This is a genomic window from Paenibacillus sp. JT22N12 (assembly GCF_056269365.1).
Genome location: NZ_JBWDNU010000001.1, coordinates 288358 through 346028 on the forward strand (window position 1 = coordinate 288358; position 57671 = coordinate 346028).

Genomic DNA, 57671 nt, shown 5'->3' on the forward strand with positions numbered 1-57671 from the left:
TGCGCAGCCTGCATCAGCAGCCGGCACAGCGCCTTGAAGAAGCCCGCGCCCGATAACGGCAAATAATGCATCGGTACGGCCGATGGCAGTCTCTCCTTCACAAGCCTGAAAGTATCCGGGTCGGTCATGAAAAGCACCTCCACTTCGCCAAGCAGCCCGGCTGCGCTGCGGATCATATCCTCGACATGCTCCGTCTGACGAATAATGGGCCGGAACGATGGAAAAGACCGCAGAACGCGGAGAATGGGTTCCATCAGCTCGGGAGCGCCTATGAGGCCGATTGGAATATCTTTGTTAGTATGAAGCTCCAGCATGAAGAGGGCTCCTCCAGTCGAAAGCGGTAATGCGCTTTTTTCTATATCATAAGTGGCACAGCCGCTCCAGTGCAACTGCTCGCCGCATAATATTTCCTGAATTGGATAATGATAAACAAAACCGCAAGCTGGCTGGTTAGGAGGGCATCATCCTGATTCTCAAAGACACGGGCAGACAGGTCGTCGATCAAATTAAGGAACGGCTCGGACAATCGCCGGATTTTGTCAGCCATGAATTCGAGCTGATTTCCGGTTTGAGCTTATCCTGCCTCTATATCTCAACAATCGTATCCTCGGAACAGATTGACGAATTCATTTTAAAGCCTGTAATGGTACGAAGTCAGGGGGCGGAACCGCCGCATGACCCTATCGAGTGGTTGAAATCTTTCATACCCAGGGTGCAATCGAGAGAATGCTCGGGGGCCTCTGAAGGCATTCGCAATCTTCTTGAAGGACACTGCCTGCTTATTCCTGCCTTCAGCGATTACTATCTTAGCTACGATGTAGCCCAGTCACAGGCGCGAAGCGTATCCGAACCTGCAACAGAGGCCTCCATCCGCGGTCCGCGGGAAGGCTTCGTCGAAGATATCGAGCGGAATGTCGCATTAATCCGTAAAAGATTGAAATCCGAGCATCTGGTGTTTGAGCAATTGGTGATCGGAACTGAAACCCAGACCCAGGTCTATCTGACCTACATCGATAACATAGCGTCGGTGCAAACCGTGGATGAATTCCGCAGACGGCTCAAGTCCATTCATACGGACAGTATTCTGGAGAGTTCTTATATCGAAGAGTGGATTCAAGACACTTCGTTGTCGCCGTTTCCTCAGCTCATCAGCACGGAGCGTCCGGATTCGGTCACAGCCAAGCTGCTGGAAGGCCAGATCGGAGTCATTACGGATGGCACGCCGATTGTGCTTATCGGACCGATTACCTTTTTTCAGCTCTTCACTTCGCCGGAAGATTATTACCAACGGGCGGATATCGCTACGCTGTCGCGCTGGTTGCGGATGCTTTCTTTCCTGCTCTCCATATTCGTGCCTGCTCTCTACATCGCGGTGGTAAGCTATCATCAGGAGCTCCTTCCTACTTCACTGCTAATCAGCTTGGCCGCGCAGCGCGAGGAAGTGCCCTTCCCAGCTTTTGTCGAAGCTGCGATCATGATCATTACCTTCGAGATTTTACGCGAAGCGGGACTGCGCATGCCGCGGATTGCCGGACAATCCATATCGATCGTGGGAGCGCTTGTGCTGGGCCAGGCTGCAGTGGAAGCGGGACTTGTCTCGGCTGCTATGGTCATTGTCGTTTCACTGACGGCCATCTCCAATTTCGTCTCACCCAACTACAGCTTCGGGATTTCCCAGAGACTCGTACAGTTCGCATTTATGATTCTGGCCGGATTAATGGGTTTATTCGGTTTAATGTGCGGCGTCTTTTTTCTCCTGGTGCATCTTGCTTCATTGCGATCGTTTGGCGTGAAATATCTCACCCCGCTGGCCCCCGTCGTCTTCTCTGACTGGAAAGATACGCTGGTTCGGGTTCCACGGTTTATGATGAAGCGATTTCCCAAAAAACGGATGGTCGATAAATAAGAAGGTGCCTTGATATGAGAGTTGTATTCATCGCTGTGCTCATGCTGGTGTTGTGTACCGGCTGCTGGGATTTGAAAGAAATCAATTCACTTGCGATTGTAAGCCTGGCTGGAGTCGATAAAGATCCGGAGTCTGGTGACCTTCTCGCCTATTACCAGGTCATTAATCCGACCGGTCTGTCAACCAGACAAAGCGCTGCGACGAAAGCTGCTGTGTATACCTTTCACTTTAGGGATTTTAGCCACGGAAGATTCACGGAGCAGACAGGCACCTCTATGCCAAGGCGGTTTTTTACGGCCCATCTGCAGAGCTACTTGATATCCGAACGCTATGCCCGGGAAGGGATATTGGATCTGATCAATTTTATCGAGCTTAACCCCGAACGCCGGTCAAGTCTGATTGTTTTTATTACGGATAGTCCAATGCACACGGTCATGAACAGCTTCACGCCTTTGGACAGAGTACCGGGCCGGTTTATCCGCTCCTTGTCGAATCAATACAAACCCAACTTTAGTATGAGTGTTTATCCTATCCGGTTCAAAGACTTGGCCAAGGATATTAATCTTCATACGCCAACCGTCCTGCCCATCATTCATTATCATGGAGAGAAGCCATCTTCCAATAGCGACAGAGTGGAAGAAATCGATGCAAGCGAAGACGGAATCAGCTTCAAAATAGGAGCCGTGCTCATCCATTCCCGTATGGTTGGCAAAATCGACGAGCAAACGAAGATCCTGTTCTTCATCATGAATAAAAAGTACAGAGAACTGACAGAAACTGTGGAAATCAAGGGCAAGCACGTAGATGTCACTGCGAAGAATTTAAATGTTAAACGCAAATGGATCAAGCCTGCATCGGAGCTTTCTTTCCAAATTACTGGCGACCTGAAAATATTGAACAACCAGCAAACGAGCAAGATGACGGTACAGAATCTGCATTTAATCGAGGAGGCATTTAACCGGAAGCTGGAAGAAAAGGTGCTCGCATTGGATCGGATGGGCAAAACAAAAGGCTGGGATATGCTCGGCATCCAGGATAATGGCGGTAACGAAAAAACATGGCGTCAGACCAAGGTCACGATTAAGGTCAACTCCAGGATGACAACGACCGGGAACACCAGTACACCATACATTGAAGAATAGAGGGAGCCAATAGATGGAGAACGCTCAATTGAGTGGGTGGCAGTTATTTAATCTGACCTTTGTATACATCATCGGCACCTCGTTTATCCTGCTGCCGGGGAGCCTCATTGCGAGTGGCAAACAGTACGGCTGGCTTATAATTGTCTGGGCTGCTCTATATGGCCTGATATTGTCCTGCTTCTGGTTGTATTTGTCCAGCCGGTTTCCCGGGATGAGCATTGTTCAAATCGCAGTGCAGGTGCTTGGCAAATGGGCCGGGGGATTGATTTCCCTCCTGTACATCCTTTTCTTCATCCAAGTCGCATCCTGGGTAACGCGCAACCTCAGTGATTTCATGCATATCAATCTGATGCCCCGGACACCGCTGTCGATCTTCAATATCATGATCCTGCTCGTATGTGCGTATGCGGTTGTGAAAGGAATCGAAACCATCGCTATGGTGAGCGAGTTTTTGGCTCCAATTGTTAATCTGGCATTCTGGATTCCCTTCTCGGTGATGATCAGAGAATGGGATTGGCAGAATTTCAACGTTCCTGGCGTCTTTCATCCTTGGGACACGCTCATCCATACCCGCTATGCGCTTGCTTTTCCCTTTATGGAGACTGTCATTTTTATGATGATATTTCCATTTGCCCAGCGCCGGTTAAAAGTTATATTCCTGTCGGGAATCGGGGGTGCGGGACTCCTTCTCAGCATGTGTGTGTTTTTTACGATTGGCATTCTGGGAGTAGAGCGCAGTTCTCACCTTATCTATCCCGTATTTATCATCTTTCGCGAAATGCAGTTTACGAATTTCGTCGAGCATTTGGAATCGATTATTTCCGTGAACATCCTTCTTATCGTCTGCCTTAAATTAAGCCTGCTGTTTTACTGCGCGGTACTTGCCTTATGCCAGCTGTTCCAGATTAAAGAGCGAGCCGTTGTAGCCTATCCGCTGGTATGGATCATTTCCGCCTATTCCCTGTTGTTCAAAAACATTGTCGAGAACGTCGATTGGATCCAGAAGTACTTATTCAATTACTACACGCTATATGCGATCGCGTTCCCCGCCATTCTCATTGTATGCTCATGGCTGAGGAAGACAAATCATTCGCAGGGAAGTGAAACGGCGACATGAGCCTGATGATTTTTTTATTCATCTTGTTTCTGGCAGCCGGTATATGGATGATGCGGTCCAATCAATCAGGCAAGAAGGATAAAGCGCTTTTTGTCAGCATTACGACGCTTGGCGCCGCTCTCTGGGGAAGCATCATCGTCCGTCATCCGTTCGATTTGAATAAGTTGATCGCCTGGATGTTTTATTGGCAGTGAAACAAGAAAAAGAACATCCTCACGTTATGCTGCAGAGGATGTTCTTTTTCTTGCCATACATCTGATTATTAATTCAAGTGCTGCATAACGCCTTGAGGATAAGTTTCTTCATTTACCGTCTTCTGTTCATAGAGATTGTACCAGGCTTCTGCAACGTAATCAGGGTCAAAATTAGTTCCTCGTCTTATTAACGGGCTGATGGAGAGATGGCCTACATAAATCCCCTTCGGCGACAGCTTGTCGTGAAGATTCAAAACATAATTCCGCAGGCCCGCCATCGCGATCCCCACGTTGCCGAAGATAGGACTGGGATTCATCGCCGACAGATCGGTTGTGAACAATAAAGCCCCGCTTCCTCTCTCAACCATTCCGGGTATGACTTGTCTTGCACTGTTGACAGCCCCGAGAACCAGATTATTGTAAGCTTGAATAACAGACTCATCAGTCGTGTCCAGTATCGAGGTGACCGGCATATTACCGCTGTGAGGGCTGTACTCAAGGACATCAATGGAACCATATGTATGATGAATACGCTGAAGAGCTTGAAGGAGCTGATTCTTATTGGTTATATCGGCTGCGAATCCTGCTGCCTCAATTCCCATTTCCTTTAACTGCTCACAGTATTGATCCAGCTTCTCCTGTGTTCGCGACACCAGCGCAACTTGAAAACCATGATTGCCGAATTTCTTGGCTAATGAAAGTCCAAGACCTGGACCTGCTCCGATGATTGCCATAGTTTGCAAAATGAATCACTCCTCCCGATGACTTTTATCTGGGTTAATTTACCATTATTCAGACCTATTATATCATTTATGTACCTTAAGATAAATAATTATTTTTTATCTTAGTAATCCAGAAGGCGTCCGTTATCATGCCATTGACCGTACATTTTGTTTTCTTTAGTATTTGTTATGAATTTATCTAATCTGCTCTCAAATAATACCGGCTGATTTATATTGCTTTGTATCGTGTCGATCCGAACTCTTTTATAAAGATCTGAGAATGCCATAAAATTCTCATATACTTGCTTATCCTCTTTTAGCCTTTGCTCTATAACCCTGTCTATTTTAAAAGAATCGCTGCCCATGTCAGGAAGCACCTTTCTTCCTTCGTCTTGCATTAATCCCAGCTTTTCGAGGCGGCGGACACGTTCTTTATTCAATTCGGTCCATGAACTCTTTTTACTTCTGGGAGACAGTCTCTGCGCCAGCCCCGTTTCAGATAATTTCTTTTTGACTCCATCGATCCATCCAAAGCACAAAGATTCTTCGACCGCGTCCAGATATAACAGAGTATCGGGGTGAGGCGTCATACTGACGACTACCCAACAAAATTTTTCTGTCTTACAATTCTCCTGTAACCAATTCCTCAAATCTTCTCTCGATTTTACTGTAATCAGCTTTTCAATTTCCATCGATAACATAACATGCTCCTTTCCAGGTCGCCCTCCTATTGACAAGGCAATGTATGTGAATCATTTCTGAGAACATGATATAAGAAGAAGTATGACAACAGACTGTCATACTTCCTCACAAAACTGGAATGCGCGCCACCCGAAAACCATATTACCTGATATGATTTAACGAATCCTGCAGGTATTGCGTCCAAGCAGTTGATTGATGGCGCATCTTTGCGCGAGTCCCGTGAACAGGAACGGCAGCGAAACCAACCCGGTCAGCTTCCAGTAACCGGGCATAAAATAAAACAGCGACAATAATGCGATACCCAGCACGATACGAATAAAACGATCTGCTCCTCCAACATTTTTCATGACCAGCGGCTCCTCTCATTTCGATTTGTTTATCTCGCTTCCACAAGACGATAATAACAAATTGAACAAGAGCCATCCGTAACAATGTCACATAACGAGCCAATTACTCTACATACACTTTGAGCCCTTCCCGTCTGATATCGGAAATTCTTCCCCGGGACACGTTAAGGAGACCTTCCTTCTGCAAGGATTTCAAGGTCCGGCTGATCACTTCCCTGGCCGTTCCCAGCTCTACGGACAAGGTATCATGGGTTATGGCAAGACTGTCGCTCCCATCCTCTGTCATCAGGACAAGGTATTCGGCAACCCGTCCGCGGATGGATTTGAAATTGATGCTGTCCAGAAGATTGGACATAATGAATAACCGCTTGGCGAACATTTTGAAAATAAACTGTCTGAAGCTTTTGTACCGGTCCATCCAATCCCTGAATATATGTACCGGAATGGCGAGCACAACGCTCGGGCTCTCCACGCAGGCCGAGGCTTCATATTCGCTCTCGCCCAGGATGCTGGCCATCATAAGGGGGCAGCACTCGCCGCCGTTGATTCTGTAGAGGGTGATCTCTCTTCCGCTGCTGCTGATTTTATACATTCTTACCGTGCCTTCGAGAATGAGAACCGCATACTCCAGAAACTGGCCTTCGTCAATGACATGATTGGGCTGAGTCTCCATGATCGCGATCCCCTCTTCGCTCCAATCCTGAATGGAAATATCGGCTAAGCTCGGGAAGAGCGCGGTTATATGAGAAACATGCTGCAGGATATCGGAAGACATGAATTCCATCCTTTCAAAAATCAGGTTTAATCGTTCCATCATTATCGAAATTAGGAATATAGCATGTCTCCTGAGAAATTGCAACCGCAGAACACTTCGATTTGCCCCGGAAATTCCGGGGAATGAATGTCAAAAACCCGGGGATCCCTCCCGGGCTAATGGTTAATTTGCGTTTTTTTCTTTAACAGCTCAAGCAAATATGCCTTTAAATCAACCATTCGCAAATATTGCGGCTGCTTATTGGTTCCGCTGATGATCAAGGGGACAAGCGATTCCCGTTTGCGGATAGAGCCGTGACCCCCGCCACCCATATGAGTCGGAGAGCTTCTGTCCGCCAGTTCGTAACCCGGCTTGGCCGTGACAACCAGAAATTCGCCTTGATGCGAATTCAACGCGCCTGACAGCCGTTTCAGCACATCGGGGTATTCACCGTAAGCCAGGGAATGCCCGGCAGCATACACCTTCAGATCCAGTACCTCATTGTCCTGCTCGACCTTCCACGATTGATGATAGGGATCGGTTAGATCTCCGTCTGCTTTGAATCGGAGCTGTTTGGCGGATGCCCCTTGCTGCGCGTATATCCAGCCCTCTTCCTTCCATGCAATCAGATCGATGCGCGGATCTTTTTGTAATCCTTCTGCCACGTCTCTTATCGGACGGTCTGCATGTACGGCATACACATAAGCCATTGTTTCATTGACGGCGAGGACAATGTCGATCCCCTTATCCACGGTTTCTCCGGGATTTAACACACTCGCGTCTTCAAACATATTGTGGATGTTGATTACCGGATTCTGCGCATCAGGCAGGATCTGGGTCATTCCGCTGTCGCCGGCAATGATAATGACCGCGTCCTTCAAGGCTTGTTCCGGCGAGCCGAATGCCTGAAGCAGGGATTGAAGCTGCTGATCCACCTTAATGACCCCATTCTGCTCGGAAGGGCCGTTGCGGTGAAGCTTGCGGTCCAAGTCAGGCAGGTATACATACAAAAAATCCGGCAGTTTATTTGATGTAATCAAATATTTGACGGCTTCCACAGCAAAGTCATTATTGAATCCCATTTTATTGATCAAACCATCGGGCAGATTGATGGAGCCTTCAAAGGGATTGGACAATGAACCCAGGGCCAGTATATCCGGTCCTTTCACCTTAATTTCCCTGGGCAAAGAGGTTGGGCCCTGCACCCATGCCGGAATTGATATTGTATGATTGGACATTCCCCGGTAGACCAGCCCGTTGATTGACCCGGATGTCAGCCCCTGCCTGGCCAAATCCTCATAGATCGTGGGCAGCTTGCTGTTTAAGTGACTCCCGTTTAAATGGATCAATGCATCGGCCAGTACCGGATTGATTCCCTGTCTGGCCACTTCCATCGGTCCGGTCCCGTAATTGATCAGTTTCTTGAGGCCGGCTGAGTACCAGGTGAGACCCGGCACATGATGATCATCGGGGTATTTTCCGGTAATCAGGGAGCTGTCGATCGTGACGGACATCGTGGGAAACGAGCTTACAAGCTCTCTGTAATATTGACCATGTTCGATTAGAAATTCAATAGCCGGAAGCTTGTGCTGACGGATTCCCCGGTCGATTGCTTCAGGCATCAAGGAATCCACCAGCAGCAAAATGACCTTTTTCGGATTGTCTTTGTCTGCGGATTTAATCCGCATCAAATCCTGTTCTTCCTGCTTCGGGTTGCGGCATCCGATCATCAAGAGCAGCATCAGGATCGCCAGTACGATTCGGTTCTCTTTTTTCAGCATGACCAATACACCCACTTTATGTATATTTTGCCGCTGGGCTCTGAATGTTATACGGGGCATTTAATGTCATGATCTGTTTGAATCGGATAAATTGGCGACAATTTTGCACTGTGCAGAAGACCGTTTTCGCGGTACGCTCCATACTTAACTTTGATACCTTAATGGGTGAAGGGGGTGAAGGCGCTTATTGAATAAAAATCCGCTCATTAAGGAGGAATTTTGTTAATGCGCAAAAAGTACATGGTCATGCTGATAGTCTTCATGCTTTTTACAATGACGCTATATCAAGGCGGTCCAGTCGCTGAGGCGGCTGCGATCACAACCATCACTCCTTCTGCCGATACGGATACACAAAGTGACGGTACTGCCGGCACAAATGCGAATTTGTATGCCAGTCAATGGAACAGCATTTTCACAAAATTCAGTTTGACTGGCTTATCCGGAACGGTAACGAATGCGAAGGTCCGAATTTATCATTCCTCACATGTCCTCAACCATACCCTGATCGTTAGCGGCGCGTCGACGGAAAGCTGGAACGAAGGCGGAGCGAAGCCAAGCCTCGGAACGCAAATCGCCAGTCAAACGGTTACAGGCAGCGGCTACTATGAATTCGATGTCACCTCTGCCGTTCAAAACAAGCTCAGCGCATCGCAATCTTCCTTGACGCTGGGCTTCGGCACCAATATCGGAACATGGGAACAATACCAGTCCCGGGAAAGCGGGAATAAGCCGCAGCTTGTCATCACAACAGACAACAATGGCGGCGGTACTGGCACGATGAAGATCGGCACCAACTTCTGGTTCCTTGCTTCATGGAGTGGAGAAACACCATTCAAAACCAGCGTAAACTGGTCGACCGCGTATGCAAGCGGGACGGATATTTGGAATCCTGTCTTTATCAGCGAGCTGGCTCCGTATTCGACCCTCCGGTTCATGGATTGGGGAGGAACGAATAACTCCAAAATCCAGACCTGGTCGCAGCGGAGGCTGCCGACAGATCCCGGAAACAGCGATATCGGTTATATCGGGTCGGGTGATCCGATGAAAGCGGGTCTCGCCTACGAATGGATGATTGATCTATGCAACAGGACAAATAAGGATATGTGGATCAACCTGCCTCATCTGACCGACGATTCGTATGCACAGCAGCTCGCAACGCTCATCAAGCAGAAGCTCAACACCAATTTGAAAGTGTATGTCGAATATTCCAATGAAACCTGGAACGGGGGATTCACGCAGTTCCAGTATACCCTCGACCAAGGCGTCATCAATGGTCTGCCGGGCTCCAATCAATGGTATCAGGGCGGCGCATTCAGTCTGTACCGCTCAGTTCATATCTGGCAGCAGTTCGCCAATATCTTCGGCAACCAATTGTCTTCAAGAGTCGTGAGAGTAGCCTCGTTCAGCGGCAACTATGATATATTCGATCAGAGCTACAACAGCGTCATCAACAGCACCGCCTGGAACCCGACTAGTCAAAAAGCGGATTTATTTGCCATTGCGCCATATGTCGGCAGCGGCCTTGACGGAGCAAGCCCGAATATTCAAAGCGCGTTCCATCAGGATATTGATGCAACGTTCAACGACCGGGTACTGCCTGCCGTGACGATCGCTCAAAAATATCATGTCCCGCTTGGCACCTATGAGGGCGGACAGCATTTGCTGGTCAATGCCGACCAGTGGAGCGACAATCCGGACATTTATAACGAGTACACCTACATGCTGAATAAATTCGCACCTTATTTCACTCTCTTCAGCCATTACACGAATGCTGGAACCTGGTCGACGGGCGGAGCTTGGGGCGCCAAGCAATTTACCGGGCAACCGGCTGCGAATGCGCCAAAATACCGGGCAATTGCCGATTGGATCGCGTCCCATCCATGATATGAAAGCAGCTGCTTCACGGAAAAAAAGCGGTTGAGGAGGATGTAACCCTGCTCAGCCGCTTTTCGATTTTCGTTTATGTCTGCAAGCCCCGCACGGAGATTGCGATTCATCCAAACTGTATGGATTAATTACGGTGTCTGACCTGATATGTTTGCAGAGCTTCCTATTTGCTGCAGGTTTTTGTTCGGCAAATAATGGATCGCCTTGATAAAACGAATGGTTCTCGTTTTGGCGCGCATTACCATCGAATGAGTTTCCGCGTGTTGATCAGGAGGTATCGTACACCCTTGAGAAACTCGCCATCCGTCACGCCGGTGGCCGAGAAAATCACATCATCGTCCCCGACCAAATCCTCCATAGACAGGACTTTGAGCGGATCCAGAATCCCCATCTCGATGCAGCGGTCGTATTGCGCTTGATTCTCGGGCATCAATCTGCCCTGGAACTCACCGCCTCCTGTAAAGTTTCCTGAATTCTTATTAGTCCATCCATTGATATTCCGGTCCAGACGTAACCATCCTTGATATTTTGCAGGAATGCTGCCCGAATCATACGTCCCCGCATAAAATCATTGCAATTCTGCCATAGTTCTAATTACAGTTGTGTTTGTCCGAGTGTCAGGCATACGCTTCTCTTGGTATCCTCTGAGCGAGGTGAATGGGCTTGCTGTCCAACCACCAATGATTGCCGTCCTCCGCGAGCAGAAGATCGGAAGCGTCCGGCCCGTAAGTCCCTGCCGGATAGTGATGAAGAGGAACAAGATCCTCATCAAATGCTTCCAGGATGGGCTGAACCCATTTCCAGGCTAATTCGACCTCATCCCAGTGGGCAAAGAACGTCGGGTCTCCCTGCAGAGCGTCATAAATCAGATTCTCATAAGCTTCAGGCTTGCCGCTCTGATTGAAATGAAGATCCACTGGGATGGTGGAGGTTACACCTTTATTTGGCAGATCTTTATGGTTTATTTGCAAAGTAACGCCTTCGTTCGGGCTAATTTCAAAAATCAGCAGATTCGGGGCTGTCTGCTCCTGCGCTGAATAGCTGCGCTTGAATGGCTGTTTGAATTCAATCACGATACGCGTAGATTTTTCCTTCATTCTTTTTCCTGTACGAATATAAATAGGAATATCCCGCCAGAAAACATCGTCGATTCGTAAACGGACCGCTACGAAGGTATCATTCGTCGAACACGGATCAATACCGGGTTCTTCCTTATAACCGGCTGCAGGCTTCCCTTGAATGCTGCCGGCAGTGTACTGCCCGCGAACCACATCATTAACAACGTTTTCCTTTAGTAAAGGCGCTACGGATTCCATCACTTGACGTTTGCTGATTCGCCCGTCATTCTTTCCTAGCGTCATTAATAGCTGCAGCATATGGTTCTGAAACATATCGCGGATTGCTCCGACATGATCGTAATAGCCGGCCCTCTCCTCAACGCCGACCGTTTCACTGGCTGTTATTTGAACATTGGCAATATATTGATTTGTCCATATGTCCTGAAGGGCAGGATTGGATTGCTCCAGAACATCAAGCTTCTGCACCATAGGCTTGCCGAGGTAATGATCAATACGGAAGATTTCTTCTTCTTTGAACGCTTTGCCCAATTCCTCATTCAATTCCTGCGCCGACTTCAAATCATGTCCAAAAGGCTTTTCGATGATGAGCCGTTTCCAGCCCTTTGCCGAACCAAGCCCGCTTTCCTGGATGCTTGCTGCTATCTTCCCGAAGAATTCAGGACCAACCGATAAGTAGAACATCCGATTGCCCGGCAAATGCAATTCCTGCTCACGCTCCTCAACGACCTGCAGAAGCTTGTGGTAATCTTCAATGCGTTCCACATCCATTACGCTGTAGCGGAAAGCTTTGACAAAAGCCTTGATTGACGCGGAATCGTCAGCTGATCTTCTGGAGAACGTATGCAGCGACTGTTCGACTTGTACTTGAAAAGCTTCATCAGACCATTCTCTTCTTCCGAGACCAATGATGGTGAATGACTTGCTTAACTTATGATCAAGAAACAAATTATATAATGCAGGATAAATTTTGCGCTTGGCCAAATCTCCTGTTGCTCCAAACAAGACAAATGTTGTTGCCTCCATTTTTATCACTCCTTATGAGAATCATTGCGTGTAAAGCGATCCAACGTAATTAACTAACATTTATATAGTAACATAATTTATTTCGTTGTCTAGACTAAAGATATTTTTAGCAATTCTAATGGGGTAGGCTGGAAGAAAGTACACCAATTCCATACTCATACTTCCCGGATACGGAGAACTAAATCGAATGTTCGTTCTATCAGCTAATGAAGGAATATATGAGCTTAAACAGAACGTTCTGTCGATTCATAACAACAAAAATCAGGTTGAAAACCCTGATTTTCGCTCTTTTACTTGAGAACCGAATTCCAGCAGGATTGAATGATCCTGTGTATATCATCATCTGTCAGCTCGAGATAGTTTTGCAGATGCCCTTTAAGCGTGTAAACTGCGGTGCCGATATGCATCTGAACCATCAGCCTGGGCTCAAGCTCAATAAACAATTGCTGTTGAACAGCTTCCGCATAAATTTTCGTCATGGGCCCGCACCAGCCGCCCTTATAGGCTTCATCCTTTGAGGACTGATAAATATATGGCGAGAAAGAATACTGCTCAATAAACTGAAAGCCCAGCGGGTATTCCAGGCTGAGCCGAAAATAATTTATCCATGCCCGTTGAAATTTCTCCTGAACGCTATCAAGCTCATGGACACCCTTCATGACGGCTTCCCCGTTAAACAAGACGATGCCTTTGAATAATTCATTGATGATATCTTCCTTGCTGCTGAAATAGTGATAAATACTTCCGGTCGATACCCCTGATTCCTTGGCAATCAGAGACATCGAGGTCGCCTGCAGCTCTTTTTCATTAATAATTCGCAGGGTTGTCTCCAGAACAGCCTTCTGCACCTTATTATATCTCTCAAACATATCGCGTTCCTCCATAAAAAATCATTTGCAAAATAAAAGACCGAACGTTCAATCTGAGTATAGTCAGGGCAATTCTTATTGTCAAGATCCCTTTATTGCGTCAAATTTGAGAGCCATGAGCATCTGGAACGGCCCTCCTATTATCCCTTGTATATTCTCAGCTCGGTTAAAAACCGGGTGGGCGTCACACTCGTCACTTTTTTGAAAATACGATTGAAATAAGCCTGATCGCAAAAACCGGTCAATTCGGCAACCTCTCTGATCAGGATGGACGGATCGGACAGCATCAAATCCTTTGACTTCGAGATCCTTATATAATGAAGGTATTCAATGGGAGCAGCTCCCGTCACCTCTTTGAACAAGTTGGTGATATAGCTCGGAGAGCGGTCGATCACATGCGAAAGCTCGGTTAACGTAATGGCCTTCCGGTAGTTGTGCTGTATATATTTTTTGAGCTCCTCGACAAGCATCAGCTTTTTGACCGGGATCTGCCTGCGCTCGTGGTCCTGATTCATAATGATCAGCATTTCCAGCAGGATGGCGTGACATAGCAATTCCTGATAGGCTCCCTCCATCAGCGAATGATGGTTCAGAAGCGAGAATCGCTGCTTGAAATAGTCCTCTCCATGTACCCTGGTCTTTAGCCACTTCCCGCTTTTGAGCAAAGGCAGCAGTTCACTATTGTCATCCCCGCTCAGGCTGAAATGGGTTGCAAACCGCTGATGGCCTGCACCGGATGCCGCTTCCCCGCCACGCACCGACCCGGCCGGAATAAACAACACATCGCCTTTCTTCAGATGGATCGTGTCCCCATTGACCCAATAGGTCAAGCTGCCTTCCGAAATATAAATCAGTACGTTCAGCGCGACCTGGGAAGGCTCCATATGCCAGTCTTGTTGATTATCCTGAAAAATGTAGCAAGTATGCAGCTTGAACACGAACAACGCCTCCTGAAATCTCTTTATCTAGTATAACGCAATCATTCATCGGCCGCTATAAATGCTGACTCCATAGCCAGCATTGAATTATACAAAAAATAGCTTGATCGTTAATAGATATTCCCCTATTTCCGATTTAAAATAAAGGGTGAAAGCGAATTCAAATCAATTCCTACAAATTCCAAATCATTGATTTGTACAAGCGGACTCGAAAGGACGGATGATCATGACAATGGAAAACAATAAGCAGACAATGCCCGATGCAAAAAAGCCGTGGTATGAGCGCACTCTTAGATGGGGACAAACGAATCTGACGGAAATGGACCCTCTCAACTGGGATAAGGAGTGGTGGAAGGAATACTGGGAGCAGACGAGCGTACAGGGCGTTATTGTCAATGCAGGCGGCATCGTCGCTTATTATCCCAGCTCCTTCGCTCTTCAATATCGGGCCCAGGGTCTCGGAGACCGCGATTTATTGGGAGAATTCGTAGCGGAGGCCAGACAAGCCGGTCTGGCCGTGCTGGCCAGAATGGATATTAACCGGGCTACCCGGGATTTCTATGACGCCCATCCGGACTGGTTTGTCGTCAACGACAAGGGAGAGCCGGTGCAATCGAACGGGCGTTACATCTCCTGTGTGAACAGCGGTTATTACAAGGACTATATCCCCGAGATATTGAAGGAGATTATAGCAAACTATCATCCCGACGGTTTCACCGATAACAGCTGGACCGGAGCGTCCCGCAAAATCATTTGCCGCTGCGGCAGCTGCAAGACGAAATTTCAAGCGGAGACGGGACTTGACCTTCCTTCCGCATCCGATTACAACGATCCCGCATACCGGCAGTGGATCAGATGGAGTTATAATTGCCGCATCGAGAACTGGGATTTGTTCAACAGAATCACACATGAGTTTGGCGGACCCGATTGCTTGTGGCTGGGCATGTTCAATGCCGATCCCTTCAACCCTCATACTGCCTACTGCGATCTGAAGGAGGTAGGAAAGCGCTCGAAAATCATCATGTGCGACCACCAGTCCCGGGATGGGAATACGGGATTCGAGCAGAATGGCCTCAATGGCCATTTGCTGCATAACCTTGCAGGCTGGGATACTGTCATTCCCGAGAGCATGTCCAATTATGTTCGCGGGGTCCGTACGTTCCGTCAGGGCAGCAACCCGCCGGCGGAATCCCGCTTGTGGATGATCGATGGAATTGCAGGGGGCATTTCTCCCTGGTACCATCACGTCGGCGCCATGCAGGAGGACAGACGCCAGTTCGAGAACGCCCCTCCTGTCATGCAGTGGCATAAGGATAATGAAGCATACCTGTACAACCGGCGTCCTTGTGCGAATATCGGCCTAGTCTGGAGCCAGGAAAATACGGAATTCTACGGTCGCGATCAGGTCGAGGAACGTGTCGCCCTGCCCTGGCATGGCTTCGTCCAGGCGATGACCCGCGCCAGACTGCCGTTCGTGCCTGTACATGCCGACCATATTGCCAGAGACGCGGAGGGGCTGGATGTGTTGATACTTCCCGATCTGGCGGTAATCACCGATTCGCAGTATGAGGCGATCAGGGATTTCACGGCAGCCGGGGGCAGTCTGGTCATTACAGGCGCAGCCGGCACGCTCGACGAATGGGGGGAACTGCGGGAATACTTCCCGCTGCAGGAGATTACCGGCGTTACGCTGCTGGATAAGGCCAAGGGCGGCGCGGGAAACCTGAGCGGAAGCTGGGAGTTTCATGAAGCGCATAATTATTTCCGGCTGCCCGAGGAACGCCATCAAGTGCTGAAGGGCTTCGAGAAGACAGCCATTCTCCCTTTCGGAGGAACGATCCGGCGCGTAGAGTCGAACGGGATGCTGCAGGCGCTTGCGACTTATATCCCCTCCTATCCCATCTATCCGCCGGAGTTCAGCTGGATGAGGGAGCCGCGCACGGACATTCCGGCCATGCTGGCGGGGGAGCATCCTGCAGGCGGACGCATCTTCTATTTTGCCGGAGACGTAGATCGCATTTATGGTCTGTCGCGTCTTCCGGACCTTGGCGATCTGCTCGCCAATGCGGTGAAGTGGGCAGTCGGAGACAAAACTCCCTTCACAGTCGAAGGCCCGGGCTACCTGGACTGCAAGCTGTACAGCCAGGAAGGCAGGAGAATGCTCCATCTGGTTAATCTCAGCGGCAGCCGGAATCCAGGGTATCTGGAAGAAGTTTTGCCGGTTGGCCCTATAGAGGTTTCCATCAAATTGGATGGCTTTACCCCGGTTCGCGCTGCACTCAAGGTGAACGGCATAATAATAAAGCCTGAAATCCGGAATGGCTGGGCGAAAATCCGAATCGATTCCCTGCATATGCATGAATTAATAGTCTGGGAATAAGCCAAGCGTCAACAAAAGAGCTGTCCCCCAGCCGCTTTATGGCTGGGGGACAGCTCTTTTGCAGTGAAATATGCGCCAAGGCTCAATCCAATATTATAAGTTCATGGTCGGTTATCGAATCGATTTGGAACGTAACCCAGGAATCCTTTATTTCGGGTTTTACACTTATATTCCGGACCTTCAAGCTTGCGCGGCCCGGAACGATATCATCAACTTTGATAGAAATCGAGATCGGACCTACAGGGAGGTTCTCCTCCAGATAGCCGAGAGTCTGATTAGTCCCGCTAAGATTGACCAGATGAAGGATCAATCTTTCATTCTGGCGATATAATTTGCAATCCAGATAACCGGGTCCCTCCACCTTGAGCGGAATGGTACCGGCTGCTGCCCATTTAACCGCATTGGACAAAAGATCGCCCAGATCCGGTATTTGCAAGCGGCCGTAACAACGGTCCACATCTCCCGCGAAGTAGAACAGGCGTCCTCCCGCGGCATGCTCTCCGGCAAGCATGGCTGGAATATTGGATCCGGACTCTCTTATCCAGCTGAACTCTGGCGGGTAGATGGGGAAACCCGGGATATAGGAAGCGACGCTTTCCATTTGCGCGCCTGTTTGTACAATATGGACTTTTCCGCCAAACGGGAGAATTGCCGTATTTTCAAAGCTTTGGAGCGCCGGATGCCGGTCATCGGGCAATCTCAAATAATTATGACCGTCATAAACCTCCAGATTAAAAGCCTTGCTTGCCGAAATCCCCTCTATCTGATGGAGATGCTTCATCCCGGTTATGGATTCCAACGGAAATTCACTTCTTGTTTCACCCCACTGGTCCAGTGTCGCGGAGGCCCCGGTAAATACGAGACTTCCGCCGGCTTCCACGAATTCCCGGACAGCCTGGCACTGCTCGTGGGTCATTGCAGCTAAGTCCGGCAAAATCAGGACATCCAGGCCTTGCGCGTCCCTTGCGATATGGTCGGCGTTAACCGGCACATAAGGAATCCTTGCGCGGGTCAGGGACTTGACGAATCCGCTCCATGGGAGCGCGATCTTCTCTTTAACGTCTTCCCGGCCGTAGAAATCCGTATTGTCCTGACTCCACACGAGCCCGATATTTGCTGCCGGCAGGCGGTTATATAAATATTCTTCATTCGCCTCATGCCATTGCATGACTGGAGGAGCATTGTCAAATTGGCGCTTGTCCTCATGGACAGCGCCGATGTGGTGATACCAGGGGGATATGCCGCCGGAGATTCCCTCGATCATCCACATTCGGGTTTCTTTCGGCGGATTGCTTGCTTTTCGAAACATATGCGGTCCGCGCAGATAACTGGCCATGCTTTCCGTAACCACATTATCCCAGCCTGCAAGCGTGTGAAGAAGGTTGCCGCTTAGTCCGTTCATTTCAAACCCGTTCAGAGCATCCCGCGACTGATGGTCGCACATGACAATTCTGGATCGTTCCCCGATGACCTTCAAATCGCAGAAGGAATGAGAGTTGATCGGGCTGCCGTGAACCATCCCCAGCCATAAACAATGGGGGCCTCCCGCTTCCTGAGCGGCTTTATTGAACAGGTCCCAGTTTTCCGTCCGGCAGCTATAGCTCCACTTGACCCAGCTCCGGTAAACAGGATCATCCCAATCTTGCGACAGCGGAAGATCATGTCCATACTCCTTCTTGAATTTCTGTTTGCAATTATCGCAAAAACAAATAATCTGCCGGTTGACACCGGTCCAGCTGTTATCGGCAAAGCCGTCAGGTTGATAAAGGCGGATAATCTCCCGCAGCACCTGAGGAATGTATTCCTTATAATAAGCGCTGTTCACACAGGAAAAATAGCGGCCGTTGGAGGTATGAGGTTCCCCCTGGGCATTAACCACAAACCAGTCGGGGTGCTTATCATAGAAGTCTTTAGTCGCCCTGTTCACATCCATTCTGGCCAGAACGGTCAATCCTTCTTTTCTGGCCTCTGATGTGAACTCGCCGAAAAAATCCCGGTCGCCCAGACCTTGTGCCCGGTACTGCAAGTCAAAGGAGCTGGGATAATAAGCGACAATGCCTCCCGCGTTGACAATAAGCCCCTGAACCCGCGTTTCACGCCAATATTCTTTCCACATGTCCATGTCGATGAGGCCGGGGTCCATTTCCGTAAAATTGGTCTGCCCCCACCGCAAGGTCCGCCGATACCAAGGAGTTTCCGTGGCCGATTCATCTGTCATATTGGTTGCATCTCCTTAATTCTTCTTATGTGTATTGTCAGCAGCTCTATAACAAGCTACGATACGATTATCACGATCCACCCCGACTCCACTTCGACCGGGAAGGTTTCCACGCCGGGACTTGCCTCGTCATCCTCCCCTGCAACCTCCACTGCATAGGTTTTGACCAGACAGCGAAACGGATCGAATACGGATTTTCCATTCTTGATATCGAATTCCCAGCCGTGCCAAGGACAGCGGACGATTTCGCCTTCCCTGCCATACAGGTACTCGCCGGGATCTGAGGGCAGCATCATGCCTTGGATTTTCCCTTGGCACAATTCCGCGCCCTGATGAGGGCAGCTGTTGCGAATCGCGTAAAATTTGCCTTTTATATTGTATAACCCTATCGAGCGGTTTTCGATTCTCTCGATTCTGCTCATTCCCGAAGGCAGCTCCTTGACCAAGCACACCTTATGTCTTCCCATTGATCTCCCCCCTTATGGAGCCTGGCTTGTTTATTTTCCGCTTAGAAGCGGTACAATTGTTTTGCATTTTGGGCAAATATTTTGGGCTTGAACGTCTCGGGTAGAAAATGCAAATCCCGTGGAGATGCGCAGTACTGATGCGGATAATTGCTTGCATAGAGGAGCAGGTCCTCGCAATTCATCATGGCCAGCACATCAGTCAAATCCCCGTCCTTCTCGGGACGCTCCAGAGGATGCGTCGTAAAACGGACATGCTCCTTCAAATACAGGCTCGGCATTTGCTTCGTCCAGGGAATTTCCGATCGAAGTCCCTTATACTCCTGATCGAGACGCCACATCAATGCCGGAAGCCAGGCAATGCCGCCTTCTACAAATATCATCTTCAATTCAGGAAAACGCTCGAATACGCCTTCCGTCAGCAAACTGAGCAGATGCACCTGCATCGACAGCGAAAATCCTGCATACCACTCCAGAAAGTGGGATGGATATCCCTGTGATGCCAGAATGTTGACGCCCATGCCGTCTGTGCCCGGATGGAGCGCAAGCGGCAGACGATGCCGGGCGCATGCTTCATAAATGGGATAATAATGTCTTTGGCCGAACGGAGCGCGCGCTCCCGTATCCATGATGACCTGTACCATATGCGGATGGTCTGCCCATTTTTCAATCTCTTTCGCTGCAGCAGCGGGATCCTGATGCGCGATCGTGATCGAGCCCTTGAACACGCCATCCGGATTATGCGAAGTCAACCAGGTGTCGCTGAGCCAGTTATTATAAGCGCTTGCCTCCATGGCGGCCTGATCGGGATCGTGATGGATGGATACATTTGCCCGGGGGAGGAGAATGGCTTGTGCAACACCCTCATCCTTGATTAGCTGCCGGATCAGAAAATCCGGATCTGTTCCCGGTCCTGCACCATTCGGGGGTACCGCCCGGTTTGCTTCCACCTTCTCCGCATAGTAGGCGTTGCTCCATATATGAAACCGGTGTTTCCACGGCTGCGGCAAATATCGCCTGATTTCCTCCGCATTCCGCGGATAGACATGAACATCGCAATCTATGATTTCCATCGGCGCTGCCTCCTTTCGGTCTTATAATTTGTAGAACTCCTTGGCGTTTTCGTAGAAGATCCGCCGATGCAGCGCCTCGGGAAGCTTGGGAAAGGCCAGGCGGGGACTGTCGAAATCCCAATGCGGATAATCGCTGGAAAACATCAGAATATGCTCGGCATCTACCAGCTCCAGCATTCGAAGAAGATGCCGGTCGTCATCGGGTCTTTCCAGCGGCTGTGAAGTTATCCGTACATGATCGCGGATATACTCGCTTGGTTTCCGCTTCAGCCATGGAACTTCATTGCGGTATTGCTTGTACAGCGTATCCAGTCTCCAAAGCAAGGCGGGGAGCCACGAGACTCCTCCTTCAACCAGCACTACCCGCAGGCGGGGGAACCGCTCGAACACGCCCTCAATCAGCATGCTGATCAGATGAGTTTGGTAACCGATCGAGTGAGCGGTGCTCCATTCGATATAATGCGACGGATAACCGACGGATGCCTGAAGATTGATGCCCATGCCATCCGTCCCTACATGCGTCGCAAACGGCAAATCATATTTTTGGCAGGCCTCATAGATGGGATCATACATCCGATTCCCGTATGGAGCCCGCGCTCCTGAATCAGACAGTACTTGCACCATATGGGGGTGTCCAGCCCATCTTTCAATTTCCCGTGCGGATGCGGCCGGATCTTGATGGGATATTTGAATCGAGCCCTTGAATACGCCGTCGGCGTTGTATCTTCCGAGCCATGTTTCCGCGACCCAATCGTTATAGGCGCTTGCCTTGGCGGTCGCAAACTCCACGAAGGGCATCGGGTTGCCGAAAGAACGATGCAGCAGAATCGCATGGGTAATCCCGTATTCATCAATTAACTGCTTGCGCAGAAACTCCGGATCGGAACCTGTCGGCAGCCCGTTTGGAGGCGCTGCGTCCGTCCGGTCCACATAAGTAGGATGGCGGAACAAATCCCGGCCGCCTGTCAGGGGCCGCCAATGCCATTTCGGATCCAGATGCTTTCGTATTTCATCCAGATGCTGAGGAGCCACATGTACGTCGCAATCTATCATTTTTTTGCTGCGGATGGTCATTTTTGTTTATTCCTCCTCTGCGCCAACAATTTTCGGAGCTTTATGCTTCCATTGTGGAAACATGAATACATTCCCATGTCTTCAGAAGATCCACCTTTATCCTTACCCTGTTCCCCTCTTGTCTCCATTCAGCATCGCCTGCAGACAGAAGCTTCTTAACTTGCTTGGCCTCCCGGTCAAAGGGAACAGCAAAGGAAACGGCTACATCACGCAGCTGAACGCAAGAAGCCAACGGCCGCCGTCCGGTACCGTTCACCAGATGTATCAGGTAATCATTATGCTTTTGGAAGACGCTTGCCTGCACCCCTTCGGCATCCTGGATTTCAATGACCGGCTTATCCTTCAGCAGCATGATTAAGGTGTTTGACAGCAACGTATAATGGTCAGGCAGCCCGTACTGCCTCAACAGCTGCCCCAGGGAAAATGGAAAGTACATGATGTTTCCTTGTCCGTATGGATTCAGCATCGTCAAGGGAATATCCGTTTTCTCCGCAGGCAGGGAAGCTCTCTCCGGTGGAGCGCCTACACTCTCCAAAGGAGAGAAAGGGGGGACCAGCGTCGCTAATACCTGCGTATTTCTGCCTGGCCGGCAGTACGTTACTCGGCCTCGAAGCGGGATTAGCGAGGTATCTTCCAGACCCCGTCTCAGGGGATTGGCAGGTCCGTCCAGGCGGATATAGGCTGCTGCAAGCTCTTCGCTCAATTGCGAGCCCTGAAGACGCAGTATTTCCTTCCATTCATCCGGATGATGACCTTCCAGGACAAGATTTCCGCCCCCGGCTGCATAGCCGGACAGGTCTGCAACTTGATGCTCGGAGAGGCTCGTGCCTTCCGGAATAATAACCGCTGCATATTTCGACAAGCGGGCTTTGGAGATATGGCCGGGAATCAGCAGATCGAACAAGAAATGCTTCTGCATCAAGGCATCGGACCATCCCTCTCCCGATGGATCATCATTCCAGACCAGAGCCAGCTCGTAGAGCGGTTTGGCATCCTCCATGTATGGCTCAATGACGGCGGTATCATGATTGATCGCAGCTACGGATTGAAGAATACGCTTGTCGGCAATGGTATCGGGAATTCCCGTCAAGGAATGCCAGATATGGCCGCCATTCGCCGGAACCTGCGACATCCAGAACCTGTGCTCGGCTGGCGGCAGGCCGGTATGACGCCAATCCATTCCGGGAGAGGTATGAATAATCCCGAATGGACTCGGCAGCCCTTCCATCGTCCTGCCCAGCTTTACCGAAAGCGCAGGATTACACCACTCGGGAAGGCTGCTCCTGCCGCGGGACAATACATCATGCGGTTCGGTGCACATGATGTCAGCCAAGAGCGACCGGTCGAGAATCGATTCCTCCCGGGATAGTTGATAATATAAAATAAGCGGCATTTCCGCGTTCTTGCTCTTAATCGCCGCACGCAGCAAGGAAAGGTTATCGTGATAACAACGGGCAGCCCAATCCTGGGCAAACCGCGAAACATCATCAGGCAATTGTTCGCCGTATAGAGCAGCATATTTTTGCTTGCACTCTTGGCAGTAACACGTCGTATAATTCGGTGCGTTCAGAAAAATCCCGTCTACCGCGTAATGATCCAGCACCTCCTGCAGGACCTGAACCGCAACCTCGTCCCCTCTGTATCCGCCATTGATGCAGGTGTACAGGAGCAGCGGCCATCCGCCAGGACGATAAACACCGATATAATTTGGTTTTCCGTCCTGCTGCCTTGCAAACCATTCCGGCCTTTGCAAATAAACGCTGTCTTCCGCCTTGCCGAAGTCAAATCTGGCAACAAATCTCAACTCCTGCTCCCTACAGGCATCGATTACCTCCTGAAGGAGGTCCCGGTCCTCACTCAAATATTCATTCCTTACATGATAACGAACCTGGCTGGGATACCAGGCATATATTCCCCCGACATTAAAAACAATGGTGTTTGCCCCCAGCTCCTTTAATTGATGGACCAGTTTTCCCGGGTCAATCCTAGCCGTATCTCTCACCTGCAGGTTGGGTTGGATGACTCTTATAGGCTTGCGCCACCACAAGCTGTTATCGGTTCCCTTCGACATATAAGGCGCCTCCCATAAGCTATTTGCCAGTCCCTAAAAGTCCGGCCCCATCTTTCAGCTTTCACTGCTCAGCAGCAGCAGTCCTGATCAGTATCGCCGCGAAGTCGGTCAATGTCGGTAAATGCACAGTGGCTCCGCCGCCTCCGTTGTCGAAACGAACGGAAGACTGGTCGGCCAGATTGGTGGTTTCAGTGATCGGGCCCATATTGGCAAGCTTCACATGCATGCCCGAAACAGGCAATGGATCGAAATAGGTGACGCCATTGAAGCCTGACAGATTCAATACATGCAAAATGCAGGTATGCGCATCCAAACGGTTGAAAAAAACTTCAACATTCTGCGGACCGTTCGTTTCTAGTTCCCAAGGCGTTTCCGTCATATGGTCAAGAATATCCAGCACAATATGCTTATGATCGGCGAACCCGTGATTATAGTAGAGCTGCCCCGGCTGCCAAGGGATATAAGCGGACTTGCGCAGCTCCTCTTTCTTCAGCCCTGCCCCGTAATATTGGCCTGTAATTTGGTGCCCGAATGCGCGTTCAGGCGGACCGAACGTGGAGGAATCCACATAAGGAAGCTGGCGGCCGACATCCGGTTCCATTTCGACCCGATAAAATTGCTCCCCCAGAAAAATCCAGTCGCGTTCCGTAAAGCGCTTGAACACTTGTTTATCCTCCGTAAACAGATAGGCCGATTCTTTCCGGATCAGCTGAAGGCTTTCGGGAATTATCCCAAATATCCGCCGTAAAAAAGCCCGGTTTTCATCGCCCCCGGTAAAGGAACCGCCGGTTGCAATCAAGCATACGCCCTGCAGATGCATATTCGTCAGCAGCTGCATTTCCAGTTCGGACATTTCGGAAATACCGGGGATGACAACCGCTTTGTAACGCTTCAGCTCCTCTCCTCTTTCCGCTAATGCATGCTGATGGACCACATCGAACAGGATGTGGCGTTCCTTCAGCATTTTAAACAATCCCAAATACTCATTTCCGTTTTCCGGGGAAAGCTTCCCCGGCTTAATCAAAGCAACATCTGCGACGGACAAGAAACGCCCGTAGTACTGCTCGTTGTCCCGGTGATACTTGAAGATCTCCGCGACCGTATTCAGATTATGGCGGTCCGGATAATCCTCGAACGCGCCGATAATGCAGAAGTCCAACCCTGATCCGCTGGCGAGACTCTCTTTCAGACGAATATTGACCTCATGCGCGGATACGCCCGTAAATCTGTGCACCAGCCCGACAGCATTGATACAGCAGTTGCTGACCAGCTTGTCATCCCAGGAATCCTCGAGAGATTTGACGTTCTCGGAAGCGGAATACGGCCACAGTGGATAAGGTCGGCCAATTTCGGTATTCGATTCCTTGCGGACTATATCCACCTTATGCTCATGATAGGTAGATATGGCAATATCACTGTTCTTGCTTTGGACCAGATCGTAGATGCTGTCGAGCATCGACTTTGTCGTCATTTCCTGAAATTCCCGATATTTCATATTTCCCGGATCATCCGGTGCGGGCAGCTCCGATCCGTATAGATCCCTGAACCGCGATCGGCAATTGTCACAATAGCAGGCCCCATACTGCGTGCCGCTGTAATCCCATGTCTGATAGCCGAACATGTTGAAGAAGATGCCGTCCACCTCGTAATTGGAAAGAACCTCGTCAAGAATCTTGAGCGAATATTCCCTTTGGTAATAGCCGTTCACACAGGTATGGACGATACCGTGATAATTCACGGCCTCGCCTGCCCGCGTTCGGTAAAACCAGTCCGGCTGTCTCTCGTAAATCGTTTCATGTGCTTTGCTGAAATCGAAACGCGCGATGAATTTCATGCCGTTGGCATGGGTCTTCTCGATGGCTTCCCGGAGCAAATCCTTTTTCTGGCCGGCCGCGCGATAATGATACCCGAGCTGAGTCGGATAGAAAGCCACGATACCGCCCGCATTCAGCATGAGCACATTTGCCGATAAGCGGTTCAGATCATCCATTAATCGGTCGACATTCAAGTTGGCATCGGATTCCCGCAGGTTGTTTTGAATCATCCGCAAGTTATTGTTCTTCCACCAGGTCAATGGGACGAGCCCTCCTTCCACTTCTATTCTTTGACGGAGCCAAGGGTAATCCCGTGAATGAAGTAGCGCTGCAAAAACGGATAGACGATCAGGACGGGAATCATGGCGATAAAGATTTTTGAAGCATTCAGGGTGCGATTGGAGATTTGACTAAGCCTTCTGTATTGATCCTCCGTCATCGTGGACGGATCCAGCATGACGACCATCTGTTGAATATAGGTTTGCAGCGGATAGAACTGCTCCCGCGTCATGAATACCAGGCCGTATAGAAACTCATTCCAGTGCATGACAATGCTGAAGAGCGTCACCGTTGCAAGAACCGGAACGGATAAGGGAATAAATACTTTAAACAGCAAGGTCCACGGCCCCGCCCCATCCACCAGCCCCGCCTCTTCCAGCTCCTTCGGCAGGTTGCGAAAGAAATTCACCACCAATATCACATTGAACACGAGCCCCTGCGCTCCCGCCACCAGCACAAGCGCCCAAATGCTGTTGATCAAGCCCAATTGCTTGACGGTCAAATATAAGGGAATCAATCCGCCGTTGAACAGCATGGTGAAAACCAGCACCCACATAAGCACATTCCGCTGACCAAAATCCCGGCTGCTCTTCGACAGGGGATAAGCAAGCAGCGCAACCACAAAAAAATTCAATACCGCGCCCAATGCCACGCGTTGTATGGAAATCCAGAAAGAATGAAAAAATTGGTTGTCTTTCAGAATTTCATTATAAGAATTGAAATTGAATTCAACGGGCCATAGCCAAACCTGACCGGCGGCAGCCGCAGTCTTGGAACTCAGCGAAAGGGCCAATGTATACCAGATCGGCAGTATACATGTGATCGTAATTGCAAGTAAAATCAGAATCAGCAGCACATCAAACACTTTGGAGCTGACCGTCGTATCTTTGACCATATCCCTCCACCATCCAATCTGTTCAGAAAATGCGGTAATTCGTAAATCGGTAAGCCAAAATATAAGAGACGGAGATCAAAAGGAATCCGGCGACCGATTTCAGCAAGCCGACAGCTGTAGCCAGGCCATACTGAAGATTCAGCAGACCTGTTCGGTACACCCAGGTGTCGATAATATCCCCGGATGTATAAACAAGAGGATTATACAGGTTGAAAATCTGGTCGAATCCGGCGTTCATGACGTTCCCGAGACTCAATACTGCCAGAAGCACAGTGGTTGTGCGTATGCCAGGCAAGGTCACATGCCAAAGCCGTCTCGCCCTGCTCGCCCCGTCTATGGCCGCTGCCTCATATTGGGACGGATTGATACCGGTCAAGGCTGCCAAATAAATGATGGTGTTAAAGCCGAAATCCTTCCATACGTCGCTGCCGACAACCAGATAAGGAAACAGATCCGCTCTGGCAAAAAACAGCACCGGATCCACGCCGAAAACAGCGAAGATCTGATTGACGGGTCCTTGAAACGAAAAAATGTCCAGAAAAATACCGCCAAGGATGACCCAGGATAAAAAGTGGGGTAAATAAACGACCGTCTGGATCCATCGTTTCATAACGGCGATACGCAGTTCATTCAGCATTAGTGCAAAAATGAGCGGCACCACCAAATTGCCGATGATTTTCAGGACAGCGATAAAGATGGTATTAAAAAAAATGGTCTTGGTATCATTAAGCGTAAACATATAACGGAACGTATCCAGTCCGATCCATTCGGACCCCAGCATGCCCTTGCCCGGAGTGAAATCCTGAAACGCAATGACGATTCCGAACATCGGAATGATGCTGAAGACGATAACCCACAGGTATCCGGGAAGCAGCATGAAATAATAGTGCTTGATAAACGATTTGGTGCTCATCTGTCCCTCTCCTTTCCCTGGACTTGTATGGCAGAGGCGCTAGGTCAATCCTGCGCCTCTGCCTGGAGTCCGCTTACTATTCCTTAATGAATTCTTCTACTTCAGCGGTAATTTGGTCGCCGCCTTGTTTTTTCCAATCCGCAACGAATTGATCGAAGGCATCAAGAGGTGTGAAACCCATAATGATATTCATGAACGTTTCGGATTCCAGCTTCTCCAGATTGGCCCATTTGCTTTCCATTGATTTGGTTTGAGAATAAATCAGGCTGCCTACTTTATTCATCGGCTTGTCGATCAGCGGGGCTACGCCGATCAACCGGCAGTAGGCGCGGGCGAAAGCGCCCCAATCAGCCTCGGGATTCCAATATTCAATGCTGGGGTTGTCATACGGTTCCAGCTTGACTTTCAGAATCGCATCATATTCGTTCGGCAGATTCGGATCATAGGGCTGATCCGCCAAAACCTCCTTGGGCTTCTCGCCGGCAAGCACTTCCTGCAGGAGCTTTACGCTTCCTTCGAATTTATCGTATCTGGACATAACCAGGCGCAGCGGGGAAAGTCCCGGATCCAGACCTGTATCGCTTTCCAATTTGTCGCTGTCCCGGAAAACCACATTATTAATTTTCGCAATCGCTTCAGGATGCTCGAACCCTTTGCGGACAACCAGGAATTCCGTTGTCGGCGCGTTGATATGCGGATTGTACTCCCCGTCTTTATCAAGCGGCAGGGTATACGCCAGCATATTGGCATCCGGATTGGTTTTAACCATATCCACGATTGGACCGTAACCCATCCACCAAGGGGCGGAGAACATGCCTGCTTTGCCCGAAACAATGGGCTCGGCTGAATCTTTCCTTATGCCCATCTCTTTATCAATCCATCCTTTGGCATACCAGTCGCGCAGCTTGGCCAGTGCTTCTTTGGTTTCAGGAAGCGTGGAGCCGTACACAGGCTTGCCGTCCGCCCCCTTCAGCCAATAACCGGGATGGGAGTCGAAAGCGGAGAAGATCGGATCAAATCCATAGAGATTATTGCCGGATTCAAGGAATGTAGCATTTAATTTGCCGTCACCGCTTTGCGGACCGGATAACCCGAACGTATCGTTCTGACCGTTGCCATCCGGATCCTTCTCCGTTATCGCCTGAATGGCTTTTTCGAACTCATCTATCGTTTTCGGCGGTTCAAGACCCAGCTTGTCAAGCCAGTCTTTTCTCATATACATCAGGTGAACGCCGTCTGCGCCCCCTTTGGAGCCCGGGATCGCCATCAGTTTACCGTCAAACGTCGCCGCATTAATGCCAAAGCCTTCCGTTGCGTCAATGACGTCCTTCACGCCTGGTGCAGCATATTTCTCATATACCTCTGTCATGTCCTCAAGCTGTCCGGCTTCCACCATTGCGCGAAGCGCTAATTGATTGACAACCATCGCGTCGGGTAAATCTCCGCTTGCAATGGATATGCCCAATTTTTGATCCCAGTTGGCTCCGCAAGCGACACTCCATGCATACTCGATGTCTACATTGAGCACTTCTTCCACGTTTCGGGTGAATACGTTATCCTCCGGCGTATCCCCTTCCGGCAGACTGTTGTTCGTAGGATCGGTACATTGGCCAATCGAAACCTTGACGGTTTCTTCATACTTGCCGAACGGATCGGGCGCCTCCCCCGTATCTGCCGTATTGCCTGGCGTGGCCGTGGCCGCAGTGTTGCTGCTGCTGCTTGGCGTGTCCGATGTACAAGCGCTTAACAAACTGATCGCAAAAACCATGAGAATGATGAACCCTTTTTTCGCCATCGTTGCAATCTCCCTTCTTGTCTCTGATAGGAATATTGATTATTCTATCATTGTTGAAAGCGCTCTATATCTGAAGCATGATCATAAAAATGGGTGAACATTGAACGAATATCTCCAGCAGCCGGACATCATTCTACCCAATCTCAGACATTCATCGCCCTGCTCTTGTTTTTTCGGTATTCACTGGGCGTCATGCCGGTAGATTCCCGGAATATGCGGCTGAAATATTTAACATCCACGTACCCCGTCCGCTCAGCGATCCATTGAACCGGTTTTCTTGACTGCAGCAAATATTCTTCGGCCCTTTTCATTCGCACCTGCCGCAAGTACTCGTTGAATGATTGACTGACGATGTCCTTGAAGCATTGATTGAAATAACTTCGGCTCATATTGACCCTTTTGGCAACATCAATGGCATACAGCTGCTGATCCAGCTCATCTTTCACAATCTTGACTGCCGTCATGATGCTGTTGACAACTTCCCAGGAATATTCCGTGCCCTGCAGGAGACAAGCCGTCTCACGGACAAGCGCAAGCCAGCCTGCAGCCTCGCCCCAGCTTTTGAAAACGGCGGGAAGCTCGATGTTGGACTCCAATAGCTCGCCGTAGACCCGATTCCAATCCATGGCAATTTCATGAAGGAAGTGATTGAGCCGAGAAGAGGGCAGCCGCAGCCTTATAAGCTCTGACTTCAGACCTTCGAGACTTTCCTGTTGGGTCCAGTCAAAGGACAGCCAGCGAGCCTTTAGCGAGGTGAATTCCTCTTCCTCCAATGATTTTGGTTTGCCCGGCAGCTCATGAATGCTTTTGTGCAGCAGATCGTTCCGGCTGTCATCAAAATCATAAAACAAATCCCCCATCCGGTAATTCCTAAGCAGGCTCAACACTTCCTTTTTGGACTTCCCGGCCAGCCCCTCCAGACGCATGACCAGCCATCCGCTGCGATCAAGTGCTTGATTTATCATGATCTCAAAAGATTTGCCACAATCCGGCTCATCCCCGGGAAGCCACAGCCATATATAATGATCAATCCCGTTCAGTACCCAATCGGAGATGCCGATGAGTTGGTATAACCATTCCACATCGTCAGGTTCACCTACAGGTAAAAGCGCAAAACCCGTATCGGTTGTAAAAGGATCCATGCCGGCTGCACTTGAAGAAACAACCGTTTTCTTCATTTGCTCCTGGAGAATGCGATTGTGAATCCGACCCAGCACTTCCTCGAAACGTTCTTCTTCAAGCTGCACCTTCACAATAAAATCAATCGCTCCGAGCCGCAGGGCTTCCTGGATGTAATCAAAATCCTGATGCAAAGTAAGGACCGCAATATGGATATCTGGAAACCGATTCCTTACGACCCGCATCAGCTCGAGCCCGTTCATAACGGGCATAGCCAGGTCCGTCAGCAATAAATGAATCCTGTGGGTTTCCAGAAGCTCCAGCGCTTTTTCTCCATTATTGGCTTCTCCAACCACCTTCATGTCGAACTCGTCCCACGGCATGGAAGAAATCAAACCCTTGCGGACCAATTTGTCATCATCTACTACAAGCACATTAATCATTTCGCGCCTCCTCTTTCTGCACCGGAAGACTCAAACAAACCGTTGTGCCTTCTCCTGGCATGCTGTTGATGTCTAATCGAGCTCTGCCTTCATAATGCGAATCTACCATGCGCTTCACATAATTGATGCCAATTCCCATACCGAGCTGCTCCTCTGCCGGGCTGTCCCGATCCAGCAGCTTGTCGATGGTTTCTTGTGACAGGCCGATTCCGTTGTCGAAAACCGAAATCAGGATTCCTTGATCGAATCTGACCTCCACCAGAATGCTGCCGTTATCCTTTATTCCATGATAGAGAGCGTTTTCAACCAAGGGCTGCAGAATAAATCTTGGTACAGGTTCACTCAATATTTTGTCATCCACATGGATTCTAACAACGAATTCAAAATCATAGCGAATTTGCTGCAGTATCAAATAATTTTTTAACGACTCAATTTCCTGAGAAATGGTGGAGACCACTCCCATTTTCCCAAGATTATAATGCAGCAATTTATTAAGCGACAGCACAAGCCGGTCAATTTCTTTCTGACCGTTCATAACGGCCAACCAATGGGCCGTATCCAATGTGTTCATTAGAAAATGAGGGTTGATTTGGTACCGGAGCTTTTCAATTTCCAGATCCATTCTTCGCTTTTCTTTTAGCTCTACTTCCACAAACAGCTCCCTGATCTGTTTTTTCATTTTTTGAAATTGAATGAGCAGAAAGTCGAATTCCGGAATCCTGGTTTCTTCATACCTGGAATCAAAATCGCTGTGAGCCATGCTGCGGATTTCCAGACTGAACCGGTTGAGCGGCTTATATACCATCTTCCATAACATCCAGGCAATCAACAGACTGATGATGGCGAACATAAGAGATAAAACAACCATTTGCGTGATCCAGTGTTGTTTTTCCTTGTTGTACTCGGAAATCGGGATCAGGGTCACGAATTCCCATCCCTGGTTGCTTTTTTTGCCGAACCAATAATAATCGCCAATCATACCGGATTGCTTCCCGGACATGCTGCCCTGAAAACGGGAACTAACCGGAAATACCGATTCCAGCTCGCTGTATCCGATTTTTCCGTTGTTGTCCATAATCAGGTTAAAGGTATTCTTAGCGCTCCGGTCGGCCTGCAATATGTTCTGGGTAAGCTTATAGCCGGATTCGATATAGATATAGAGGCTTTCTTTGCCGGGGATATCTACCTCCCGCGTAGCCGACAGCACGTATTCATTCGTGAACCGTTGATTGCTGATATGCGGTCCAAAATACGTAATTTTATAATACTTCGCCAGAGCAGGGAGATTCCCGATGTCAAAACTGTCTTTCAGGGGGAAATTTTCGAAAAAAACCTGGCCATTTTCCCGATAGTACATGGTTAAACCGATACTGGGATTGGTGAACGTAGCATGATTGATCTCCTGTTTAATTTGATCGACCAAATTGCGGCGTATATTGGGGTTGCCGGTATCCAGATAGGTTTCCAGTTTGACCGCGATGCTCCCTGGATAAGCAAGCTGCTGGGAGATATGATTGATATTGTCAATGGAATTTTCAAGCGACAGCACAATTTGATCAAGATTGCTCTCGATACCGGATTCGAGTCTGCTTGTCAGAATCGAATTGATTGCATTGTAGGAAATAACTGCCGTACAGAAAAACGGAATAAAGGTACTGGCGGCAAAAATGAATACAATTCTTTTTTTCAAAGTGAGTTGGCTGTGGTGATTTAAGATGGATTGATAGAGGTTTACGAAATAACCATAGATGTTCAATGAATCAGCTCCTGCTCATTGGCGTTGAAAAAACGATTGCCATCGACAATCGCATTGACCAGAGTTGTATGATGTTAACACGGTCTCAAGTTCATCTTAAATGTCATCACTCCCTTCCCGGACAGCCGTTCATTATAATGAACGGTGTTTGATGCTATAGTTCAATGTATCACGCACGCTTTAAATTGACTATCTCTATTTGGTAATTATCATTTGAAATTCAGATTATTAGGAGACTATGCCCTGCGTTGAAGAAAGCGTAAAATGAATGGATGAACAACTTCTGAATAACAGATATATATCTATAACAATATGTAATATTATGTTTTTTATTTAATTTATTAGTATTTATCTGGAATGAAAGAGGCACAAAAAAAGCCGGCGCTCGCAATCGAGCCCGGCTGCCGTACTTTATCTAAACCGCTTGTACCCATGGAACTCTGCTCAATTTCCCGAAGCGGCCCTTTCTTAGAAAGCAATTTTGAAAAGGCCGCACCAGGATTTACGTTGCTCGACTTCTTATTCCCAGTGACGTTTCCCGCCTACACGGGATTTTGGTGGAATCGCCGCATCGATACGATCGAGATCGTCTTGGTTCAATTCAACATTAAGCGCTCCCAGATTATCGTCCAATTGCTCCATGGTTCTTGGCCCGATAATCGGCGCAGTAACACCAGGCTGTTGAATCAGCCAGGCCAGAGCCAGCTGGCTTAAGGTAATTCCCTTCTCTTGCGCAATTGGCATCAACGCCTCGATCGCGTTCAGACGATCCACGATGTAGCCCGAATTCAAATCTACATTTTTGCGGGAAACGCGCGTATCCTGCGGGAAAGGCTGATCCTTGCGGTATCTGCCGGTCAGCCAGCCTTCAGCCAATGGCCCCCATGGCATAATGCCAAGGCCGTATTTTTGGCAAACCGGGACCACTTCCTCCTCCACACTGCGGTCAAACAGGTTGTATGGCGGCTGTTCGGCCACAAACTGCTCCAGATTCATTTGCTTGCTGATCATAATGGATTCCATCGTCTGCCAGGCCGGAAACGTGGAAAGACCGATGTAGCGGACTTTTCCCTGACGCACCAGATCATCAAGCGTTTTCAACGTTTCATCAATAGGCGTGTTCAAGTCGGGACGATGAATCCAGTACAAATCGATATAGTCGGTTTGCAATCTGCTCAGGCTTTCTTCCACCTGCTTCAAAATATGGACGCGGCTGTTCCCTTGGTCATTGGGCTTCTCGCCCATCCTGCCATGCACTTTGGTTGCCAGGAAAACCTCATCGCGGCGGCCCTTGATCGCTTTGCCGACGAAGCTTTCGGATACTCCCTTGGAGTAGACGTTAGCCGTATCGATGAAATTCAAGCCCTCATCCAGAAAGCGGTGAATGATCTCGACTGATTCCTTTTCTTCCGTTCGCGAACCAAAATTCATCGCACCCAGACAGAGATTCGAAACCCTGGCTCCGGTACGGCCTAATTGACGAAAATCTACCTTATACGTTCCTGCCATTTTGTCATTCCTCCCGAAATATAATGAAAATGCCTGCATAAAGCGCCCAATTCGAGTCTTCTTCCGCCGTAGTTAAGCAGGGAAAGCGTCGCTTAGAAGCTTCATATGTTCCTCGGAAAGCTTCCAGTCAACCGCACCGACATTCTCCTGCAGCTGTTCCAATCGGCTCACGCCCATAATGGCCGAGGACACGGCAGGTCGATTGATGATCCAGTTCAAACTGACCTGCGCCGGTGTTTTGTCCAGCTGCTCCGCTATGTCCTTCAACTGGTTGACCCCATTCTGAAATCTCTGTGCCTTCTCGGCAACCGCAGGCTCGTCAGCGCCTCTGCTTCCTTCCGGAACGCTGCCCTCATATTTCCCCGACAGAATGCCTCCGCCCATCGGGCTGTATAAAATCATCCCGATCCCCTGGTCAACGCACAGCGGCTGCAGCTCCTTCTCCACCGCACGGTTGGTCAAGCTGTAATTGGGCTGCACCGAAACAAAGCTTGACAGCTTGTTCACATCGCTGACCCAAAGCGACTTGGCCAGCACCCAAGCGGGAAAATTCGAGCAGCCGATATACCGCACTTTCCCTTGACGGATCAAATCATCGTACGCGCGCAGGGACTCCTCGAGCGGCGTATCCCAATCTACGTTATGTGCCTGATATAAATCGATATAATCGGTGCCCAGCCGGCGCAGGCTGTTTTCGACTTCCTTCATGATATGGGCCCGGGACTGGCCTTTATCGTTAGGGCCTGGACCGACCTCTCCGTGAACCTTCGTAGCTACAATAACCTCATCCCGTTTGCCTTTGATCGCTTTGCCGAGAATTTCCTCGGCTTCTCCGCCTGTGTACCGGTTGGCGTTATCGATCAGATTGATTCCCATGTCGATGGCGGCATGTATAATTTGTATCGAATCCTCGGGAGTGACCTTGCCCGCTTTCCCCCAGGGCGGATTCGGGCTTCCGAAATTCCAGCAGCCAAGGCTGATTCTCGAAACTTTGAGTCCGGACTTTCCTAATCTGACATATTCCATGATCCGTATTCTCCTCTCTTGAATCCGCGTTAACAGTCTCTTGAAAATGCTTTCAATCTTCTATGCGTTAATTGTAGCTCAGACTAAGCATCCAAGATTTGCCCCTGCCTGTCCTATTATAAATCACATGGAAGCAGGTGGAAATGACTGAATTGTTTGAAACTTAGTAACATTCAGTATAGTGAGTGAAGGCCGGTTTGTGCTTCTTCCTGGATAGCCGTGCAAATGGCCAGTCAAAAAGCCCTTGAAAAGCAAGGGCTTTAATGCAACCTTTTTTTGTCATCCGACTGATGCCGTCAGATCGAACTTGCGGGTATCTTGCTGCTTTTCGAGTATCGGTCTGCATAAGAAGAGGCTCCGAAAGAGTCAGGCTTGATGACGGGCAACCAGCCCAGGGATTCCACACGATCAACCATTTCGGCAACAAAAAACGCGGTTTTGCTGATGAATTTGTCACTGCCGGCATCAATATGGATCGACACCTCGAAAGAGGCTCCCTGATAGACATAGGGCAGGATGATATCCTCCAGCTGACTCCTTTTGCGATTATCAAAATAGCATGCAATTTCCTCGCTCAGGCTGGTCTCCGTGGAAAGTTTGTTGCGCACGGATCGGATCTCCCGCGGTATAATGACCTGCCGGTAGCATGCCCATGCTCCCCTGCTTTCACGGCGGATAATGATCCCCGTGATCAGTTTTGTAAATCCCCGATGCACTTGGCCGTCCGAACCAATGATCAGATTGTAATTGGCATGAGGCTCCTTCTTCATGAAGGACTCAATTCGCGAGAAGACCGTATTCAAGTCCATGCACCGCTCCGTGGTGTTCATAAATTCCATGCTGTGAATCCAGGGTATTTTTGGGTTACTTTTCATATCATCACCTATACCTCAACGGGTCTATCTTCCTTTCCGTGGTTTGATGAAGGACCGCGTTACCGCCTTTGCTACACCCATATGGTATGACGAAGCCTCCGAACCTATGCGTTTTTTTACAGATACAAGGGTAAGCGGGTTTATGTAATTGGTGCAGAGGGATGGAATTTAACCATCTATGATGCAGGGTGACTGTCTGTCCACCTGCACTCTGCTTCGCACGGGAGAACTGTATTCGAACCCGCGCTTGCCAACTGAAAGTTGGCTGCCCCTCTTGGAATCGAACCAAGGATCACGGTGTCAAAGACCGTTGCCTTGCCACTTGGCTAAGGAGCAATATGATTCGTGACGGATAAAGAATGGTCGGAGCAGCAGGACTTGAACCTGCGGCCGCGTACTCCCTACATACGCGCTCTACCAAACTGAGCTATGCCCCGATGGAGGATAGGAGCGGACATGACCCGCAAATCTGTCAGCCGCCGTTTTGAAGCGTCAGCCTATCTGATCATTTCCCATCCGTATGAAAGATTGGGGAGACCAGCGGGAATCGAACCCGCAATTAACGGTGCCACAAACCGTCGTGTTGCCATTTCACCATGGTCTCCATGGACGATGGATCCGGAATGAAGCTTTAATTCCGGGCTTCCACTCTCCGCGTAAACTTCTCATGACTTTATACCGATAGAAGAACATTTGTTCGTTCATAAGGGTATAATAAAAAGCTACCTTCAACGCTCCTTTCTTCATCTGGGCATGAAGAAAGGCCACCTTGGAGAGCAGCCTTTACGCTTAAAGATATCTTGTTGTCACGAGAGTATCATCCACGGCTGAAATGAAGCGGGACAACCTCATGAAACGAAAGATTTCTAAGAATTGCAGCGTAAAAGGCAAATCTGTAAAATTGGGATATACTGAACCCTTGCTCGAACGGATTGATATTTTCCTCAGAAAACTGCTGGTTCCGGTTATCCGGATGAATCTTGATCCCGTAGGCATTCATGCTTGTTCCCCTCCTTCTTCTTTTCTTGTGACCGATCTTATCACAGGATATTTTTTACTTTCAACCCTTATTTTTCAATATTATAATTATGTTCTCGAGTTCGTCTCCGAACATAAAAAGGGCCGCCGGGATCGTCTGTTGAACGATCCTGGCGGCCCTCTGGCGTGTCAAACCGGAGGCAGCTACACCTCGTTAAACTTCCGCTTATATAGGGAGGTCGGGATCGCGATATGCCGGAATAAGGGCTGCTTAAATTGCCCGCATCCGTTCGGCTGAATGTTCTGATGCTGTTCTATGCCGTATCGGTTCCACATACCGTTCTCACTCCCTCTATCCGTTTGGTTTGTTGAAGCCAATGATAATTGAAAGTATTTCTATATGTCAAGAAATTTTTAAAAAACCCAAAAAATCCCTGATCCCATGCGGTTTTTGTTCAACTATAGAAAGTATAAATTTCCATGCGTGCTTATATTTCTGAGACAAAAAATCTTGCCGTGTCACCAGAGGACGGCGACAGGCGCTTCTTCTTGCTTAACCAAAAAAAAATAATCCCGGCTGCCCGTGCTCGCGGGCTAAGCATCTGCCGCTCGAACGGCAGGCTCCCTCTCATCCATCTGCAGCAGTGATTTCTTCTGCCAAGCCCTGCTTCGCCAGCGCAGGTAGAGGATGATGCCCCGCATCCATTCGTCGATGATGAAGGCAGACCAGATCCCGATCAAACCGTACCCCATATGTATCCCGAGCAAATAAACAACAGGCATGCTGAACAGCCACGATACCGAGATGGACGCCACCATGGCAAAACGCGCATCGCCTGCTGCCTGCAGCGACCGCTCAATGATAATGTTGAAATTGCGGCCCGGCTCCAGAATAAAGCCGAGCAGCAGCAGCGATGCGCCAATCTGAATAATGGATGCCTCATGTGTGAACAGCCCCATAAGCTCTTTGCGGAACGGACTGATCAGGGCAACGGCGGCGAGTGTGATCAGCATGCTTGACCACAAATTGCGGAATACCTGGCGGTAAGCCGTCTCGCTCTCGCCCGCACCTATCAGATGTCCGATAATGATTTGCCCGCCCCGTCCAATGGAAATCGCCAGCACCATGATAATGAACATGATGTTCTGGGTATATACACGGGTTGTGAGCGCCGTCGCTCCAAGCGACGAGATGAATGCCGTCGTCACAAACTGGCTTGCGGAATAGGAGCAATTGACGGCAGATGAAGGCAAACCGACTCGCAGCACCTTGTTCACATGCTCCCGCTTCCAATGCAGCAGATGCGACCATTGTATCTGGGCGCCAACGACCTTGCGAAGAATGAGCAGGTTGACGAGTAGCCCGACCAGCTGTGCAATCGTCGTCGACATCGCCACGCCTGCCACGCCCAGCTTGGGGAAGCCGAACGGCCCGTAGATGACGAGATAGTTGCCGCATACATTGAGTATGTTCATGCCAATTGTAACCATCATCGTCTGCCGAGTGAACCCATGCGCTTGAATGATAGCGATGACGGCCGTCAGCACCCCTTGCACGACCAGAGCGCCGCCGGCAATGTAGAGAAAATGCTGCGCCTGCCGGAACAAATCCGGCGTTAGACCGAAAATATCAAGCAATATGCCGCTAAAGCCGACAACCAGCACACTGACCACAAGACCGAACAGGAAGTTGATCGCGATCGAGGATGAGACGAGTCTGCCGATCTCTGAATATCGTTTGGCCCCCAGATATTGCGTGATGACGACGGCGGAGCCGACGGCAATCACATTGAACATCAGGACGGCGAACATGATGATCTGATTGGCGACTCCGACCGATGCCACAGCGTCATCTGACACCTTGCTGAGCATAAAGGTGTCCGAAATCCGCAGCAGCATCTGCAGAGCCGATTCCACGAAGATCGGCCACGTAATCGTGAACAGAGACAGCCTGGCAACGGTTTTGGTGACCATATATATCTCCTTCTTCCAGATGGTTGCTGGCCGTTACAGGCTATAGACGGATTTCACTTTGGCGAGTCCCTGCTTCGCGACTTCCAGCGCAGACAGGCTGCCGAAGTCTTCGATGAAAAGCTCCAGCGACAGGAATCCGCTGTATCCCGCTGCATGCAGCAGCTTCGCAAGATTGGCGGAGGGGGCAATCCCCTCCCCCGGGAATACGCGATGGCTGTCGGCAATCAGGTCACGCGACGGCTCGACTGGATAATCGTTGACATGAACGATGCCGATACTGTCCCCGCTCAGGGAACCGATCCACCCTGTTGCACTGCCGCCCGTGTACATGTGGAAGGGATCAAGGAGGATTTTGGCGTCCTGCACACCGCTCTCCATCGCGACATATACCGCTTCACTTAGCCGCGACAGCTTTTGCGCCCGGCCCCAGAATTCCAGATAAGGCTCTACCCCTATACTGCGGGCGATAGCCGCAAGCTTGGCGAACTGTTCCGCGATTTCGCCCAGCGTCATGGACGCCACATTGCCGAAAGGCGGCGCTGCAGCGGCGACGCAGCCGAGCTCGGCGAGCAGCTCAAGCTCACGCTTCGCATGCTCGAAGCCCTGCTCACGTTCCGCTGCGACAGAGTCCGCCCACTTCCAGAACGCGATGGCATTGGCGAAAGTGAGGCCGGATTGTTCGATGCGCTGACGCAATTTGTTCAGTGATCCGCCAGCCGCAAGGTAAGCGTCGATATCGCGGACCCACAGCTCGATGCCTTCATAGCCAGCTTCGGCGGCGACGTCGATCTGCTGAATGACGTCAAGTTTGAAAGGAAATAACGTCGACATATTCAAGGATGTTTTGAATGGAAATGACATGTGGAAGCCTCCTTATTTTCTGCTGAATTAGTGATCAAAACATCGGAAGCTCTGACACCCCGCGGGGTCAGAGCTTCCAACACATCGCATACCGCGCAGACAGCCTGAAACTGCCTTAATTCAATCGTTCATATTTCAATTTGCTCCCGCATTATACAGAATCCGGTTCGGCGGATACAGCGAATCGCCCTCGTTGACGGGAACAAGATCATGATAGATGGGGTTGTAATATTTCTTTCTGTACTTCGTCGCCGTAATGCCCTTCACCGTCTTGAATACGCGGGAGAAATAATTCTCATCGGCGAAGCCGACCGCGTACGCAACATGCTTGACGCTCTGCTCCTCATAGAGCAGCAGCTGGCAGGCGCGCTCGATCCGCCGCTGGATAATCGCTTCGCGCGGCGTACGGCCCATAAAGCGGACGAACGAACGGGAAAAATGCTCATGCGTCCAGCCCACTTTATTGGCAATCTTCTCGACTGACAGCGGCTGTTCCATATGCTTCTCAATGAAATCAAGCGCCTTTACAATCTGCGGCGGAATGCGGCTTGATTGCGAAGCGTGCGGCTTATCAACGATATGGCCGTTGATCTCCTCAATCAGCGCGAGCAGCAGAGAGCTTCCCCGCTGCTGAAGCTTTTCGGGAAACGAATAGGAAATATACAGAATCTGCTTCATCATGCCGACCAGCAGGTCGCTGTCGATCGGGATGCAGGAAGGACCGCCCGGCTGCATGATCTCCAGAGGGGGGATCATATCGGGAATCCGTTCGAAGCCGAAATGAATAAACATATGCCGCGAATGCTGGTAAGGATCGTATTCATAACGATGATGCTCGCCCGGACGGGTGATGATGAAGCAGGGCTCCTTCAGCATAAAGGCTTTGTCCCCGATATGATACATGCTTTTGGACCCGTCGGGAAAATACAGCAGCTCGTAATCATGAATTTCACGCGGCCCGAGTCCCGTTCCGGCTTTCTTGACAACATCGCCGGCGACATGGATCGAAGGCAGGCAAACATATGGCAGCCGGCTGTCAGTGACGTCCGGAAGGTTCATGAAGGATCCCCCTACCTTTCCCTTATTGCTCCATGAAGCCAAGCTTCTTCAGATTGGCATAGCTGATGCGAAGGCTGTCGAACGGATCGCGGCGGCTCAGGTCCTGCTCTACGACCATCCACTGAACACCGATCTCTTCGGCAACCCTGGCAATCGCCGGAAAATCGAGAATGCCTTCGCCGATCTCCGCGAAAAATTGCTCCTCTCCCGCTTCCACATCCTTAATATGCAGCATTGGCGCACGGCCCTTGAGCTTGCTGAGATAGGTGACGGGATCCTCTCCGCCCTTCTTGATCCAGAATGTATCCAGTTCCGTCTGCACAAGCTCCGGATCAGTCTCGCTCAGGAGAATATCCAGCGCGTATTCGCCGTCGAATTTCTCAAATTCCCAGTTATGATTATGATATAGGAAGGTGATGCCTCTTTTTTTGAACAATTCGCCAATCCGGTTCATCTTCTTCGCTTTCTCCAGCAGGTCTTCCCTGGAATCGAACTTCATCGAAATCGCGACGAATTTGCCGCCATCAACTTCTTCCAGATAGTCGGCGATCCGGTCAGTGTCGAATTCCAGCGTATCGAACCCTGCGTGGGTACCGACGACCTTCAGACCCAGACGGTCCAGCAGCGCCTTCTGCTGAGCAATGGTCATGCCTTCCGGCGGACGGCCGAGCTCAATGCCCTTGTAGCCGATTTCGGCGACTTTCTCCAGCGCGCCGGCATAGTCCTGTGACAGCGCCTCGCGAATGGTGTACGGTTGAACGGCAACCGGAAATTTCTTCATAACGGGATTCACCTGTCCTCTCTATTTTTGCAGCGGAATGCGAATGGTTGCGGAATGGTTACGGATTGCTTGCCGTGCTCTGTGGAATCGGCCATCTGCAGTATTTCTCCGTAATCGGCCTCAGGCGTCGAGAGTGTTGTACTTCAAGCCGAGCGGCAGCGGCTTTGGACGGTCCACCGTCGATTGAAGATGAACATGCTTCTCTGATGAGGAAGCCTCGAAAATACCGAGCGAAATGTCCAGAACATGACGCGCCAGCTGTCCGCTGGCGCGGTTGGCGCGGCCGGACTGGATGGCATAAGCCATATCGGCGACGCCCATGCCGCGGCCTTCCTCCGCGTAGGCATGCGAATGCGGGATTTCCTTCGTCTCGCCGCTGGGAAACTTGATGAAAACAGCGCCGCCGAAGAAGTTGGGATCGGGCACAATCAGATTGCCATCGGTCCCGAATACTTCAAGCCGCGGCGAATAGCCGAAGCTTTCTTTGGCTGCCTGGAGGCTTGCCACAGCGCCGCTTGCGAAGTCGAGAACAGCGTGTACATTCGTTGGCGCCTCAAGCGGGAAAGTCTGGCCGAACGCGTGGGATTGCGGGTTGAGGATGGTTATTTCCCCGTTCAGCTGCTGCGCGGAGCCTGTGACGCGGCGCACTGGACCCAGGAGTGCAATGAGTGCGGTCAAATAATAGGGGCCCATATCCATGATGGGATCGCCGCCGAGCTTCAGGAAATTCTGGAAATTCGGATGCATCCCTCCTGAGGAATTTCCCATGATGATGGTGCCATTGGCCGAATATGGCGTACCGATCCAACCGTCGTCGATCAGCTTGATGCAGGTCTGGATGCCTGCTCCAAGAAAGGTATCCGGCGCGCAGCCGACGAGCAGCCCTTTCTGCTGGGCCAGGGCCAGCACCTGATCGGCATCCTCCCGGTTCAGTGCAAAAGGCTTTTCCGTATAGACATGCTTTCCGGCTTCCAGCGCTCTGAGATTAAGCGGCGCGTGCGCGACAGGAGCTGTCAAATTAAGGACGATTTCGATTTCGGAATCCGCCAACAGCTCGTCAACCGTGTAAACATGAGGAATGTTGTACTCGTCCGCGCGCTTGCGCGCAAGCTCCTGCACCAGATCGGCGACGGCTTTGACTTCCACGATATTGCTGAACATGCCGGTCAGATTTTTGAGATAAATATTGCTGATGACACCTGCACCGATCACACCTGCTTTTATTTTACGCACATTCATCATCCCTTTCCGGTCTGGTCTCTTGCCTGCTCTAATTATGCCGTAATATGTAAGCGATCTCAATGGATCATTCCGACAATAAACTGGACAAACTTGATATTTTGCATATTTCCATCATCTTGAAATTTACATTAAAATCCTGCAATATGAATTTCTTGTCTTCGATTTGAGTCCCTCGTACCGTCCATTATACAGACGATGCGAGGGCAAAGAACTCCATAAACTTAAGAAAGAAATTGGATAAAATAAAGAACGTGAATCGGCATGTATCTGCTTAGCGCACACCGGTTCCCGTCCCGCCGCCGATCAGAGCGGCCAGCCGGTCCGGATAATCCGTAATGATGCCGGCAACGCCCATATCGATCAGCGTCCGCATCGTCGCTATATCGTTGACAGTGTATGGATGATAGACAGTTCCGCGTTTGCTTGCTTCTTTTACCCAGTCTGCGGTTACCGCACGATATGGCGGATGAAGCGCATCAGCGCCGATCGAAGCCGCATAAGTCCAGGGTTCATGGAGAATTGCCGAATATAAAATAGCGGTTCTCATATCCGGAGCCAGCTTCTTGAAGTGGGCCAGCGAATAATGATTGAAACTGGAAACAATAACCTGGCTCTCCAGTCCAAATTCCCTGATGCTGCGAACCAAGGCTTCCTCCATCCCGGGATAGGGATACAGGCTGTTCTTCAGCTCCACATTCAATATGACATCCCTGTCCTTCGCAAGCTCGAACAGTTCTTCAATGACAGGTACAGACGAACCGTGAAACTCAGATCCGAACCATGAACCGGCGTCCTTTGTTCTGATTTCGTCCCAGCTGAGGTCCATGACCCTGCCTGCTCCGTTCGTCGTCCGGTCCAGCGTTTCGTCATGAATCAGCACCAGCCTGCCGTCAGCAGTCATTTGAACATCCGTCTCGATGCCGTTTGCTCCAAGCTCCAGCCCTTTTACAAAGGCGGCCATCGTGTTCTCCGGACAATAACCGGAAGCCCCTCTGTGTGCAAAGTTCAAAAACGTCTTGCCTTTACTTTCTTGGTTCATTGGAATCTCCCTTCAACATAAATGAAAATATGGGGAAGCGTCTTCACTATATCATCCGTTTTCGCTCCCGGGCAATCCATAAATTCAAGTATCGGCAGCGGTATTTTCAACACTTCATTAAAAGCCGAAGAAGAAATGACTGCTGCACAATCCTGACTAAAAAAAGAAACCCGGTCACTAAGCCCGGATTTCTGCTGAATATGAAATATACAAATGCGTTAACTAGCCTTCTACTATAATGCTTTAGCCGCCTTAATCACGGCTGACACAATATACTGATCTATCTGAGCGCCAGGAATCCAATTTCGAATGAACGCCTTTGATTCGTCTTTTGGCTCAATAACGATATCAACAAATCCGCTATTCTCAAGGATGGTCTGTATTTCATCAATAGAAGAGGCTCCAGAGATGCACCCTGCCAACGAGTCCATATCCTGTTTGATCTCTTCCGGCAGTGCAGCAGTCGTCACGATATCCGAAATGGCCAGCCGTCCGCCTGGTTTCAATACACGAATGGCCTCATTGAACACCTGCTGCTTATCGGGAGAGAGATTAATGACGCAATTCGAGATGATTACATTCACGCTATCATCGGAAATGGGCAAATGCTCAATCTCGCCCAGCCGGAATTCTGTATTCGTATACCCGCCTCTCAGGGCATTGCCACGAGCCCGGCTGATCATCTCTGGCGTCATATCCACTCCGATGACCTTTCCGCTATCGCCTACCTGCTTTGCGGCAAGGAAGCTGTCAAATCCGCCCCCGCTGCCCAAATCAACCACGACTTCTCCCGCTTGCAAGGATGCGATCGCTTGCGGATTGCCGCAGCCAAGCCCCAGGTTTGCCCCTTCGGGAACGCTGGTAAGCTCATCATTCGAATAACCCAGTTTCGACGAGACATCGTTGAAATCACCAGGTGTGTCACAGCAGCTGATTGCAGGTGCGCAGCAGCCTGCGTCAGATTCGTTTTCGTTGTACAAGGCGATTTGTTTGTAGCGGCTGCGGACATGCTGGCGGATTTCATCGTTTTGAACCTGATTCATGTTTTTTCGCTCCTTTTGGTTTCAATTAACAACACCCGCTTTTAGTTGCATCAGCATTACGGAACATGCAGCACAACGCTGGAGACAGCAAGTTATTAACTTCCTCCTGGTTCAGCTCATAGTAGCTCCAGGTCCCTTTGGTCTCGCGGAGAATTAATCCGGCATCCAGCAGGATCTTCAGATGATAGGACAGCTTTGATTGCGGCATGTTTAAGATCTCAACCAGATCGCAGACGCATGTATTTCCTCTTTGGGTAAGCTCATACATGATTTGCAGTCTTTTCTGGTCAGCCAAAGCCTTGAATTTGTTCTCATACGGCGTGAAATCAGGGGTCTTTGCTTCTGAAACGATTATGGGAAGTTCTTTAATCATGTCGATTCTCCTTAGCAGCAAATGGGTTGGCAGCATGCCGCATATATGTGATTCTGAAACATCAGCAACCCGGCAGAAAATAGTTCGGTCATATTCGCCACTCTCCATTAATCAAATTATTTTGATGTATTCATCCTACCACGAAACATTTTCCAATTCAACACTAAATCAAAATAATTTGATTTAGTGCCAACTACCATCATTCTGTGACTCATATTATTCGATACTAATATAATCATTTACTTATATACTAGAGTGTGTATAATTATGATGGGCTCATGTGTGAGGTGCTTGAAAGGAGTTGAACGAGATGACCAATGTCGGAGAGATGCTGGAATCCCTCAAGCTGCTCTCGGATAAAAGCAGGTTGACCATCCTGACCCTTCTCAGGGAACAGGAACTGTGCGTCTGCGATATTGTGGAGATCCTCGAGACCACGCAGCCAAATGTAAGCCAGCATCTGAAGAAATTGAAAACAGGAGGTCTCATTAACGAAACCAAACGCCGGCAGTGGGTTTATTATTCATTGAATTTGGCTGACAAGCCTTATCTGAATGATCTTCTGGCCCATCTCCCATCTATGAAAGACAGAATAAATGCGTTAAATACGCAAAGCTGCGACTGAACCTGGAGGATTTATGCTGACGATTGCTTCGCTCATATTCTTGATTACCCTGATTTTTGTCATTTGGCAGCCAAAAGGCCTCAATATCGGCTGGTCCGCATGCGGAGGCGCCATTATTGCCCTGCTTTTCGGAGTCGTCAGCTTTTACGATGTATGGGAAGTCACCCAGATCGTCTGGAATGCTACGCTAACGTTTGTCGCCATCATATTGATCTCGCTCATCCTCGATGAAATTGGCTTCTTTGAATGGGCTGCTCTGCACATGGCCCGTATTGCCAGAGGAAACGGCAAACTAATGTTCGTTTATGTCATCCTGCTCGGAGCCGCGGTCGCCGCATTTTTCGCCAATGACGGAGCTGCGCTGATCCTGACCCCGATTGTCCTCGCCATGGTGAGAGCCTTAAAGTTTGACTCAAGGATGATTCTGCCCTTCATTATGGCGAGCGGATTTATCTCGGATACGGCTTCCCTGCCACTTGTGGTAAGCAATCTGGTGAATATTATATCCTCGGATTATTTCGGTATCGGATTTGCCGAATATGCCGGTCGAATGATTGTGCCTACCATCTTCGCTATCGCCTCGAGCCTGCTGGTCCTGTACCTCATGTTCGGGAGGAACATTCCAAAGAGCTATGATCTTGATCAATTAAAGAAACCAGGCGAAGCCATTAAAGACTACAAGATGTTTCGGATTTCCTGGGTAATCCTGGCTGTGCTGCTGATTGCTTATTTGACAAGTGAATTCATCCATGTGCCGGTATCGATTATTGCAGGTGCTGCAGCAATTGTCTTTCTCTTTCTATCCAGACAAAGCAAGGAAATTCATACATGGAGCCTGGTAAAGGGAGCTCCTTGGGCTGTCGTAGCATTCTCGATCGGCATGTACGTTGTCGTTTACGGGCTGCGGAATGTCGGGCTTACCGATGAGCTGGGAGCGGTGTTCGATTGGGCCGGAGATCAAGGATTGTTCATTGCCACGGTTGGCGCCGGTTTTATAGCCGCTATTCTCTCTTCCATTATGAACAACCTGCCCACTGTCATGATTGATGCTCTGGCTATCCAGGGAACGGATACCACCGGTGTCGTAAGGGAAGCGTTCATCTATGCCAATGTCATCGGTTCCGATTTGGGTCCCAAAATCACACCGATCGGATCCCTCGCAACTCTTCTATGGCTCCATGTATTGTCTGCCAAGGGAGTTAAAATAAGCTGGGGATATTACTTCAAAGTTGGCATTGTTCTGACGCTTCCCGTCTTGTTGATTACGCTGATCAGCCTGTATCTCTGGTTATTAATCGTGGGCTGAATCCATTATAGCTAAAGGGGATTTTATTCATGGATAAGAAACTCGTCTATTTCCTTTGTACAGGCAATTCATGCCGAAGTCAGATGGCGGATGGATTTTTGAATGCTATCGGCGGTCATCTTTATGAAGTGAAAAGCGCAGGCTTGGAAGCACATGGCTTGAATCCCCGCGCCGTAACTGTCATGGCCGAGACTGGTGTCGACATCTCGGCTAACAAGTCGAAAACCATTGATCCCGAAACGTTAAACCGCGCTGCCTATGTCATTACCTTATGCGGACATGCTGATGAGCATTGTCCCGTGATCTCCAACCCTAATGTTATGAAATGGCACTGGGGTTTCGACGATCCTGCGAAAGCGACCGGTACAGAAGAAGAAATCATGAACCAATTCCGTGCGGTCCGTGATGCCATAAAGTCTCGAATCGAGAAATTTGTCCTGAATGGCGAATAATCAAACCAAGTCAGCGATCACGTTGTGATATGAAAATCCAATATTTGAGGAGTGTTACCTATGTCCGGAAATTATCAAGCCCTAGTAGGAAACCAAATCTTTTTCGGCGGGGCGGCAGATGCGGAAGAGATGATTTCGGAAGCGCATTGCGAGGTCATTGTTGATTTGCGCGCCGAAGCCGCTGAAGGCGACTATCCGTATAAGAATATTACAAGAATCCAGGTTCCGATCGGGGATCATTCCGACACCCCGCAATCCGAGCTGATTGACCAAGCTATTAATCACGTCCTTGATGCTTACAACAGCGGGAAGAAGGTCGGCTTCCACTGCGGCGGAGGTAAAGGCCGGACGGGTGCAGTCGCGATCGGAACATTAATTAAGCTGGGATTAGCCGATTCTATTGATGATGCAGAGCAGCAGGCCAAGAGCATCCGTTCCGCTATAAGCATCCGTCCGCCTCAGCGGGAAGCATTGGAGAAGTTATTTGACAAGTAAGAAAGGAATCCCGAGGATGCTTGCAATCAAAACGCGCCGGGCGGAACTGCAGACTCCCATCGAACCGGCGTTATTATAAACATCAAAGACCCCCTTCCGCTTTTTTTGATGGAAAGGGGTTTTGCATTTCTTTTATAATTGGGATCCTTCTGCAGCTTCAACCATCTGACAAGGTATCCAACGGCCATCAAATGGATAGATCGCACGAGACCATTGGTCTTGACATTCATTTACCCTAATGTTAGGATATTTTTATCCTAACATTAGGGTAAATGATCGCGGTATAACGAGCGCCCCCGAGAGCGAGCCGATTTGCTCAGGCAGTCTGGACTCGGCGCATAATCTCTCTGCGAAAGGAATGATTCATGATGACAATTAAAATTTATCCGCCGGAACAGCAGGACGACTCCTGGTTCGACGGGACCAATATACGCGTGCAGAAGCCGATCGGCTTTCCCCAGGAAAATTCTGTCGTGCAGCGCGTCGGTCCTCTATTCTACTGGTCCTGGGCTCATACCAAAGAGAAAGGCGGGATCGGCCTGCACCCGCATCGAGGATTCGAAATTATGTCCTATGTCATCAACGGTCAGTTGACGCATGGAGATACGCTTGGAACGAAGAGCACGATCGGTCCTGGCGGAGTGCAGGTTATGCAAACCGGTTCTGGTGTATCCCACCAAGAGGAGGTTCAGGGACCCGATGCGGAAAGTTTCCAGATCTGGTTGGAGCCCTATCTGAGCGAAGCCATGAAACGGACACCCACCTATCGGGATTACCGGAATGAAGATTTCCCGGTGACGGCGCCGGCACAGGGCGTCAGCCGGAAGACGTTGATCGGTGAAGGAGCGCCGATTCAGCTGGTCACTGATGTTAAGATGTGGGACATTACAATCGTACAGGGCCAGGCCTACCAGCATGTAATTCCCTTGGGATATTCCTGGGCGGCGCTGGCAGTCAGGGGCGACGGAACATGGGAGAATATGAACCCGGAGAATGAACCTGTTTTGTTCCATCATAAGGATTTCAGCGTGATTGAAGCAGCGGGTGATAACAAGAGCATCGGGCTCCGGGCCGATCGGGATAGCAATGTGCGGATGTTCGCCATTGAACTGCCAACAACTGTCGACTATCCTTTGTATCAAAGGTAAGATTTATTCTTAACAGCATCTTGTTAATGCCATTAATTAATTCATGAAGCTCGCTTTTACTCCGTAACTGTTGGCTTTCAAGACTCATCGCATATAGTTGTCATTTATTTAATCGAATTAATATTTAATTAGATTAATTATTAGTTGAAGCTGCAGATATGATAAACTTAACTCCGTACACGGCAATGCCAAAAGGTTAATAAAGCTACTTATGCCGAGAAAGCAGACTTTTCAGCCCTTTCGCCTCCCCGCAGGCAGGAAGGGCATTGTTTGTGTTCCGGGACATTCCCCAAGCTCCTCGGCGTGAGTTGGCATCACAAAACCGGCCCGCTCCGGCCCTATTTACAACGTGTGTTGATTATTTGGCGCTTGTTGATTATTATATAGAGAAGTGATGGGAATTCAATCGCTAATAAGAATTCTTTTATTCCATATCCAACAACAAGGATGAATGCGTTTATTATCGGAGGGGGCTGGCAAAGCATGGAGAGCGCGACCAAAATAGACAGACGAATCGTAAAGACCAAGGAAGCCATCAACAAGGCATTTCTTGATCTTTTTTCTGAAAAAGAACTTGAACAAATCACCATCAACGAAATCGCGGAAATGGCCAATGTAAACCGGGGAACCGTCTATCTGCACTACGAAGACAAATACGATCTGCTTAATAAATGCATTGAAGACCATTTGAGCAAACTGATCGCTTTTTGCAGCCTTCACGATATAAAACGGGAAGAAACCGTGCTGCTTAGCGATCTGAAGCCGGTGTTCGTTTATTTCGAGGAGAACTTTCAGTTCTTCTCCGCCTTGTTCGCGAATCGAAGAACCTTCGTATTCCGGGATCGTCTGCTGCATTTTATATCAGCCAGCGTTCAAAATAAACTTGAAACGCAAGACCATCCATCTAATATAGACAATGAACTGAATGCCCAATTTATGGCTTCGGCTTTTGTTGGTATCGTGGAGTGGTGGATACAGCATAAAATGCCGCATCCCCCTCAATTTATGGCCGAGCAGCTATACAGATTGTTTGAGAAAAATGACATCGCAAATATAAGGAATCAATTTTTATAAATACTGGCGTTCGCCGGATTCAGCTGCTTTTTCGACCGTATCCAGAAGCTGGTGGACTTTAACAGCATCCGCAAAGGTCGGCATCCGGAATGTTCCTTCCTGAATATCTTTGGCAAACTTTCTGAGCGCTTGCGCCACATTTATGACGGGTCCCCCCTGGTTATTGATTGCGTCAGGTACCCAGCGATAGGAATCAGGGACAGTCAATTCCTTCAGCGAAGCTTTTGGTTCTTCTTCGGTCTGATGCGCACCGGACAGTTTGTAAGGTCCCATTTGAATACTGCCCTTTGCGTTTTGAAGAACAAGCATGCCTTTGTCACCATAAACTTCCAAATAAAGTCCCGGTTGTTTCACCCCGCCTTGAATATGGGCGCTGGCCATGGCCCCGCTGTTTAATTTGCCATGAATCAATATTTGATCATCCGATGTTTTTTCCACGATTTCACCAGTGCCGATTACTTCGGCTTGTTTGTACTGATTCTCCAGGGCGGCCGATAATTCTGTGAAATCACCTAGTATATAGGTGAGCGCATCATGGGAGTGTCCGCCATATATGGCTAATAGATTCCCGCCTGCCGTTTTGTCAAAAACATATCTGCTGGAGCTAAAACCAAATCCCCCCATGACTTCTGTGTAAGCTCGCAAATTTACCGACAGTACCTTTCCGACATATCCCTCCGCAATAAGATCCTTGAGATAATTGATTTCGGGTGCTTGTCTTGCTTGCAGACCGATTGTGTTATGAATATGACTCGTCTCCGCTAACTTCTGCATCTTAATCGCTTCGGCGGTGCTGGCACCCAACGGCCATTCACTATACACATGTTTCCCGGCTGACGCAGCTGATTTTACAGCATCGTAATGTTCCCCGACCTTCACACTGACCACCACCATATCGACATCGGAATGCTGCGACAAATCGTTTGCATTGGCAAAAGCATGAGCGGCATTGAATTCGCGGGCACTCTCCTCAGCACTTTCCATCCTGCTTGTGCTTACAGCAGCGAGTTCAAGCTCTGGAAGTTGTTGTATCGAAGGAATATGTGTCCCCTTAGCCCATCCATTATTTATGGATCCTCCAATAATACCAACGCGGACTTTATTGTTATTCATAATAAATCAGCTCCTTATAAATATTATTATTAGCTTTACTCCATAAATTATTAGCAGGCTAACTATTGGAATAAAAAAAGCTCAGGAAAGATTCTTCTCCATTCGCTGCATCATATTTTTTAGCGTAATACGTTCTTCCGGAGAAAATCCTACCAGCAGCTTGTCTGTCTGCTGTCTCCAGATTTTCTCGACCGGCTCAAGTAACTCCCGCCCCTTATGTGTAACGTACACTCTGCTCACTCTTCCGTCTGCATCATCGCGCTTCCTCAATAAAATCCCTTTCTTCTCAAGCTTATTGATCATATTGGTTACAGTAGGCGGTTCACAGTTAAGACTTTCACTTAACTGGACCTGAGTCACTCCGTCCTCTTTCCAAAGCTCACATAATAACTGATCCTGTCCAACATAAAGATCTACACTGTTCAGCAGCTCGGAAAAATTACGGCGCATTTGAGCGGATATTTTAAAGAGACGCTCCCGAATTTCTTCATCAATCATTAGCATAGCTCCTCAAATTATTTTAATTAGCTGGCTAATAAAAAAGTATCTATATTTTTATCATACTTATCCTTGTTTGTAAAGAAATCTTCCTCAGAAAATATATGAATCAATCCCGAACGGCCATAAAATTAACCTGTCAGATCTGACTGGCTGTTCATGTCACCCCGCTAAACAAGGATCGCTTTCCAGGATACTTCCAGGGTTTGCTGAATCTCCCGCTCTGTCAAAGGGTATTTATGGACATAATATCCTTTGGCGATTGAGGAAATAATACCGTGGATAAGCTGATGGCATAAGTGGGAGTTCAGCTCCTTGATGATTCCCTGCTTCTGCCCTTCTACAATAACTGCCTGCACAATCTGTGAGGAGCCGGCTTCATCCATATCGCGTATTTCCGGCAAGATATAAGGCGAGTACGAATAATGGTCAATAAACCTGAATTCCTTGGGAAAATCAACTGCGAACCGGAGTCTGTTCAGTTGAAGGCATTTGAATCTCTCATACAAGCTCAGTTCGGGATCATAGCCGGATAAGAGGCAGCGGCCCATATGCATTCTCGCCTCTTTATAAACTTCGTTGACCAGCTCTTCCTTATTGCTGAAATAATTGAAAATGGTGCCGGAGCCAACCTTTGCTCTTTTTATGATTTTGGCGAAGGTGACGGATTGCAGCCCCTCTTCATCGATCAAATCCAGCGTAGCGTTCATAATATCCTGGCGTTTGCTCATTATTCACACCTCGATAACCACTATTTTAGTGCTGCCTCTGTGCCATGTCAAGCTTATTTCGGATCATATGATCCATATATCTCGGTTTACATCCCTATTATTATTTATGTTTAAGGCTCTGTTTAATAAATATTTAAGAGTATTTAATCCAACATCAACGTTTTTTCTTTGTTGTAATTATGCGTATTTTTCTATAAATCATGAAATTCATAACTGTATAAAATTTTATCGGAATATTTAATCCAAAATCTCTTGACTATATCCAGTTAAGGATCTATACTAGCATTGGATTAAACATTCCATACCAACACAACGAAGGGAAGATGATTTGTAATGAAAAAAGTATGGCTTATCACCGGCAGCTCGCGCGGCTTTGGCCGCAGTCTTGCAGAAGCGGTCCTCGCTCAAGGGGATCAATTAATCGCCACCGCCCGCAAGCCGGAACAGCTTGCCGACCTGGTTGAACGTTATGGCGATCAGGTTCGCGCCGTAACGCTTGACGTAACAGACTTCGAACAGGCTAATCATGCCATTGAAGCTGCTGTTCAGACATTCGGCCGGCTTGACGTGCTGGTGAACAACGCGGGCTATGGCAATATTTCATCGATTGAAGAGACATCCTTCGAGGATTTCCGGGCTCAGATCGAGACCAATCTGTGGGGTGTCATCAACGTCACCAAGGCTGCCGTGCCCGTGATGAGAGAACAAGGCTTCGGGCATATTCTGCAGTTTTCCTCCATAGGCGGACGCACCAGCGCACCGGGACTGGCTGCTTATCAGACAGCCAAATGGGGGGTTGAAGGGTTCTCGGAAGTCCTGTCCAAAGAAGTGACCCCACTTGGCTTGAAGGTGACAATCATCGAGCCGGGCGGCTTCCGCACCGACTGGGCGGGGTCATCCATGAACCATATCGAGCCCCGCGAGGAATACCAGGCTACAGTAGGCGGTCTCTTGAAGCATGCCCGTGAAACGACAGGCAAAGAAAATGGCGATCCGGCCAAAGCGGCTCTTGCGATCATTGCCGTTGTGAACGAGGAGAATCCACCGCTGCGGCTTCTGCTTGGCAGCGATGCGGTAGCAATCGCCAAGGCTGTCGATCAGGCCAAGCTGGCCGAGACGGAACGCTGGGAGAAACTCAGCTCCTCCACAGATTTTGAAGCCAGAGCATTGGCTGCAGCTGTCACCGATATGTACGACGAGATGGAATAATCATAGTGTTTCTTGAATTTTCCGCGCGATAAAAAAACGAAAAACCAGTCTAATCACAGGCGTGCTGTGCTTTGGCTGGTTTTTTTCAGCGTTCAATATTCGAGTTCTGTTTACGGAAGATTCAGGCGACGTTCAAATTTTATTCGTTTCATCTTTCGTGTCCGGGGCTCTTAGCCTGGAAATCGGGACCCCATAGCGATGCCTTTAGGCGAAATGCGTTCGATCTCCGCAAGATCGTTTTCCGATAAGGAAACCTGCAGAGCGCCGAGATTCTCCTGCACCCGATCCAATCTCTTCGTCCCCGGGATCGGGACGATATGGTCGCCCTGCACCAGCAGCCACGCCAGTCCCAGCTGGGCGGCGGTGCAGCCCTTTTGCGCAGCCATTGTTTCAATGAGAGTCACGACCTCCAGATTTTTGACGAAATTCTCACCTTGAAACCGGGGATAATGGCGGCGGTAATCATCCTCCGGAAGATCGTCGAACTTCTTGATCTGGCCGGTCAGGAAGCCGCGACCCAGCGGACTATAAGGCACGAAACCGATCCCCAGCTCCTTCAGGAGCGGCAGGATTTCGTCCTCCACTTCTCTGCTCCACAATGAGTATTCAGTTTCTACAGCGCTTATCGGATGCACCGAATGTGCACGGCGGATCAGATCGGGCGATGCTTCGGATAAGCCGATATACCGGATTTTCCCTTCCTTGACCAGATCGGCCAGTGTTCCCACCGTTTCCTCAATCGGGGTATTCGGATCAGGACGGTGCTGATAATACAGGTCAATATAATCGATCCCGAGATGGAACAGACTGGCGTCCACGGACTTTTTGATATATGCAGGATCTCCCTTCGGGCCTTGACTATGCGTAATCCCAAATTTGGTCGCGATCACAGCTTCCTCCCGCCGGCCCTTGAGCGCCCGTCCAACCAGCTTCTCGTTGCTTCCGAAGCGCTGCTGCAGGAATTCTCCATAAATATCTGCAGTATCGAACATCGTTACGCCGAGATCCAGCGCTCCCTGGATCGTGCGTACAGACTCCTCATCGTTTGGCATCATCATGGTGCCAAGGCCCAGGGCCGACACTTCCAGCCCTTCGCGTCCCAGTTTCCTTGTTTGCATATATGGTTTCCTCACTTCCCTGGATTGATGTTGATTGAATATAGATTCATTCTAATCGATCCGTATGGAGGCAGCCACAGTATGCTTATACTAGTAACAGGACTACCAGGCTAGGGGACGAATCAACTATTTCGGCACCAGGAAAGAATTAAGATTCCAGGCCGCTTTCGATCTCCATATATTTTTGCTGTAGCTGTTCAAGCTGCTCATCCGTCGGCGACCAGTAACTGCGCTGATAGCTTTCCAGCATCGTCTCGATGATCTCGTGGTAGGCGAAAGCGTTGTTTTCCTCCAACTGCTTGCTGCGTTCCGGATCCGCTACATAGGTGTCATGGAGGCTTGAGAACACCCAGTTATCTACTTTGTTGGTGGTTGAAGCGAGTCCCAACAGGTTCTCGAACCGCTGCGCTATTTTTTGCGTGCCGTGATAGGGATGCTCCATTAAGCCATCAATCCATTTGGGATTCAGCAATCGTGTGCGAACCCCTCGGTTGATGGACCCGCGCACATCCTCCGTCAGCACGCTTTCCCCCGTCGTGTCGGATATGTAGATTTCCGCCTTCTCCCCTTTGATCTTCTCGATGGTTTTGGAGAGCCCGCCAAAATATTCATAATAATGATCAATGTCAACCACTTCATGCTCATGGCTGCTGCGCAGCTGCGAAACTATATCGACAGCTTCGAGATTGGCGTTAAACAGCTGCCCTGCTTCTTGTCCGCGGATCTTGCTGCTGTAGACATGATGCATGCTCTGATTAAACCGGTCTCCGATCTGCTCCTCGTCCGTCCAATTCTTCGTCTCAATCATTCCTGTTACACCCGTTCCATATTCCCCTTCGGCCGGGCCGAATATTCTCGCGCAGGCCAGGTCGAAGGCATCGTCCGGCGCATAGCCGTCTTCCTCCAGCTGCTTCAGCAATTTACCGGTGCGCTGCTTGAAAATATTCATGTCTTCCGGTTCATCCAGACTGGCGATTTGTTTGAAGAGCAGATTCAAGTCCTCCATCACATTGGAAAACATATCGCGGAAAATGCCGGAAATGGTGATCACAATGTTCAAACGGGGACGGCCAAGCTCTGCTAAAGGTATGATCTCATACGCGGGCTTCAGATTATGACCGCGTTTGCCCAGCCGCACACCCAGGTAATGCATGATCTGTCCGATGGATTCTCCCTGCGTCCGGGCTGTTTCGATTCCCCACAGCACAATCGCCGTCGTATTCGGATAAGCACCCTTTTGTGCATAAAATAACGAAACGGTATTGGCTGCGATCTCGATGCCGCGTTTCACAGCCGAGGCGCTTGGAACCGCTCGGGGATCCAGCTGGTACATATTCCGTCCGGTCGGCAATATTTCCGGATTTCGCAGAACATCACCTGCTAGGTTAACGGGGAGATATCGACCGTTTAGACCGCGAAGAAGGCCTTCAATTTCTTCATTATGCAATGCAGCGTCATATGCGGCTTTGCCAAAAGCCAGCGTTCTCTGAAAATCCCCTGCCAGCTCGCTCCGCACATCCGGGATTTCTCCCGATTGAATATAGGCTTCAATGACCCGATGGGCTTCTTCATCCAGAATCGACAATTGATCGACGGCATTATCTGTGATCAATTGATCGTAGCCCTTTCCCTGCGCTACTGCCAACAGCCTGCGCAAGGAAGGCGCCTCTGTCCGGTCATGACGAAGGACAAAGGCCATATGCCGCAGTGCATCGTCATGCTCATACCCTTCGCCCAGAACATGCAGCCCGCGCGGAATCGCGGAGCGTTTCATGAGATACAATTCGTCCTCTACCTGCTCAAAATTCTCACAATTCAACGCTAAATGCTCCGCTTGCTGCTTCATCTCCGCCCATATCGATTCACAGCGATCCGGATCCAGCTGCCTCGCGTCGCGATACTCGTGAACAAGCGACTCCAGCTCTGCAAACGCGTCGTATAATCCCGCTTCAACGAATGGGGGCGACTGGTAGCTGATCAAGGCCGCATGCGACCGCCGCTTGGCGATCATCCCCTCCGAGGGATTGCCCACATAGTAGTAATATAGATGCGGAACCTCTCCTATAAAGCTGTCCGGGAAGCAATCTCCCGACATGCCGCTTTCCTTGCCCGGCAGAAATTCGAGCGTGCCGTGAGTTCCAACATGAACAATGACATCCGCAGCAAATTCCTCGCACAGCCATTGATAATAAGCCGCATACTGATGAGTCGGAAGAAGCATATCATCATGGTAGACCTTTTCGGGATTTTCATGAATGCCTCGCGTAGGCTGCAGTCCGATAAAAACATTGCCGTTTTGTATGCCGGGTATAAGAAATTGTTCATTTTCGGCCATAACGGTACCTGGCGAAGCCCCCCATTGAGCCGTCATGGACTCTATGAAGCTT

Annotated in this window: 50 protein-coding genes, 3 tRNA genes and 2 pseudogenes (2 of these 55 only partly in view); 14 read left to right on the forward strand and 41 right to left on the reverse strand. The window is 49.4% G+C overall.

What is annotated here, in order from left to right:
- Positions 1-314, reverse strand: the start of a protein-coding gene (locus AC0YOA_RS01130; RefSeq protein WP_475785043.1) for a hypothetical protein. Its footprint begins 1060 nt before the window's first position; 314 of the gene's 1374 nt are visible here — the first part of the coding sequence; it begins with the start codon at positions 312-314; the stop codon falls past the left edge of the window.
- A 191-nt stretch (positions 315-505) separates the two neighbouring features.
- On the opposite strand from AC0YOA_RS01130, the gene AC0YOA_RS01135 reads away from it, so the two are divergent.
- From AC0YOA_RS01135 to AC0YOA_RS01150, 4 genes are read left to right on the forward strand one after another with little or no spacing between them, the layout of a single operon-like run.
- Positions 506-1906, forward strand: a complete 1401-nt coding sequence (locus AC0YOA_RS01135; RefSeq protein WP_475785777.1) for a spore germination protein — start codon at positions 506-508, stop codon at positions 1904-1906.
- A gap of 14 nt (positions 1907-1920) precedes the next feature.
- Entirely contained in the window at positions 1921-3048 is a 1128-nt protein-coding gene (locus AC0YOA_RS01140) for a Ger(x)C family spore germination protein (RefSeq protein WP_475785044.1), read from the forward strand.
- A 13-nt stretch (positions 3049-3061) separates the two neighbouring features.
- A complete protein-coding gene (locus AC0YOA_RS01145) occupies positions 3062-4165 on the forward strand; it encodes a GerAB/ArcD/ProY family transporter (RefSeq protein WP_475785045.1) in 1104 nt (367 codons plus the stop codon).
- On the forward strand, positions 4162-4359 hold the full coding sequence (locus tag AC0YOA_RS01150) for a hypothetical protein (protein ID WP_475766667.1): 198 nt from the start codon (positions 4162-4164) through the stop codon (positions 4357-4359). Before AC0YOA_RS01145 ends, AC0YOA_RS01150 begins: the two co-directional genes overlap by 4 nt.
- Before the next feature lie 68 nt (positions 4360-4427).
- Here AC0YOA_RS01150 and AC0YOA_RS01155 read toward each other — a convergent pair whose 3' ends face one another.
- The 5 genes from AC0YOA_RS01155 to AC0YOA_RS01175 all read right to left on the reverse strand — a co-directional run bounded on the left by AC0YOA_RS01155 (position 4428) and on the right by AC0YOA_RS01175 (position 8665).
- Positions 4428-5093 (reverse strand): SDR family NAD(P)-dependent oxidoreductase, encoded by a 666-nt coding sequence (locus AC0YOA_RS01155; RefSeq protein WP_475785778.1) that lies wholly within the window; start codon positions 5091-5093, stop codon positions 4428-4430.
- Between the two features lie 110 nt (positions 5094-5203).
- On the reverse strand, positions 5204-5773 hold the full coding sequence (locus AC0YOA_RS01160; RefSeq protein WP_475785046.1) for a YdeI/OmpD-associated family protein: 570 nt from the start codon (positions 5771-5773) through the stop codon (positions 5204-5206).
- 165 nt (positions 5774-5938) lie between these two features.
- Positions 5939-6130 carry a YgaP family membrane protein gene (locus tag AC0YOA_RS01165; protein ID WP_475785047.1) on the reverse strand — a complete coding sequence of 64 codons (192 nt, stop codon included), beginning with the start codon at positions 6128-6130 and terminating at the stop codon, positions 5939-5941.
- A gap of 103 nt (positions 6131-6233) precedes the next feature.
- On the reverse strand, positions 6234-6905 hold the full coding sequence (locus tag AC0YOA_RS01170; RefSeq protein ID WP_475785048.1) for a Crp/Fnr family transcriptional regulator: 672 nt from the start codon (positions 6903-6905) through the stop codon (positions 6234-6236).
- A 155-nt stretch (positions 6906-7060) separates the two neighbouring features.
- The gene (locus AC0YOA_RS01175; protein WP_475785049.1) at positions 7061-8665 is read right to left on the reverse strand and encodes an alkaline phosphatase family protein; all 1605 of its coding nucleotides are present in this window, start codon (positions 8663-8665) and stop codon (positions 7061-7063) included.
- Positions 8666-8890: 225 nt separating this feature from the next.
- Between AC0YOA_RS01175 and AC0YOA_RS01180 the strand changes: the two genes are divergently transcribed.
- Complete coding sequence (locus tag AC0YOA_RS01180) at positions 8891-10549, forward strand: CBM96 family carbohydrate-binding protein (RefSeq protein ID WP_475785050.1); 1659 nt, start codon at positions 8891-8893, stop codon at positions 10547-10549.
- A 131-nt stretch (positions 10550-10680) separates the two neighbouring features.
- Here the strand turns inward: AC0YOA_RS01180 and AC0YOA_RS01185 are convergent.
- From AC0YOA_RS01185 to AC0YOA_RS01200, 4 genes and pseudogenes are all read right to left on the reverse strand, one after another.
- A pseudogene (locus AC0YOA_RS01185) lies at positions 10681-11006 on the reverse strand (fructose-bisphosphatase class II); the annotation flags it as partial.
- A gap of 163 nt (positions 11007-11169) precedes the next feature.
- Complete coding sequence (gene zwf, locus AC0YOA_RS01190; RefSeq protein ID WP_475785051.1) at positions 11170-12654, reverse strand: glucose-6-phosphate dehydrogenase; 1485 nt, start codon at positions 12652-12654, stop codon at positions 11170-11172.
- Positions 12655-12944: 290 nt separating this feature from the next.
- Positions 12945-13523: a TetR/AcrR family transcriptional regulator gene (locus tag AC0YOA_RS01195; RefSeq protein WP_475785052.1), complete on the reverse strand. Its 579-nt coding sequence runs from the start codon at positions 13521-13523 to the stop codon at positions 12945-12947.
- 140 nt (positions 13524-13663) lie between these two features.
- Positions 13664-14461, reverse strand: coding sequence for a helix-turn-helix domain-containing protein (locus AC0YOA_RS01200; RefSeq protein WP_475766647.1), 798 nt, complete (start codon positions 14459-14461; stop codon positions 13664-13666).
- Positions 14462-14687: 226 nt separating this feature from the next.
- Here AC0YOA_RS01200 and AC0YOA_RS01205 point away from each other — a divergent pair, with 226 nt between their 5' ends.
- On the forward strand, positions 14688-16841 hold the full coding sequence (locus AC0YOA_RS01205) for an alpha-amylase family protein (protein ID WP_475785053.1): 2154 nt from the start codon (positions 14688-14690) through the stop codon (positions 16839-16841).
- A gap of 82 nt (positions 16842-16923) precedes the next feature.
- Here the strand turns inward: AC0YOA_RS01205 and AC0YOA_RS01210 are convergent, their stop codons facing one another.
- The 17 genes from AC0YOA_RS01210 to AC0YOA_RS01290 form a co-directional block, all read right to left on the reverse strand.
- A complete protein-coding gene (locus AC0YOA_RS01210; protein WP_475785054.1) occupies positions 16924-19059 on the reverse strand; it encodes an alpha-amylase family protein in 2136 nt (711 codons plus the stop codon).
- Positions 19060-19115: 56 nt separating this feature from the next.
- A complete protein-coding gene (locus tag AC0YOA_RS01215) occupies positions 19116-19526 on the reverse strand; it encodes a Rieske (2Fe-2S) protein (protein ID WP_475785055.1) in 411 nt (136 codons plus the stop codon).
- Between the two features lie 41 nt (positions 19527-19567).
- Complete coding sequence (locus tag AC0YOA_RS01220; protein ID WP_475785056.1) at positions 19568-20596, reverse strand: amidohydrolase family protein; 1029 nt, start codon at positions 20594-20596, stop codon at positions 19568-19570.
- Positions 20597-20617: 21 nt separating this feature from the next.
- Positions 20618-21670 (reverse strand): amidohydrolase family protein, encoded by a 1053-nt coding sequence (locus AC0YOA_RS01225; RefSeq protein WP_475785057.1) that lies wholly within the window; start codon positions 21668-21670, stop codon positions 20618-20620.
- A gap of 40 nt (positions 21671-21710) precedes the next feature.
- On the reverse strand, positions 21711-23741 hold the full coding sequence (locus AC0YOA_RS01230) for a family 10 glycosylhydrolase (protein ID WP_475785058.1): 2031 nt from the start codon (positions 23739-23741) through the stop codon (positions 21711-21713).
- Between the two features lie 61 nt (positions 23742-23802).
- Positions 23803-25815 carry an alpha-amylase family protein gene (locus tag AC0YOA_RS01235; protein WP_475785059.1) on the reverse strand — a complete coding sequence of 671 codons (2013 nt, stop codon included), beginning with the start codon at positions 25813-25815 and terminating at the stop codon, positions 23803-23805.
- 23 nt (positions 25816-25838) lie between these two features.
- Entirely contained in the window at positions 25839-26729 is an 891-nt protein-coding gene (locus AC0YOA_RS01240; RefSeq protein ID WP_210045314.1) for a carbohydrate ABC transporter permease, read from the reverse strand.
- A gap of 22 nt (positions 26730-26751) precedes the next feature.
- Positions 26752-27642 (reverse strand): ABC transporter permease, encoded by an 891-nt coding sequence (locus AC0YOA_RS01245; RefSeq protein WP_210045315.1) that lies wholly within the window; start codon positions 27640-27642, stop codon positions 26752-26754.
- Between the two features lie 76 nt (positions 27643-27718).
- Positions 27719-29437 carry an extracellular solute-binding protein gene (locus AC0YOA_RS01250; RefSeq protein WP_475785060.1) on the reverse strand — a complete coding sequence of 573 codons (1719 nt, stop codon included), beginning with the start codon at positions 29435-29437 and terminating at the stop codon, positions 27719-27721.
- A gap of 143 nt (positions 29438-29580) precedes the next feature.
- Positions 29581-30999 (reverse strand): response regulator transcription factor, encoded by a 1419-nt coding sequence (locus AC0YOA_RS01255; RefSeq protein ID WP_475785061.1) that lies wholly within the window; start codon positions 30997-30999, stop codon positions 29581-29583.
- On the reverse strand, positions 30992-32755 hold the full coding sequence (locus AC0YOA_RS01260) for a sensor histidine kinase (protein ID WP_475785062.1): 1764 nt from the start codon (positions 32753-32755) through the stop codon (positions 30992-30994). The genes AC0YOA_RS01255 and AC0YOA_RS01260 overlap by 8 nt, the downstream gene beginning before the upstream one ends.
- A 519-nt stretch (positions 32756-33274) precedes the next feature.
- A complete protein-coding gene (locus AC0YOA_RS01265) occupies positions 33275-34264 on the reverse strand; it encodes an aldo/keto reductase (RefSeq protein ID WP_210045318.1) in 990 nt (329 codons plus the stop codon).
- A gap of 72 nt (positions 34265-34336) precedes the next feature.
- A complete protein-coding gene (locus AC0YOA_RS01270) occupies positions 34337-35290 on the reverse strand; it encodes an aldo/keto reductase (protein WP_475785063.1) in 954 nt (317 codons plus the stop codon).
- 296 nt (positions 35291-35586) lie between these two features.
- Positions 35587-36165, reverse strand: a complete 579-nt coding sequence (locus AC0YOA_RS01275; protein WP_210045320.1) for a ribonuclease H-like YkuK family protein — start codon at positions 36163-36165, stop codon at positions 35587-35589.
- Between the two features lie 262 nt (positions 36166-36427).
- Positions 36428-36501: transfer RNA gene (locus AC0YOA_RS01280), tRNA-Gln, on the reverse strand.
- Between the two features lie 24 nt (positions 36502-36525).
- Positions 36526-36602: transfer RNA gene (locus AC0YOA_RS01285), tRNA-Pro, on the reverse strand.
- Positions 36603-36694: 92 nt separating this feature from the next.
- Positions 36695-36769: transfer RNA gene (locus AC0YOA_RS01290), tRNA-His, on the reverse strand.
- A 246-nt stretch (positions 36770-37015) separates the two neighbouring features.
- On the opposite strand from AC0YOA_RS01290, the gene AC0YOA_RS01295 reads away from it, so the two are divergent.
- A complete protein-coding gene (locus AC0YOA_RS01295; RefSeq protein ID WP_475785064.1) occupies positions 37016-37441 on the forward strand; it encodes a hypothetical protein in 426 nt (141 codons plus the stop codon).
- 296 nt (positions 37442-37737) lie between these two features.
- Here the strand turns inward: AC0YOA_RS01295 and AC0YOA_RS01300 are convergent, their stop codons facing one another.
- From AC0YOA_RS01300 to AC0YOA_RS01335, 8 genes are all read right to left on the reverse strand, one after another.
- Entirely contained in the window at positions 37738-39117 is a 1380-nt protein-coding gene (locus AC0YOA_RS01300; RefSeq protein ID WP_475785065.1) for an MATE family efflux transporter, read from the reverse strand.
- A 33-nt stretch (positions 39118-39150) separates the two neighbouring features.
- Positions 39151-39978 carry a sugar phosphate isomerase/epimerase family protein gene (locus AC0YOA_RS01305; RefSeq protein ID WP_475785066.1) on the reverse strand — a complete coding sequence of 276 codons (828 nt, stop codon included), beginning with the start codon at positions 39976-39978 and terminating at the stop codon, positions 39151-39153.
- 135 nt (positions 39979-40113) lie between these two features.
- A complete protein-coding gene (locus AC0YOA_RS01310) occupies positions 40114-41037 on the reverse strand; it encodes a helix-turn-helix domain-containing protein (RefSeq protein WP_475785067.1) in 924 nt (307 codons plus the stop codon).
- 22 nt (positions 41038-41059) lie between these two features.
- The gene (locus AC0YOA_RS01315) at positions 41060-41818 is read right to left on the reverse strand and encodes a sugar phosphate isomerase/epimerase family protein (protein ID WP_475785068.1); all 759 of its coding nucleotides are present in this window, start codon (positions 41816-41818) and stop codon (positions 41060-41062) included.
- A 120-nt stretch (positions 41819-41938) separates the two neighbouring features.
- On the reverse strand, positions 41939-43051 hold the full coding sequence (locus tag AC0YOA_RS01320) for a Gfo/Idh/MocA family protein (RefSeq protein WP_475785069.1): 1113 nt from the start codon (positions 43049-43051) through the stop codon (positions 41939-41941).
- A gap of 280 nt (positions 43052-43331) precedes the next feature.
- The gene (locus AC0YOA_RS01325; RefSeq protein ID WP_475785070.1) at positions 43332-44099 is read right to left on the reverse strand and encodes a glycerophosphodiester phosphodiesterase; all 768 of its coding nucleotides are present in this window, start codon (positions 44097-44099) and stop codon (positions 43332-43334) included.
- Positions 44100-44332: 233 nt separating this feature from the next.
- Entirely contained in the window at positions 44333-45142 is an 810-nt protein-coding gene (locus tag AC0YOA_RS01330) for an arsenite methyltransferase (RefSeq protein WP_475785071.1), read from the reverse strand.
- A gap of 25 nt (positions 45143-45167) precedes the next feature.
- Positions 45168-45515 carry an ArsR/SmtB family transcription factor gene (locus AC0YOA_RS01335; RefSeq protein WP_475785072.1) on the reverse strand — a complete coding sequence of 116 codons (348 nt, stop codon included), beginning with the start codon at positions 45513-45515 and terminating at the stop codon, positions 45168-45170.
- A gap of 310 nt (positions 45516-45825) precedes the next feature.
- Between AC0YOA_RS01335 and AC0YOA_RS01340 the strand changes: the two genes are divergently transcribed.
- From AC0YOA_RS01340 to AC0YOA_RS01360, 5 genes are all read left to right on the forward strand, one after another.
- Positions 45826-46140 (forward strand): ArsR/SmtB family transcription factor, encoded by a 315-nt coding sequence (locus tag AC0YOA_RS01340; protein ID WP_210045335.1) that lies wholly within the window; start codon positions 45826-45828, stop codon positions 46138-46140.
- 13 nt (positions 46141-46153) lie between these two features.
- Positions 46154-47446, forward strand: coding sequence for an arsenic transporter (locus tag AC0YOA_RS01345; protein WP_475785073.1), 1293 nt, complete (start codon positions 46154-46156; stop codon positions 47444-47446).
- 29 nt (positions 47447-47475) lie between these two features.
- Positions 47476-47898 (forward strand): arsenate reductase (thioredoxin), encoded by a 423-nt coding sequence (gene arsC / locus AC0YOA_RS01350; RefSeq protein WP_210045336.1) that lies wholly within the window; start codon positions 47476-47478, stop codon positions 47896-47898.
- Positions 47899-47958: 60 nt separating this feature from the next.
- Positions 47959-48393, forward strand: coding sequence for a protein-tyrosine phosphatase family protein (locus tag AC0YOA_RS01355; protein ID WP_475785074.1), 435 nt, complete (start codon positions 47959-47961; stop codon positions 48391-48393).
- A gap of 365 nt (positions 48394-48758) precedes the next feature.
- A complete protein-coding gene (locus AC0YOA_RS01360) occupies positions 48759-49541 on the forward strand; it encodes a pirin family protein (RefSeq protein ID WP_475785075.1) in 783 nt (260 codons plus the stop codon).
- Positions 49542-49746: 205 nt separating this feature from the next.
- On the opposite strand, the pseudogene AC0YOA_RS01365 reads toward AC0YOA_RS01360, so the two are convergent.
- Positions 49747-49854: pseudogene (locus AC0YOA_RS01365) on the reverse strand (group II intron maturase-specific domain-containing protein); the annotation flags it as partial.
- A 170-nt stretch (positions 49855-50024) separates the two neighbouring features.
- On the opposite strand from AC0YOA_RS01365, the gene AC0YOA_RS01370 reads away from it, so the two are divergent.
- The gene (locus AC0YOA_RS01370; RefSeq protein WP_475785076.1) at positions 50025-50615 is read left to right on the forward strand and encodes a TetR/AcrR family transcriptional regulator; all 591 of its coding nucleotides are present in this window, start codon (positions 50025-50027) and stop codon (positions 50613-50615) included.
- Here the strand turns inward: AC0YOA_RS01370 and AC0YOA_RS01375 are convergent.
- From AC0YOA_RS01375 to AC0YOA_RS01385, 3 genes are all read right to left on the reverse strand, one after another.
- A complete protein-coding gene (locus AC0YOA_RS01375; RefSeq protein WP_475785077.1) occupies positions 50610-51728 on the reverse strand; it encodes a Gfo/Idh/MocA family protein in 1119 nt (372 codons plus the stop codon). The two genes, AC0YOA_RS01370 and AC0YOA_RS01375, sit on opposite strands and share 6 nt — an antisense overlap.
- An 81-nt stretch (positions 51729-51809) precedes the next feature.
- The gene (locus AC0YOA_RS01380) at positions 51810-52226 is read right to left on the reverse strand and encodes a MarR family winged helix-turn-helix transcriptional regulator (RefSeq protein WP_475785078.1); all 417 of its coding nucleotides are present in this window, start codon (positions 52224-52226) and stop codon (positions 51810-51812) included.
- 170 nt (positions 52227-52396) lie between these two features.
- Positions 52397-52957: a TetR/AcrR family transcriptional regulator gene (locus tag AC0YOA_RS01385; RefSeq protein WP_475785079.1), complete on the reverse strand. Its 561-nt coding sequence runs from the start codon at positions 52955-52957 to the stop codon at positions 52397-52399.
- A 333-nt stretch (positions 52958-53290) separates the two neighbouring features.
- Between AC0YOA_RS01385 and AC0YOA_RS01390 the strand changes: the two genes are divergently transcribed.
- On the forward strand, positions 53291-54166 hold the full coding sequence (locus AC0YOA_RS01390; RefSeq protein ID WP_210045342.1) for an oxidoreductase: 876 nt from the start codon (positions 53291-53293) through the stop codon (positions 54164-54166).
- Between the two features lie 170 nt (positions 54167-54336).
- Here AC0YOA_RS01390 and AC0YOA_RS01395 read toward each other — a convergent pair whose 3' ends face one another.
- Together AC0YOA_RS01395 and AC0YOA_RS01400 are read right to left on the reverse strand one after the other, a co-directional pair.
- Positions 54337-55284, reverse strand: coding sequence for an aldo/keto reductase (locus tag AC0YOA_RS01395; protein ID WP_475785080.1), 948 nt, complete (start codon positions 55282-55284; stop codon positions 54337-54339).
- 148 nt (positions 55285-55432) lie between these two features.
- On the reverse strand, positions 55433-57671 hold the 3' portion of the coding sequence (locus tag AC0YOA_RS01400) for a cobaltochelatase subunit CobN (protein ID WP_475785081.1). Its footprint extends 1472 nt past the window's final position; 2239 of the gene's 3711 nt are visible here — the last part of the coding sequence; the start codon falls outside the window, past its right edge — the gene reads right to left on this strand; it ends in the stop codon at positions 55433-55435.

Excerpts from the sequence above, each read along its gene's own strand:
- AC0YOA_RS01150 (WP_475766667.1), top strand. The coding sequence starts at position 4,162 with ATGAGCCTGATGATTTTTTTATTCATCTTGTTTCTGGCAGCCGGTATA.
- AC0YOA_RS01140 (WP_475785044.1), top strand. The coding sequence starts at position 1,921 with ATGAGAGTTGTATTCATCGCTGTGCTCATGCTGGTGTTGTGTACCGGC.
- AC0YOA_RS01310 (WP_475785067.1), bottom strand. The coding sequence starts at position 41,037 with ATGAACCTTCCGGACGTCACTGACAGCCGGCTGCCATATGTTTGCCTG.
- AC0YOA_RS01230 (WP_475785058.1), bottom strand. The coding sequence starts at position 23,741 with ATGTCGAAGGGAACCGATAACAGCTTGTGGTGGCGCAAGCCTATAAGA.
- AC0YOA_RS01340 (WP_210045335.1), top strand. The coding sequence starts at position 45,826 with ATGACCAATGTCGGAGAGATGCTGGAATCCCTCAAGCTGCTCTCGGAT.
- AC0YOA_RS01155 (WP_475785778.1), bottom strand. The coding sequence starts at position 5,093 with ATGGCAATCATCGGAGCAGGTCCAGGTCTTGGACTTTCATTAGCCAAG.
- AC0YOA_RS01210 (WP_475785054.1), bottom strand. The coding sequence starts at position 19,059 with ATGACAGATGAATCGGCCACGGAAACTCCTTGGTATCGGCGGACCTTG.
- AC0YOA_RS01165 (WP_475785047.1), bottom strand. The coding sequence starts at position 6,130 with ATGAAAAATGTTGGAGGAGCAGATCGTTTTATTCGTATCGTGCTGGGT.
- AC0YOA_RS01270 (WP_475785063.1), bottom strand. The coding sequence starts at position 35,290 with ATGGAATATGTCAGATTAGGAAAGTCCGGACTCAAAGTTTCGAGAATC.
- AC0YOA_RS01220 (WP_475785056.1), bottom strand. The coding sequence starts at position 20,596 with ATGGAAATCATAGATTGCGATGTTCATGTCTATCCGCGGAATGCGGAG.
- AC0YOA_RS01160 (WP_475785046.1), bottom strand. The coding sequence starts at position 5,773 with ATGGAAATTGAAAAGCTGATTACAGTAAAATCGAGAGAAGATTTGAGG.
- AC0YOA_RS01315 (WP_475785068.1), bottom strand. The coding sequence starts at position 41,818 with ATGAAGAAATTTCCGGTTGCCGTTCAACCGTACACCATTCGCGAGGCG.
- AC0YOA_RS01180 (WP_475785050.1), top strand. The coding sequence starts at position 8,891 with ATGCGCAAAAAGTACATGGTCATGCTGATAGTCTTCATGCTTTTTACA.
- AC0YOA_RS01175 (WP_475785049.1), bottom strand. The coding sequence starts at position 8,665 with ATGCTGAAAAAAGAGAACCGAATCGTACTGGCGATCCTGATGCTGCTC.
- AC0YOA_RS01360 (WP_475785075.1), top strand. The coding sequence starts at position 48,759 with ATGATGACAATTAAAATTTATCCGCCGGAACAGCAGGACGACTCCTGG.
- AC0YOA_RS01390 (WP_210045342.1), top strand. The coding sequence starts at position 53,291 with ATGAAAAAAGTATGGCTTATCACCGGCAGCTCGCGCGGCTTTGGCCGC.
- AC0YOA_RS01240 (WP_210045314.1), bottom strand. The coding sequence starts at position 26,729 with ATGGTCAAAGATACGACGGTCAGCTCCAAAGTGTTTGATGTGCTGCTG.
- AC0YOA_RS01345 (WP_475785073.1), top strand. The coding sequence starts at position 46,154 with ATGCTGACGATTGCTTCGCTCATATTCTTGATTACCCTGATTTTTGTC.
- AC0YOA_RS01265 (WP_210045318.1), bottom strand. The coding sequence starts at position 34,264 with ATGGCAGGAACGTATAAGGTAGATTTTCGTCAATTAGGCCGTACCGGA.
- AC0YOA_RS01145 (WP_475785045.1), top strand. The coding sequence starts at position 3,062 with ATGGAGAACGCTCAATTGAGTGGGTGGCAGTTATTTAATCTGACCTTT.
- AC0YOA_RS01325 (WP_475785070.1), bottom strand. The coding sequence starts at position 44,099 with ATGAACCAAGAAAGTAAAGGCAAGACGTTTTTGAACTTTGCACACAGA.
- zwf (WP_475785051.1), bottom strand. The coding sequence starts at position 12,654 with ATGGAGGCAACAACATTTGTCTTGTTTGGAGCAACAGGAGATTTGGCC.
- AC0YOA_RS01300 (WP_475785065.1), bottom strand. The coding sequence starts at position 39,117 with ATGGTCACCAAAACCGTTGCCAGGCTGTCTCTGTTCACGATTACGTGG.
- AC0YOA_RS01305 (WP_475785066.1), bottom strand. The coding sequence starts at position 39,978 with ATGTCATTTCCATTCAAAACATCCTTGAATATGTCGACGTTATTTCCT.
- AC0YOA_RS01295 (WP_475785064.1), top strand. The coding sequence starts at position 37,016 with ATGAAACGAAAGATTTCTAAGAATTGCAGCGTAAAAGGCAAATCTGTA.
- AC0YOA_RS01395 (WP_475785080.1), bottom strand. The coding sequence starts at position 55,284 with ATGCAAACAAGGAAACTGGGACGCGAAGGGCTGGAAGTGTCGGCCCTG.
- AC0YOA_RS01250 (WP_475785060.1), bottom strand. The coding sequence starts at position 29,437 with ATGGCGAAAAAAGGGTTCATCATTCTCATGGTTTTTGCGATCAGTTTG.
- AC0YOA_RS01245 (WP_210045315.1), bottom strand. The coding sequence starts at position 27,642 with ATGAGCACCAAATCGTTTATCAAGCACTATTATTTCATGCTGCTTCCC.
- AC0YOA_RS01375 (WP_475785077.1), bottom strand. The coding sequence starts at position 51,728 with ATGAATAACAATAAAGTCCGCGTTGGTATTATTGGAGGATCCATAAAT.
- AC0YOA_RS01385 (WP_475785079.1), bottom strand. The coding sequence starts at position 52,957 with ATGAGCAAACGCCAGGATATTATGAACGCTACGCTGGATTTGATCGAT.
- AC0YOA_RS01255 (WP_475785061.1), bottom strand. The coding sequence starts at position 30,999 with ATGATTAATGTGCTTGTAGTAGATGATGACAAATTGGTCCGCAAGGGT.
- AC0YOA_RS01195 (WP_475785052.1), bottom strand. The coding sequence starts at position 13,523 with ATGTTTGAGAGATATAATAAGGTGCAGAAGGCTGTTCTGGAGACAACC.
- AC0YOA_RS01225 (WP_475785057.1), bottom strand. The coding sequence starts at position 21,670 with ATGACCATCCGCAGCAAAAAAATGATAGATTGCGACGTACATGTGGCT.
- AC0YOA_RS01335 (WP_475785072.1), bottom strand. The coding sequence starts at position 45,515 with ATGATTAAAGAACTTCCCATAATCGTTTCAGAAGCAAAGACCCCTGAT.
- AC0YOA_RS01380 (WP_475785078.1), bottom strand. The coding sequence starts at position 52,226 with ATGATTGATGAAGAAATTCGGGAGCGTCTCTTTAAAATATCCGCTCAA.
- AC0YOA_RS01355 (WP_475785074.1), top strand. The coding sequence starts at position 47,959 with ATGTCCGGAAATTATCAAGCCCTAGTAGGAAACCAAATCTTTTTCGGC.
- AC0YOA_RS01275 (WP_210045320.1), bottom strand. The coding sequence starts at position 36,165 with ATGAAAAGTAACCCAAAAATACCCTGGATTCACAGCATGGAATTTATG.
- AC0YOA_RS01330 (WP_475785071.1), bottom strand. The coding sequence starts at position 45,142 with ATGAATCAGGTTCAAAACGATGAAATCCGCCAGCATGTCCGCAGCCGC.
- AC0YOA_RS01170 (WP_475785048.1), bottom strand. The coding sequence starts at position 6,905 with ATGTCTTCCGATATCCTGCAGCATGTTTCTCATATAACCGCGCTCTTC.
- AC0YOA_RS01205 (WP_475785053.1), top strand. The coding sequence starts at position 14,688 with ATGACAATGGAAAACAATAAGCAGACAATGCCCGATGCAAAAAAGCCG.
- AC0YOA_RS01215 (WP_475785055.1), bottom strand. The coding sequence starts at position 19,526 with ATGGGAAGACATAAGGTGTGCTTGGTCAAGGAGCTGCCTTCGGGAATG.
- arsC (WP_210045336.1), top strand. The coding sequence starts at position 47,476 with ATGGATAAGAAACTCGTCTATTTCCTTTGTACAGGCAATTCATGCCGA.
- AC0YOA_RS01370 (WP_475785076.1), top strand. The coding sequence starts at position 50,025 with ATGGAGAGCGCGACCAAAATAGACAGACGAATCGTAAAGACCAAGGAA.